This window comes from Streptomyces populi (genome assembly GCF_002911015.1).
Classification (GTDB): domain Bacteria; phylum Actinomycetota; class Actinomycetes; order Streptomycetales; family Streptomycetaceae; genus Streptomyces; species Streptomyces populi.
Genome location: NZ_KZ626842.1, coordinates 171111 through 212176 on the forward strand (window position 1 = coordinate 171111; position 41066 = coordinate 212176).

At 71.2% G+C, this 41066-nt stretch carries 35 protein-coding genes; 16 read left to right on the forward strand and 19 right to left on the reverse strand.

What is annotated here, in order from left to right:
- The first annotated feature begins 29 nt into the window (after nt 1-29).
- Together CW362_RS02980 and CW362_RS02985 are read left to right on the forward strand one after the other, a co-directional pair.
- The gene (locus tag CW362_RS02980) at nt 30-638 is read left to right on the forward strand and encodes a TetR/AcrR family transcriptional regulator (RefSeq protein WP_103547738.1); all 609 of its coding nucleotides are present in this window, start codon (nt 30-32) and stop codon (nt 636-638) included.
- Nucleotides 639-791: 153 nt separating this feature from the next.
- Nucleotides 792-1517: a DUF2470 domain-containing protein gene (locus CW362_RS02985; protein ID WP_103547739.1), complete on the forward strand. Its 726-nt coding sequence runs from the start codon at nt 792-794 to the stop codon at nt 1515-1517.
- Here the strand turns inward: CW362_RS02985 and CW362_RS02990 are convergent.
- From CW362_RS02990 to CW362_RS03000, 3 genes are all read right to left on the reverse strand, one after another.
- Nucleotides 1485-2738 (reverse strand): lactonase family protein, encoded by a 1254-nt coding sequence (locus tag CW362_RS02990; RefSeq protein WP_206300846.1) that lies wholly within the window; start codon nt 2736-2738, stop codon nt 1485-1487. The two genes, CW362_RS02985 and CW362_RS02990, sit on opposite strands and share 33 nt — an antisense overlap.
- Nucleotides 2739-2849: 111 nt before the next feature.
- Nucleotides 2850-3902, reverse strand: a complete 1053-nt coding sequence (locus CW362_RS02995; protein ID WP_103547740.1) for a hypothetical protein — start codon at nt 3900-3902, stop codon at nt 2850-2852.
- An 88-nt stretch (nt 3903-3990) separates the two neighbouring features.
- Nucleotides 3991-5238, reverse strand: a complete 1248-nt coding sequence (locus CW362_RS03000) for an FUSC family protein (protein ID WP_103547741.1) — start codon at nt 5236-5238, stop codon at nt 3991-3993.
- Nucleotides 5239-5366: 128 nt separating this feature from the next.
- On the opposite strand from CW362_RS03000, the gene CW362_RS03005 reads away from it, so the two are divergent.
- Nucleotides 5367-5963, forward strand: a complete 597-nt coding sequence (locus CW362_RS03005; protein WP_103547782.1) for a TIGR03086 family metal-binding protein — start codon at nt 5367-5369, stop codon at nt 5961-5963.
- Between the two features lie 75 nt (nt 5964-6038).
- Here CW362_RS03005 and CW362_RS03010 read toward each other — a convergent pair whose 3' ends face one another.
- The gene (locus tag CW362_RS03010; RefSeq protein WP_103547742.1) at nt 6039-6533 is read right to left on the reverse strand and encodes an FBP domain-containing protein; all 495 of its coding nucleotides are present in this window, start codon (nt 6531-6533) and stop codon (nt 6039-6041) included.
- Between the two features lie 227 nt (nt 6534-6760).
- On the opposite strand from CW362_RS03010, the gene CW362_RS03015 reads away from it, so the two are divergent.
- Together CW362_RS03015 and CW362_RS03020 are read left to right on the forward strand one after the other, a co-directional pair.
- Nucleotides 6761-7114 (forward strand): CU044_2847 family protein, encoded by a 354-nt coding sequence (locus CW362_RS03015; protein ID WP_103547743.1) that lies wholly within the window; start codon nt 6761-6763, stop codon nt 7112-7114.
- 4 nt (nt 7115-7118) lie between these two features.
- Nucleotides 7119-11282 carry an nSTAND1 domain-containing NTPase gene (locus CW362_RS03020; RefSeq protein WP_240657622.1) on the forward strand — a complete coding sequence of 1388 codons (4164 nt, stop codon included), beginning with the start codon at nt 7119-7121 and terminating at the stop codon, nt 11280-11282.
- Nucleotides 11283-11388: 106 nt separating this feature from the next.
- Here the strand turns inward: CW362_RS03020 and CW362_RS03025 are convergent, their stop codons facing one another.
- Genes CW362_RS03025 through CW362_RS03040 form a run of 4 tightly spaced genes read right to left on the reverse strand, consistent with a single transcriptional unit; the run spans nt 11389 to nt 15989 of the window.
- Nucleotides 11389-12747, reverse strand: a complete 1359-nt coding sequence (locus tag CW362_RS03025) for a GH1 family beta-glucosidase (RefSeq protein WP_103547744.1) — start codon at nt 12745-12747, stop codon at nt 11389-11391.
- A gap of 47 nt (nt 12748-12794) precedes the next feature.
- Nucleotides 12795-13667: a carbohydrate ABC transporter permease gene (locus tag CW362_RS03030; RefSeq protein ID WP_103547745.1), complete on the reverse strand. Its 873-nt coding sequence runs from the start codon at nt 13665-13667 to the stop codon at nt 12795-12797.
- Complete coding sequence (locus CW362_RS03035) at nt 13660-14661, reverse strand: carbohydrate ABC transporter permease (protein WP_103547746.1); 1002 nt, start codon at nt 14659-14661, stop codon at nt 13660-13662. Before CW362_RS03035 ends, CW362_RS03030 begins: the two co-directional genes overlap by 8 nt.
- 14 nt (nt 14662-14675) lie before the next feature.
- A complete protein-coding gene (locus CW362_RS03040; protein WP_103547747.1) occupies nt 14676-15989 on the reverse strand; it encodes an ABC transporter substrate-binding protein in 1314 nt (437 codons plus the stop codon).
- 167 nt (nt 15990-16156) lie between these two features.
- On the opposite strand from CW362_RS03040, the gene CW362_RS03045 reads away from it, so the two are divergent.
- The 4 genes from CW362_RS03045 (at nt 16157) to CW362_RS03060 (ending at nt 19981) form a co-directional block, all read left to right on the forward strand.
- Entirely contained in the window at nt 16157-17479 is a 1323-nt protein-coding gene (locus tag CW362_RS03045) for an ROK family transcriptional regulator (RefSeq protein ID WP_103547748.1), read from the forward strand.
- Between the two features lie 107 nt (nt 17480-17586).
- On the forward strand, nt 17587-18420 hold the full coding sequence (locus tag CW362_RS03050) for an alpha/beta fold hydrolase (RefSeq protein ID WP_103547749.1): 834 nt from the start codon (nt 17587-17589) through the stop codon (nt 18418-18420).
- A gap of 474 nt (nt 18421-18894) precedes the next feature.
- Nucleotides 18895-19131 carry a hypothetical protein gene (locus CW362_RS03055; RefSeq protein ID WP_103547750.1) on the forward strand — a complete coding sequence of 79 codons (237 nt, stop codon included), beginning with the start codon at nt 18895-18897 and terminating at the stop codon, nt 19129-19131.
- A 487-nt stretch (nt 19132-19618) separates the two neighbouring features.
- Entirely contained in the window at nt 19619-19981 is a 363-nt protein-coding gene (locus tag CW362_RS03060; RefSeq protein ID WP_162683947.1) for a hypothetical protein, read from the forward strand.
- Nucleotides 19982-20033: 52 nt separating this feature from the next.
- Here CW362_RS03060 and CW362_RS03065 read toward each other — a convergent pair whose 3' ends face one another.
- Nucleotides 20034-20792 (reverse strand): helix-turn-helix domain-containing protein, encoded by a 759-nt coding sequence (locus tag CW362_RS03065; protein ID WP_103547752.1) that lies wholly within the window; start codon nt 20790-20792, stop codon nt 20034-20036.
- Nucleotides 20793-20952: 160 nt separating this feature from the next.
- Between CW362_RS03065 and CW362_RS03070 the strand changes: the two genes are divergently transcribed.
- From CW362_RS03070 to CW362_RS03080, 3 genes are all read left to right on the forward strand, one after another.
- Nucleotides 20953-21957: a TauD/TfdA family dioxygenase gene (locus CW362_RS03070; protein WP_103547753.1), complete on the forward strand. Its 1005-nt coding sequence runs from the start codon at nt 20953-20955 to the stop codon at nt 21955-21957.
- Nucleotides 21958-22018: 61 nt separating this feature from the next.
- On the forward strand, nt 22019-22789 hold the full coding sequence (locus CW362_RS03075; RefSeq protein WP_103547754.1) for a TSUP family transporter: 771 nt from the start codon (nt 22019-22021) through the stop codon (nt 22787-22789).
- Between the two features lie 4 nt (nt 22790-22793).
- The gene (locus CW362_RS03080; RefSeq protein ID WP_103547755.1) at nt 22794-23774 is read left to right on the forward strand and encodes an aspartyl/asparaginyl beta-hydroxylase domain-containing protein; all 981 of its coding nucleotides are present in this window, start codon (nt 22794-22796) and stop codon (nt 23772-23774) included.
- Here the strand turns inward: CW362_RS03080 and CW362_RS03085 are convergent.
- From CW362_RS03085 to CW362_RS03105, 4 genes are all read right to left on the reverse strand, one after another.
- Nucleotides 23738-26767 (reverse strand): AfsR/SARP family transcriptional regulator, encoded by a 3030-nt coding sequence (locus tag CW362_RS03085; RefSeq protein ID WP_103547756.1) that lies wholly within the window; start codon nt 26765-26767, stop codon nt 23738-23740. The two genes, CW362_RS03080 and CW362_RS03085, sit on opposite strands and share 37 nt — an antisense overlap.
- A 599-nt stretch (nt 26768-27366) precedes the next feature.
- Nucleotides 27367-28614 (reverse strand): ricin-type beta-trefoil lectin domain protein, encoded by a 1248-nt coding sequence (locus CW362_RS03095; protein ID WP_103547757.1) that lies wholly within the window; start codon nt 28612-28614, stop codon nt 27367-27369.
- A 149-nt stretch (nt 28615-28763) separates the two neighbouring features.
- Nucleotides 28764-29219, reverse strand: coding sequence for a VanZ family protein (locus CW362_RS03100; protein WP_240657625.1), 456 nt, complete (start codon nt 29217-29219; stop codon nt 28764-28766).
- Between the two features lie 563 nt (nt 29220-29782).
- On the reverse strand, nt 29783-30433 hold the full coding sequence (locus tag CW362_RS03105) for a DUF4230 domain-containing protein (protein WP_103547758.1): 651 nt from the start codon (nt 30431-30433) through the stop codon (nt 29783-29785).
- Between the two features lie 380 nt (nt 30434-30813).
- Here CW362_RS03105 and CW362_RS03110 point away from each other — a divergent pair, with 380 nt between their 5' ends.
- Together CW362_RS03110 and tuf are read left to right on the forward strand one after the other, a co-directional pair.
- Nucleotides 30814-31767 carry a ribose-phosphate diphosphokinase gene (locus CW362_RS03110; RefSeq protein ID WP_103547759.1) on the forward strand — a complete coding sequence of 318 codons (954 nt, stop codon included), beginning with the start codon at nt 30814-30816 and terminating at the stop codon, nt 31765-31767.
- 117 nt (nt 31768-31884) lie between these two features.
- Nucleotides 31885-33078, forward strand: coding sequence for an elongation factor Tu (gene tuf / locus CW362_RS03115; protein ID WP_103547760.1), 1194 nt, complete (start codon nt 31885-31887; stop codon nt 33076-33078).
- A gap of 22 nt (nt 33079-33100) precedes the next feature.
- On the opposite strand, the gene CW362_RS03120 is transcribed toward tuf, so the two are convergent.
- Nucleotides 33101-33481 carry an anti-sigma factor antagonist gene (locus tag CW362_RS03120; RefSeq protein WP_103547761.1) on the reverse strand — a complete coding sequence of 127 codons (381 nt, stop codon included), beginning with the start codon at nt 33479-33481 and terminating at the stop codon, nt 33101-33103.
- A gap of 246 nt (nt 33482-33727) precedes the next feature.
- On the reverse strand, nt 33728-34678 hold the full coding sequence (locus CW362_RS03125) for an NADP-dependent oxidoreductase (protein WP_162683948.1): 951 nt from the start codon (nt 34676-34678) through the stop codon (nt 33728-33730).
- 71 nt (nt 34679-34749) lie between these two features.
- On the opposite strand from CW362_RS03125, the gene CW362_RS03130 reads away from it, so the two are divergent.
- Both CW362_RS03130 and CW362_RS03135 read left to right on the forward strand, forming a co-directional pair.
- Entirely contained in the window at nt 34750-35730 is a 981-nt protein-coding gene (locus CW362_RS03130; protein WP_103547763.1) for a GlxA family transcriptional regulator, read from the forward strand.
- A 69-nt stretch (nt 35731-35799) separates the two neighbouring features.
- Nucleotides 35800-36639 carry a hypothetical protein gene (locus tag CW362_RS03135; RefSeq protein ID WP_103547785.1) on the forward strand — a complete coding sequence of 280 codons (840 nt, stop codon included), beginning with the start codon at nt 35800-35802 and terminating at the stop codon, nt 36637-36639.
- A 47-nt stretch (nt 36640-36686) separates the two neighbouring features.
- Here the strand turns inward: CW362_RS03135 and CW362_RS03140 are convergent, their stop codons facing one another.
- The 4 genes from CW362_RS03140 to CW362_RS03155 form a co-directional block, all read right to left on the reverse strand.
- Entirely contained in the window at nt 36687-37241 is a 555-nt protein-coding gene (locus tag CW362_RS03140; protein WP_103547764.1) for a TetR/AcrR family transcriptional regulator, read from the reverse strand.
- Nucleotides 37238-37600, reverse strand: coding sequence for a DUF1304 domain-containing protein (locus CW362_RS03145; protein WP_103547765.1), 363 nt, complete (start codon nt 37598-37600; stop codon nt 37238-37240). Before CW362_RS03145 ends, CW362_RS03140 begins: the two co-directional genes overlap by 4 nt.
- 113 nt (nt 37601-37713) lie before the next feature.
- The gene (locus tag CW362_RS03150; RefSeq protein ID WP_103547766.1) at nt 37714-39345 is read right to left on the reverse strand and encodes an amidohydrolase; all 1632 of its coding nucleotides are present in this window, start codon (nt 39343-39345) and stop codon (nt 37714-37716) included.
- Nucleotides 39346-39378: 33 nt separating this feature from the next.
- The gene (locus CW362_RS03155) at nt 39379-40872 is read right to left on the reverse strand and encodes an APC family permease (RefSeq protein WP_103547767.1); all 1494 of its coding nucleotides are present in this window, start codon (nt 40870-40872) and stop codon (nt 39379-39381) included.
- Between the last annotated feature and the right edge of the window lie 194 nt (nt 40873-41066).

The window sequence follows — 41066 nt, forward strand, 5'->3', positions numbered from 1 at the left end:
GCTGAACCGGCGTCAAGTAAAGTGCGGGCATGACGGGGAAGCGGGGGGAGCGCGCACGCCGCCGGCTCAGCACCGGGGAGCGCCGGGAGCAACTGCTGTCGGTCGGCGCCCGCCTGTTCTCGGAGAGCCCGTACGACGACGTCTGGATCGAGCAGGTCGCCGAGATCGCCGGGGTCTCGCGCGGGCTCCTGTACCACTACTTCCCGACGAAGCGGGACTTCTTCGCCGCCGTCGTCGAGCGGGAGAGCGGGCGGATGCTGCGGATGACCGCGGCGGTGCCCGGCGTCCCGGTGCGCGAGCAGCTCGGCGCGGGCCTGGACACCTTCCTCGGGTACGTGCAGGAGCACGCGCACGGGTTCCGCGCCTTCCACCGCGCCGACGCGGCCGGTGACCAGGCCGTGCGCAGGGTCTACCAGCAGGCGCTGGCCGCCCAGGAGCGGCAGATCCTCCAGGCGCTGGCCGCGGATCCCGAGCTCGGCAGGTCCTTCGAGGACCGGCCCGAACTGCGTGTCGCGGTCCGCGGGTGGCTGGCCTTCACCACGGCCGTGTGCCTGGAGTGGCTCCGGGGCGCGGAGCTGACCCGCGAGCAGGTGCGGGATCTGTGCGCGCGGGCGCTGCTCGGCGCGATCACGCCCTGAATCGCCCGGGGCTCCTCTTTCCCGTCTTCCCCGGTAGGTCCGGTTCCCTGGCGGGTCCGGATCCCGGCGGACGGTTCGCCGGTCGACGGTGCGTGGTTGGCGTACGCCCGGATCTTCGATAGGTTAGGCAAGCCTTACCTAAGGAGGAAGCTGATGGGTGACCGTCACACCTGGACGGCCGCGCCCGCCGCGGCGGAGCACGCCCGCTCGGTGCTCGCCGCGGCCTGGTCCTGCGCGGTGAGTGCCGAGGGCGGCCGGGAGGAGTTCGTCGGCTCGCACTCCGTCACCGAGGACGGCAGGGTGCTCCTGAGCGTGCCGGAGGACAGCGCGCTGTCGGCCGCGGCCGTCTGCTCGCCGCGCGGAGAGCCGTCCGCCGTCCTGGAGTTCGCCGACGTCGCGCCGGTTCCCGTACGGAACCGGATCCGGGCCCGGCTCTGGCTCGCCGGCTGGTTCGTCCCCGAGGACGGGCGGCTGTCGTTCCGCACCACCCGCGCGGTGCTGCGCCGGCCCGGCGGGACCGTGGTGGTCGACCTGGACGAACTGGCCTGCGCCCGGCCCGATCCGCTCGCCCTCGCCGAGGCCCACCTCCTCACCCATCTCGCCGACGCCCACCCGGACGCCGTCGAGCGGCTCACCCGTCTCGTCGAACCGGACAGTCTGCACGGCGCGGTGCGCGTCCAGCCCCTCGCCGTCGACCGCCACGGGCTCACCCTGCGCATCGAACGGGTGCGGGGCAACGGCGATGTGCGCCTGCCGTTCCACGCGCCCGCCGACGACGTGTCCCAGCTCACGGAGCGCATGCACGTCCTGCTCACGCAGGCGGGCCTCGCCTCCTGTCCCCGTCCCCTACAGCGGCAGCGCACAGACCGCGAGGGGTGAGGCGAACGGCTCGCCCGTGCGCCGGAGTCCGCCGCTCTCCTGGTCGACCTCGAAGACCGTGACCGTGCCGGAGCGCTGGTTGGCCGCGAACAGCAGCCGTCCGTCGGGCGAGAGGGCGATGTGACGCGGGAAGTCGCCGCCGACCGGCACCGTGTCCAGCAGCCGCAGCCGGGCGCCGCCCGCCTCGATCGCGTACCGCGTCAGGCTGTCGTGGCCCCGGTTGGCGAGGAACGCGTACGAACCGTTCGGCGTGACCAGGAGCTGCGCGGGGTAATTCGTGCCGCCTCCCGTGCCTGTGGACTGCGGCTCACCCACCGAGAGGCGGCCGGTCGCCGGGTCGTAGCCGCAGACCGTCACCGTGTCGGCCACCTCGTCGGCGAGATAGGCGTACCGGCCGCCGGGGTGGAACGTGAGGTGGCGCGGGCCCGCACCTGGCCTCGTCCGCGCCCGGGAGACCTCGGTGAGCGTGCCCCGGGTCTCGTCGAGGCGGTAGGTGTACACCGTGTCGGTGCCCAGGTCGACGGCGAGCAGGTGCCCGCCGTCCGGGGCCGTGACGAACTGGTGCGCGTGCGGGCCCTGCTGACCGGGGCCGGGGGCCGGGGACGTGTGCGCGACCAGGTCGGTGCGCTCGCCGAGCGCGCCCGAGGCGCCGACGGGATGCACCGCGACGCTCCCCGAGGCGTAGTTCGCGCTCAGCAGCCAGCGGCCGCTCGGATGCACGGACAGATGGCAGGGACCCGCGCCACCGGTGGAGCGGCTGCCGAGCACCTCGTTCTCCGGGAGGCGGACGGCCGTCACCGCGCCCGCGGTCTGCTCGTCGACGGCGTACAGCGTCCGGCCGTCCGGATGCACCGCGAGGAAGGAGGGGTTCTCGACGCCCGTCACCACGCCGCCGCCGGTGATCTCGCCGGTCGCGGGGTCGTACGCGGCGACACCGATCCCCTTCCCGCCGCCGTCGCCCGAGGTGTAGGTGCCCAGGAACAGCGGCCGCGGACCGGAGCGGGCGGCCGGGGACGACGGTGCCGACGGGGCCGCGGACGCGGAAGCCGAGGGACCGGCCGGCGGCGTCTTCGGGAGCGGCGGCGTCACGGCGGGGTCCTTCCGGGGCGCCGCGCACGCCGGGACCGCCGCGATCGCGGCGGCACCCGCCAGCGCGCCGACGAAGCGGCGTCTGCTCCAGTCGCCGCCCGCTCCGCGCGACGGCCGTGCACCACTGTTCATGCCTGCACCCCGGAGTGTCGATCGCCTAGGCCTGGACGGCCACCTTGGCGTGCGGCACCCCGGAAGTGCAAGAAAGGCCCCGTGCGTCGCGCCGGGCGTTACGCACGGCGGTCACCAGTCGCCGTCCTCGACGGGCTTGCCCGGCGCGTCACCGAGCGGCTGCACCTGCTGGGGCGAGGGCTGCTGCCAGGGCTCGTGGTCGTCGCCCAGCCAGTCGCCGACGGGCCGCACCGCGCCGAGCCCGTCCGTGGGCGCCAGATCGTCGGCGTCCTGGTCGTAGTAGTCGAACCAGGGGAGCCCCGCGCGGGTGTACGCCGCACGGTCCACCGGGGACGGCGGCGGCGCCTCGCCGGTGATGCGGCGCCACTGCGGAGGCGTCACCAGGTGGACGAACACGCGTCCGCCCGGTTCCTTCGCCCATGCCTTCAGCGGCCGCTCGTCGCGGTAGACCTCCTGGCGCATCGAACCGCCGACGCCGAGGCCCATCGCCGGGGCCCTGTGCGCCCGGTCCCGGGCGGCCCCGCCGGGCCGGGGAGCGGCACCGGGCGCGGGCGGCGCGGCCATCATCGGCATGGCCGCGCCCGGCGCCCGGGGCATCCGTCGGCGCTCCTCCGCCCGGCGGCGCTCCGCCTCCCGCCACGCGGCCAGCTCCCCGGCCTCGAGCGGGAACGACTGGAGCTGGACACCGCCCCAGACCTCCTCACCGGTGACCTGGCCCTCGACCGTCGCCCCCAGCCCGAGCGGCACGGCCACGAACTGACGGACCGTCCCCTTGCCGGAGTTGATCCCGTCGAGCCATGGCTGCCGGGGCAGCGTGAGGTAGTTCTGCGGGTCACGGGTGAGCCGGGAGCTCCACGGCTTGCCGGAGACGGCACACACCTTGCCGACGCCCACCTGCAACGCGGCCGGCTCCGCCGTCCCGGCGAAACTCAGCCACATGGCCTCGCGCAGGTACACCGGCAGCATCACGCCGCCCCGCGCCCGCCACTCGGCCGGCACCCGGTCCCCGTAGTCCTCGACGCGCCGGACGGGGAACTCGCCGAGCCCCGGCGGCAGCGCGTGCGTGCCCGTCTCGGGCAGGCGCAGCGTCCGTACGAACCGCACCTGCACCCCGCCCGGCAGCCGCAGTGCGTTCCCGTCGATCCGTACGGTGTCCTCGGTCATCCGTCCGCCCCTTCGCTCGCCCTGTCCGCGGCCACGCCGGGCGGCTCACCGCCCCACGACGCCGTGCCGTCTCCCCACACGGAACCCGTCACCTAGAACGCCCGGACGCGGTGGAACGGTTCCGGCGCGGCAGGCGCAGCCGGCCGCGCAGCCGGGTGAGGCGCGGCCGGCGCTCGCGCTGCTCACGGGCGCAGCGGTCCAGTTCCTCGAACAGCCGCCTGGTGCGGTGCTCGGTGTCGAGCTCGTCGAGGATCCGGGTGATCTCGGCCAGGACGGAGCCGTGCAGCTGCCACTGGCTCGGGTCGCGCCGGACCTCGTCGAGGAACAGCTGGGCCAGTTTGTCGCGGGTTGCGGCGGCGGCGGCGAGTTGCGCGCTGAGCCGTTCCTCCGCGGACTCCGCGTTCTGCGTGACGTCGGTGGTCACCAGCACCGCGAAGCTGACGATGGCGTCGGCGACCTCGGACAGCAGCTCCTGAAGGACGATCCCGGCCTGCGGTTCGAACAGGGGCCGGGGTTCGCGCTCCTTGGCCAGGTCGGTGAGACTGCGCGCGATGACCCGCAGGACCACCGTGCAGATCTCCAGGGTGTCCAGGCCGGTCCGCAGCACGACCCGGTGCAGCAGCCCCTCGCGCACCCGCGGGTTGAGCTTGAGGCTGTCCTCGGCCTGCCGCAGGGCGGCGTCCACCCCGGCGATGTCGTTGTCGAGCCGGCGGGCCTCGTGCAGCCGCTCGGCCGCCACATGGAACGGCGTGTGCGCGACGGCGCCCTCGCCGACCCGCAGCATCAGCTGCCGCATCCGGCGCGCCAGGTCCTCGATCTGCTCCCCGGCCACACCCACCCACACGGGTGGCGCGAGCACGAGGTTGCAGGCGAGGCCCACGACCGCCCCGATCAGCGTCTCCAGCACGCGGGCCCACGCGGTGCTGCCCACCCGGGTGACACCGAGGACCAGCATGGCGCTGATCGCCACCTCCGGCACGAACTCGTCGACCCGGACGAGATGTCCCACCACCAGCGAGGCGAGGATGATCAGACCCAGACTCCACCAGGTCAGACCCACCAGGCTGCTGAAGCCGATGGCGATGACGACGCCCACCACCACGGAGTTCACCCGCCGGATCGCGGTGGTGATCGTCGAGTACAGGGTGACCTGGACGACCAGCAGCGCGGTCAGGGGAGCGGTCAGCGGCGCGGGCTCGGGACTGAGATGGATGGCCACCACGTACGCGATCGTCGCGGCGGCCGTCGAACGAAGTGTCTGGACGACCACCGGCTCCCGGCGCCGCTCCACGATCTTCGCGACGGATGCCGTCCACTCACCACGTGCCTCGTGCATCCTTGGTGCCTTCCCGCTCGACACGGATACCGAACGTGTCGATCGCGGACCGTACCTGTCCGCAAGGGGCCCTAGATTGAAGGCATCGGCTGGATCGGACCGCACCAGGAGGCACCGGAATGAGCGCGATGAGCGATCTCGAGGGCATCGAACTGCTGACGCTGTCCCACGACCGGCTGCGCGCCGTGGTCGCGGGTGTGCCGGAGGGCGCGTGGTCGGCGCCCACGCCGTGCAGCGAGTGGACGGTGGCCCAGGTGCTCAACCACGCCCGGCTCGACCAGCAGGCGTACGGCGCGGCGGTCACCGGCGCCGGGTGGCCCGAGGCGGACCCCTTCCACCCGGCCGACGCGCTGGAGGCCGATGTGACGGCGGAGCTCGACAAGGTCCTCACCGGCGTCGCCGGTGTCTACGCGGACCTGCCCGTCGGCGCGGAGGAGGTGGCGACGCCGCTCGGGCCGCTGCCACCGCGCGTGGCGGCGGCAGCGGCCGCCATGGACGCCGCCGTGCACGCCTGGGACATCGCCGTGGCAACCGGCCAGGCGTCACCCCTCGACGACGCCCTGGCCGGGGGCGTCCGGCTCGCGGCGGACCGGCTGGCCGACCACCTCCGCGACGCGTTCGGCGTGTTCGCCGCCGCGCGCGAGGTGCCGGAGGGCGCCGGCCGGGCCGAGGCGCTGCTCGCCTTCCTGGGCCGCGACCCGCACTGGACGCCGGCCGGTTCCTGACGGACCCCGGCTTCTCGCGGCCTCCGGCGCCGGAGCGGCGGCCACGGTCCGCGGTTCGTACGTGCGCCCGTGGTCTCAGTCGCGCAGCTTCGCCAGGAAGGCGGACAGATTGCCGACCGTCCGGGCGATCTGCTGCTCCGTCGTGAGGGACTCCTCGAAGCGGCTGCCCGACAGGGGGGTCTTCTTCCCCCGGACGTAGAGGGAACAGGCGAGGTCGGCGCAGACGTAGACGCCGACCGAGTTGCCCTCGCGGCCCGCCGCTCCCGCCTTGCGGGCGGTCATCAGGGAGACGCCGCCGCCGGGGTGCGTCGTCAGGCACAGCGAGCACATGCTCCGGTGCAGGAACCCGTGCCGGGACGGGGGGAGGCGCAGGGTGACGCCCACGAGATCCCCGTCCCGTTCGGACACGAGATAACTCCGGTCGGGCGCGCCGGGATCCCGCCAGCCCAGGAAGTCCAGGTCGTCCCAGGGAAGCCCGTCGAGATCGCGAGGCGTGGCGAGCCGCTTGGCCTCCCCCCGGGAGCAGTTGACGAACGAGTCACGGATGGCCTGCTCGGTGAGCGCGCGCACGGGGTTCTCCTGGTCTCCGGATGCCTTCGATCAAAACCTAGGGGCACTAGGTTTTGATCGAAGGTACCTAGGTCGACGAAAGGGATCCACCGGATTTCGGCGGAAGCTCCGGGTGCCGGTCCGCCCGCCGTCTCACTCGTACGACTCACCCCGCATGCGGCATATGTCGGCGTCAAGAATGCTGGTCAGGTGGTTGGAGAGCCGGTACGAGAGGCGGGCTGGGCGCGATGACATCTCTGACGCGGATTCCGTTGGACGGCGGAGGCGTCCTCCTGGTCGAGCGACCGGCCGCCGCCGCGGGGGACGGGCCGGTGAAAGCCGGTCGCATCGGCGATGCCGTACGCGAGTTGCCGATGACGTTGCAGGGAGCGCTGGAGCCGATCACGGAGGCCGCCCACGCCACTCTCGAACAGCTGCGCAAGGCCCGGCCCGACGTGATCACCGTCAGGTTCGGCGTCGAACTCGGGGCCCAGGCCGGGGCCGTCATCACCAGGACCGAGGCCAACTGCCACCTCACCGTGACCGTGACCTGGAAGCGCGACGGAGTGGAGCCTCCGCCCCCGACCGAGAGCACGAGTTGATCCCGTGGCCGGCGAGGAGGAGGTACCGGAGGGCGGCACCGCATCGGACCTGGTCGCGGCCGTGGCCCAGATCATCGGCCCGGACGGGGCCGTGGCCGGGACGGGATTCATGGTGGCCGACGGGGTCGTGGTCACGTGTGCGCACGTCGTCGAAGCGGCCGGGAGCGGGCCCGGGGAGGGGGTCCTGCTGTCCTTTCCCCATGTGCGGGGCGCGGACCGCGTGGAGGGCTGGGTCCCGGGCGAGCTGTGGCGTTCCCCCGAGGCCGAGGACGTGGCCTTCGTCCGGCTGAACGGCACACCGGCGGGGGCGCGGACGATGCCGTTGGGTTCCGCGGAAGGATGCAGAGGCCGCCAGATCCGTTCCTTCGGATTCCCCGCCCAGGCCCCGCCGGAAGGGCACTTCGGCTTCGGCGTGGCCGGCGATCTGCTGCCGGGAGCGGACGGCAGGTGCACGCACCTCCAGCTGACCGCCGCGAACGACCTCACCACCGGCTTCAGCGGCGGACCCGTCCTCGACGAGACGACCGGCTTGGTCCTCGGCATGCTCACCGAGATCGCCGCGCCCGACGCGTACGAACGCGGGCAGGGCATCGCGTACGTCACTCCGACGCAGGTGCTGCGGGAGGTCATGCCGGAGCTGGCCGAGCGCGAGGTCTGCCCCTACCGGGGGCTGGAGCCGTTCACCGCGGAGCACGCGCAGTGGTTCCAGGGCCGCCAGGACGCCGTGCGGCAGGTCCTGACGAACCTGGCCCGGCAACAGCGGCTGACGCTGCTGCTCGGGCCGTCGGGGTCGGGCAAGTCGTCGCTGATCCAGGCGGGTGTGCTGCGGGCGCTGGCGGCGGGGGAGCTGCCGGGGAGCGACCGCTGGCTGCCCGTCCTCACCCGGCCGAGGCAGGACATGCTCGCCGAGATCGAACGGGCGGGGCTGCCGGGGGCGAGCAGTGACGGGATCGTGGCGGCGGTCAACCGGAGGCTCGTCGCCGATCCCGGTCATCAGCGCGTCCTGCTGGTCATCGACCAGTTCGAGGAACTCCTGGTCCAGACGGCCAAGGGGCGGCTGCGGGACCTCCTGTCCGCCATCGACGAGGTCACCACCGCCACCGACCCGTACACCAAGCTCACCGTGATCCTGATCATGCGTGACGACTTCTACCCCCAACTGGCTTCCCTGGCGCCCAAGTTGCTGGAAGCCGCGATGCCGGGGCTCCTCAACGTACCGGGCACGCTGAGCCAGCAGGACCTGCACGACATCATCGTCCTGCCCGCCCGGGACGTGGGACTCCACTTCCAGCAGGGGCTCCCCGAGCGGATCATCGGTGATGTCCTGGAGATCACGCCCGAAGGGGCCGTCACCTGCCAGGCGCCGGTCACCGTGCTGCCGCTGCTGGAGATGGCGCTCAGCCAGCTCTGGCTCCGGCGGCGGGACGGATACCTCACCCACGAGGCGTACCGTCGCATCGGAGGGGTCAGCGGAAGCGTGACCACGTGGTGCGACAGCGCCCTGAGCGAACTGTCCGCGGAACAGCGGACCATCGCCCGGCGGACGCTGACGTCCCTGGTGCACCCCGCCGACCCGGGCCACAACATCACGGCCGTCCGCACGCAGGTCCCCCTCGACGAGCTGCGCGAGCTGGCGGCGGACCCCGACGACCCTCCCGGCGGTGAGAGGGCCGCCGTCGACGACGTCATCGCCGCCCTCGCGCGCCATCGGATCATCACCACCCAAGCGCTTCACGCTCCGCAGGACCCCGGTGCTCCCTCCGGGGCGCCGGTGGCCGAGCTGATCCACGAGGCTCTCATCCGCGACTGGGGCGCCCTGCGCGAGTGGGTCAGCCAGGACCACCGTTTCCAGGAATGGCTCGACCACATCCGTGAGCGGCAGGCCCACTGGGCCGTGGCGAAGGACCCCGGGGACCTGCTGGGCGGGACAGCGCTGGCGGAGGGGCTCGAATGGTCGCGGCGGCGTCGGCTGCCGGCCGAGATCGCGGGTTACCTCGACGCCAGCAGGCAGCGCCAGCGGGCCGCCATCCGCCGCAGCAGGCAGCTCAACGGGGTTCTCGGCTGCCTGCTGGTCCTCGCCCTGCTGGCCGCGGGGGGCGCGATCTGGCAGTGGCGGACGGTGATCGCCACGCGGCAGACAGCTCTGTCACGGCAACTCGCGGCCCAGTCCGACGGACTCTTCGCCGGCAACCCGGAACTGGCCGCGCTGCTGGCCGTTCAGGCATACGGAACCAGCCATACGCCTGAGGCCGTGGAAAGCCTGCGAAGTGGCGCGACCCTGCCGGTGCACCGCCGACTGTCCGGCCACACCGACGAGGTGTACGCGGTGGCGTTCAGCCATGACGGCCACACGCTGGCCACGGGTGGTGCCGACCGGACGGTCCGTCTGTGGGATCCGACCACCGGCAGGGCCCGCGCCACGGTCAAGGACCACACGGGTCAGGTGACGTCGGTGGCGTTCAGCCCCGACGGGAGCACGCTGGCCACGGGCAGCGCCGACGGGACGGTGCGTCTGCGGGACCCGGTCACCGGCGGGACCCGCACCACACTCGAAGGACGCCAGGCCGAGGGGGTGTACGCGGTGGCGTTCAGCCCCGACGGCCACACCCTCGCCACGGGCTGCGCCGACGGGACGGTGCGTCTACGGGACCCGGTCACCGGCAGGACCCGCGCCACACTCGAAGGGCACAAGGCCGAGGTGTACGCGGTGGCGTTCAGCCCCGACGGCCACACGCTGGCCACGGGTGGCGCCGACCGGACGGTTCGTCTGTGGGACCCGGCCACCGGAAACCCCCGCAAAACACTCAAAGAGCACACGCAGCCGGTGTCTTCAGTGACGTTCAGCCCCGACGGCCACACTCTCGCCACCGCCGACGGCTACGACGCTCACCTGAGGGACCCGGTCACCGGCAAGATCCGCGTCACACTCGAAGCCACAGCGTTCGCGATGGCCTTCAGCCCGGACAGCAAGACCTTCGCCACCGTCAGCGACCGCCTCGTACAGCTCTGGGACGCAGCCACCAACTCGCTTCGAGCCACCCTCAACGGGCACGCCAACGAGGTTCTCGCGCTGGCCTTCAGCCAGGACGGCCGTACCCTCGCCACCGTCGGCCGGGACAAGACGGCACGTCTGTGGAGCGTCACCACCGACAAGAAGCACGGCACATTCAGGGGACACACCAAAACGGTGTACGAGGTGGCGTTCAGCCCTGACGGACACACCCTCGCCACCGCCAGCGCCGACAAAACCGCCCGCCTCTGGGACGTGGCCACCGGCAAGACCCGCAGCACGCTCAAAGGACACACCGACGAGGTGAACGAGGTGGCGTTCAGTCCTGACGGCCACACCCTCGCCACCGCCAGCGACGACTCCACCGCCCGCCTCTGGGATGTGGCCACGGGCGAGTTCCGCAGGAAACTCAAGGGACACAAGGGCAGGGTGTACGGTGCGGAGTTCAGTCCCGACGGTCGTACCCTCGCCACCGCCAGCGCCGACAAAACCGTCCGTCTTTGGGATGTGGCCACCGGCAGACTCCGCGGCACGCTCAGAGGACACACCGACGAGGTGAGCGCGGTGGCGTTCAGTCCCAACGGCCGCACCCTCGCCACCGCCAGCGCCGACACCACCGTACGGCTCTGGGACGTGGCCACCGAAAAGCCCCGCAGAACACTCACAGGACACAACGACGTGGTGAGCGCGGTGGCGTTCAGTCCCGACGGTCATACCCTCGCCACCGCCAGCGCCGACGAGACCGTACGGCTGTGGGATACGGCCACGGGTGACATGCGTATCTCCCTGACCGCGCGCGTCGGATGGGCGAGCGCGGTGGCGTTCAGCCCCGATGGACACACCCTCGCCACCGCCGATACCGCCAGCAGCGGCGCGTACAGCGAGACAGTACGGTTGTGGGACGGGATCACCGGCAAGATCCTTACCAGCTTCAAGGTCGATGGGATCTATTCGCTGGCGTTCAGTCCTGACGGTCGCACCCTCGCCACCGCCGACGGGGACGTTCAGACAGCCCAGCTGTGGCACGTCAACACATCCCTCAAGCCCGCCCAGGCGATCAAGCAGATCTGCCACACCTTCGGCCGTGACTTTACCCAGGATGAACGTGCGACCTACCTCCATGACAAGTCGACGAAACACGCATGCCCATCCGACTGACGGCAGGCCGCCCCGGGCCCGCCGTCACACCTGCCCGGTGCTTGTCGCACTCCGCCTCCGGCGGACCGGCCGGCCGTTCTGGCCGACCGGCTCGCCGCCGACCGGCTCAGGCCGCCCTGCTCGCGCCCCCGAGGTGCTCCCGCACGATCTCCGCGTAGCGGTGGCCGCTGCCCTTGATCGTCCTCACCTGCGTCTTGTAGTCGACGTGCACCAGACCGAACCGCTTGTCGTAGCCGTACGCCCACTCGAAGTTGTCCAGCAGCGACCAGGCGAAGTACCCGGCCAGCGGGGCGCCCTTGCGGGCCGCCGAGGCGCAGGCCGCCAGGTGCTGTTCGAGGTACGCGACGCGCTCCGGGTCGTGGACGGTGCCGTCGGGGCGTACGACGTCGGGGTAGGCGGAGCCGTTCTCCGTGACGTACAGCCTGCGGGCGCCGTACTCGTTCGTCAGGCGCAGCAGCAGGCTCTCGATGCCGGCCGCCTCGATCTCCCAGTCCATGGCCGTGACGGGCACGCCGGGCCGGCGGATCTGGCGCGCGTACGGGGCCGGGCCGGTGGGGTCGTCGACGACGTGGGACGGGAAGTAGTAGTTCAGGCCCAGCCAGTCCAGCGGTGCCGCCATCGTCTCCAAGTCCCCGGCGACCTCGGGGAGTTCGACCCCGTAGACCTCGACCATGTCGGCGGGGAAGCCGCGGCCGTGCACCGGGTCGAGCCACCAGCGGTTGGTGTGTCCGTCGAGCCGCTTCGCCGCCGCGACGTCCTCCGGGCGGTCGGTGGCGGCCTCGATGCTGCCCAGGTTGTTGACGATGCCGATCTGCGCGCCCGGTGCGGCCGCGCGGATCGCCTGGGTGGCGAGTCCGTGGCCGAGCAGGAGGTGGTACGAGGCGCGGACGGCGGTCGTGAGGTCGGCCAGACCGGGGGCCATCCGCCCCTCCAGGTGGCCGATCCAGGCCGAGCACAGCGGCTCGTTGAGGGTGGTCCAGTGCCGGACGCGGTCGCCGAGCCGCTCCGCGACGGCCGAGGCGTAGGCGGCGAGGTGGTGCGCGGTGTCACGGGCCGGCCAGCCGCCCCGGTCCTGGAGCACCTGCGGCAGGTCCCAGTGGTAGAGGGTGACCGAGGGCGTGATGCCCGCCTCCAGCAGGCCGTCGATCAACGCGTCGTAGTAATCGAGGCCCTTGGTGTTGACCGGGCCGTCGCCGCCCGGCATCACCCGGGGCCACGCGACGGACAGCCGGTAGGCGTTGGTGCCGAGCCGGCGCATGATCTCGATGTCCTCGCGCCAGCGGTGGTAGTGGTCGCAGGCGACGTCCCCGTCGTCGCCGTTGTCCACTTTGCCGGGGGTGTGGGAGAAGGTGTCCCAGATGGAGGGGGAGCGGCCGTCCTCGGCGACGGCGCCCTCGATCTGGTAGGCCGACGTGGCCGTGCCCCACAGGAAGTCCTCGGGGAGGGCGGCGAGGTCGATGGTCACTGAAGTCCCTTCTTCGTCAACGGGGTCGGTGGGATCGGTGGGGCCGGTCACTTGACGGCTCCCGCCGTGAGACCGGCGACGAGATAGCGCTGGAGCAGCAGGAAGCCGGCCACCACGGGGACGCTGACGACCAGCGAGGCGGCCATGATCTGGTTCCAGTACACGTCGTTGAGCGTGGAGTAGCCCTGGAGTCCGACGGCGAGGGTACGGGTGGTGTCGTTGGTCATCACCGACGCGAACAGCACTTCGCCCCAGGCGGTCATGAAGGCGTAGACGGCGACCGCGACGATGCCCGGGATCGCCGCCGGGACGACGACGCGGAAGAGTGCCCCGAGCGGCCCGCAGCCGTCCACCAGCGCCGCCTCGTCGAGATCGCGGGGCACCGAGTCGAAGTACCCGATCAGCATCCAGATCGAGAACGGCAGCGAGAAGGTCAGATACGTGAGGATCAGACCGCCGCGCGAGCCGAACAGCGCGATGCCGGTGGCGTTGCCGATGTTGACGTAGATCAGGAACAGCGGCAGCAGGAACAGGATGCCCGGGAACATCTGGGTGGACAGCACGGTGACCGTGAAGACGCGCTTGCCGCGGAAGCTGTAGCGGCTGACGGCGTAGGCGGAGAAGACGGCGATCACGACCGAGCAGGCCGTGGCCGCCCCGGCCACGATCAGCGAGTTCACGAAGTAGCGCGCCAGCGGCACCGTGGACCAGATGTCGACGTACGGCCGCAGGGTCAGGCCGCTCGGTATCCAGCGGAACTTCCCCGAGACGTCCGCGAGCGGCTTCAGCGAGCTGGAGACCATGACGTAGACAGGCACCAGGACGAAGCCGGTGAGCAGGGTGAGGAAGATCCGCCGGGACCACAGGAAGGACCGCGGCGGGGCCATCGGGGAGCGGGGCGTGGTGGAGGTGCTAGACATCGGCCGTCTTCCTTCCCCGGGAGGTCAGCAGCAGGTAGACGCCGGTCACCACGAGCAGGAAGAGCAGCAGCAGCACGGACATCGCCGAGCCGGTGCCGAAGTTCCAGGTGACGAAGGACGCCTGATAGATGTGGACCGAGATGAGGTCCGCCGATTCCGGGGCGGTCCTGCCGAACAGGACGAACGGCGTGTTGAAGTCGTTGAACGTCCACAGGAACAGCACCAGCACCAGCACCTGGTTGACCGGCCTGAGCGACGGCAGGGTGATGCGGCGCAGCTGCTGCCACAGGCCGGCGCCGTCGAGGGCGGCGGCCTCGTACAGCTCGCCCGGGATGTTCTGCAGACCGGCCATGACGATCAGGAAGGCGAACGGCCAGCCCTTCCAGACGGACACGGTCAGCAGGGCGTAGAAGCTGTTGTCGCCGATCAGCCAGAAGGACGGCTTGTCGGTGAGGTGCAGCTGGTCGTGCAGGACGTGGTTCACCAGGCCGTTGTCGTGCTGGAACATGAACACCCAGGTGATCACGGCCGCGTACACGGGCAGCGCGTACGGGACCAGGAACAGGGCCCGCAGCACGCCGCGCCCCACGAAGTTGTCCTGCATGTAGACCGCGGCCGCCGTGCCGATCAGCCAGCACAGGCCGACCGAGAGCAGGGTGAAGCCGATGGTGACGAAGAACGAGTGCAGCAGCGCCTCGCCGACGGGCTCGTCGAAGTGCACCGACACCGAGTAGTTGTCGAGGCCCGCCCAGGGAGCCGTGCCCCAGTCGCGGATGTAGAACTGCGTGAGCTCCTTGAAGCTCATCACGATGCCGATCACCATCGGCACCAGGTGGACCAGGAGTTCGAGGGCGAGGGCGGGCAGGAGGAGCAGGTAGGGCAGTCCGATGCGCTTGATCCGCCCGGTGCGGCGCGGGCCGCGCGCCGCACCGGGGGAGCTCTTGCGCACCGTCCGCTCGCCGGGTTCGGCGGAGGCGGCGGTCGTGGTGGTCATGGCGGTGTCCGCACTCACTTCTTCGGCATCTGCTGCTGGGCCTTCTCGAGCGCCGCCTTCACCGACGCGGTGGTCACCGCGCGTCCGGCGGCGGCGTCGGCGAACAGACCCTTGATGGCGGTGCCGACCGCGGTCTCGAACTGCGACTCGTCCGCCACCTGCGGCAGCGAGGCCGCGCTCTTGGCCAGGGTGTCCTTGATGACCGCGTTCGAGGGGGAGGTGAACGCGGTGTCCGTCTGGGCGGCCTTGATCGGCGGGATCGTGGTGTAGGCCTGGTTGAGGATCTTCTGTTCGGCGTCACTGGTCAGGAACTTCACGAACTTCGTGGCGCCGTCGAGGTTCTTGGAGTTCTTGAACACCGCGACGTTGATGCCCGCGACCATCGAGTTGACGTTCGTGCCCGAGCCCGGGGCGCCGGACTGCACGGGCACCGGTGCGATGCCGTACGCGTCCTCGTCCATGCCCTGCGACTTGAGGTTGGCGACCGCCGACTGCCACAGCAGCATCGCGTTCTTGCCCTTGGCGAAGTCGCTCACGGACTGGTTCTGCGCGTACTCGGCGTTGCCCGGGGCGATGATCTTGTCCTTCGCCATCAGGTCGACGTACTGCTTGACCGCGGAGACGACCCCGTCACTGGTGAAGTCGGCCTTGCCGTCGGCGGTGAAGAAGTCGGCGCCGTGCTGCTTGGCGAAGACGAAGGCGTGGTGGATGTTCTCCGAGGGGTTCGAACCCTCCGCGCCCAGACCCCACTTGCCGTCCTTCGAGAGCTTCTTGCCGTCGGCGACCAGCTCGTCCCAGGTGGCCGGCGGCTTCGAGATCCCGGCGTCGGCGAACATCTTCTTGTTGTAGTAGAGCGCGTACGACATCGAGTACAGCGGTATCGCGGCGGGGTCCTTGCCCTCGGCGCCCGTGGAGCCGAGCACCGACTCGACGAAGCGGTCCTTGCCGCCGATCTTGGCGAAGTTCTTCGCGTCCCAGGGCAGCAGTGCGCCGGTGGCCTGGAGGGAGGCGCTCCAGCTGTTGCCTATGTTGAGGACGTCGGGGCCCTGGCCCGAGGTCGTGGCGGTGAGGATCCGGTTCAGCAGGTCGGTCCAGGGGACGACCTCCAGCTTCACCTTGATGCCGGTCTGCTTCTCGAACTTGGCGAGCTCGGGCGCGAGGACCTTCTTGTCGATCTCGATGCTGGCGCCCTGGTTGGACGCCCAGTACGTGAGCGTCTTCGGCGAGGAGTCGGACCCGCCGCTCGACGAGCCGCCGCCACAGGCGGTCGCGGCGGTCAGCAGGGAGATGGTGACCGCACCGGCGGCCGCGGCTCGGATTCTGCGCATGACTGCTTCTGTCCCTTTCCCGGAGGGAGCGACGACGGCGTCCGTGTTCACTTCCCGAACGACCATCATGGCTTAATTTAGGACGTGAGTTAAGACCCGGAAGAAAGTCGCGTCAAGGGATCGCGCAGGGGTATCTTGCAGGTCGAGCAGGCCGGAAGGGACATCACATGGCGGGTCGGAACGGGCGGACAGTGCGTGACCTGCGGCGGGGCAACCGGACCGCCGTACTACAACGGTTGTATTTCGACGGGCCGATGAGCCGCTACGAACTCGGTCCCGCGACCGGGCTGAGTTCCGGATCCATCAGCAACGTGGTCGCCGAACTCGTCGCCGACGGCCTCGTCGAGGAGGCCGGAAGCGTGGACTCCGACGGCGGCCGTCCCCGCACCCTGCTGCGCGTCGTGCCCGGCAGCGGTCACATGATCGGCGTCGACGTCGGCGAGACCCGCGTCCGCGTCGAGCTGTTCGACCTGACCCTCACCGAACTCGCCCGCACCGAGAGGCCGTTGGAGCGCCAGGGCTACGAGGCCGACCGGTCGCCGAGACGTCAGGAGTACGACGTCGACGTCATCGTCGGCCACATCCGCGACGGCATCGCCGAGGTCCTGGCCGAGGCGGACATCGCCCCCGAGCGGCTCCTCGGCGTCGGCATAGGGGTGCCCGGCATCGTCGCCCGCACCCCCGAGCGCGGCGCGGTCGTGCACGGCCAGACCATCGGCTGGGACGCCGTCCCGCTGGAGTCCCTGCTCCGCTCCGCCTGCGAACTCCCCGACACCGTGCCGTACTTCGCGGACAACGGAGCCCGCACCCTCGGCCAGGCCGAGATGTGGTTCGGTGCCGGACGCGGTGCCCGCAACGCGGTGGTCGTGCTCTTCGGCTCCGGTGTGGGCGCCTGTCTGGTCACCGAGGACGTCGAGAACGGCCGGTCCGTCGAGTGGGGGCACCTGACCGTCCGGGTCAGGGGCCGCCGCTGCCGCTGCGGCGCCCTCGGCTGCCTGGAGGCGTACGCGGGCGCGGAAGCGCTCCTGGACCGCTGGCGCGAGGAGGGCGGACGGCCCCCGGAGGGCACCGACGAGGAGACCGCGCTCACCGCGATGCTCGCGGCCGCCTACCCGCCCCAGGGCACCGAACCCGACCGCATCGCGCTCGCCGTCCTCGAGGAGACCGCGGAGTACCTGGGCGCGGGCCTCTCCGACCTGATCAACCTCTTCCAGCCCGAACGCATCCTCATCGGCGGCTGGGCCGGCCTCCAGCTCGGCTCCCGCTTCCTCCCCGCCGTCCGCCGGTACGCCTCCTCCTACGCCCTGCGCTATCCCGCCCAGCACGTCACCGTGGACCTCGGCCGCCTCGGCCCCGACGCCGTCACGGTCGGCGCCGCGATCCTGCCGCTGGCCGACTTCTTCGCGCGCGGCGGCCGGCGTGCGGAACCCGCGCCGACGGGACCGTCACCCGCCTGGCGCACGGCCCTGGAGGAACGGGCGCCGCACTGACCCCCGCGTTCGCATGACCTCCGGGGTAATCGACGCCGTCACCGCCTCCCGGAAGCATGGAGGGCACAGCGACCCGCCCCCGTACCACCGGATCCCGGGAGGACCCCATGCCGTACTTCACGAGCCCCGTCGACGGTGCCCGGCTGCACTTCGTCGACTACGGCCCCGCCACCGGCCAGGTGGTCGTCTTCGTGAACAGCTCCTACTTCGGCACGGAGATGTGGGAGTACCAGATGCTGCCGCTCGCCGACGCCGGCTACCGGTGCGTCGGGTTCGACCGGCGGGGACACGGCAGGTCCGACGACGTCTGGGGAGGCTTCGACCTCGACAGCCTCGCCGACGACGTCGACGGGCTGCTGCGCCACCTCGACCTGCGCGAGGTCACCCTGGTCGGGCACTCCCTCGGGACCGCCGAGATCGTCCGCTGTCTGACCCGGCACGGAGCCGGGCGGGTGGCGAGGCTGGCGCTGGTGGCGGGCATGGCACCGGGCCCGGTGCGGTCCGCGAACCATCCCGAGGGCGTCGACCCGGCGCTCGTCGAGGCGGGCAACGAGGCCTTCCGCCGCGACCGGGCCGCGTTCTTCGAGGACGGCGCCCACGCGTTCTTCGCCCTGGGCCTCCCCGGCAACGACCTCTCCGAGGCCTACGTACGATCCATGATCGACCGCTGTCACGGCGCGACCGCACGCGCGGGAGCCGCCCTCGGCGACCTCGTCGTCACCCTGGACGTCGCTCCCGAGCTCGCGAAGCTCGACCTGCCCGCCCTCGTCGTGCACGGCACGCACGACGAGTCGGCGCCGCTGGAGCTGACCGGCCGCCGGGCGGCCGAGCTGCTGCCCGACAGCACGCTCAAGGTCTACGAGAACGCCGGTCACGGCCTGTTCGCCACGCATCGCGAACAACTCACCGCGGATCTGATGGAGTTCATGGCGGGCAGGTGAGACGCCCGGTGCGGCCGGTGTTCACCCGGTTCACCCGAAGGCGTTCACCCGGTCCGGGCAGGGGAAAGGCCCCGACCGGACGGGGGAATCTCGGTCGGGGCCGCCTGGGGTGGGCGCCGATGGCGGTCGCCTCGCGGCGAAACGCTCCACAGGGCTTCAGCCGGACGATCGTCCCTGCGGGCAGAGGTGAGGCCCGGGGACACTGTCCCATCCACACCCACGGTTCGTTCAACGGGTAACTACTTGTGGGTGTTCCCCGGAACGGCGCCGGCAGCGGTGACGTGCGTCACGGTGTCTCGGGGGTCCGGGGGGAGAGAGTGCCGGGGCCTGGGGGGCCGGAGGGGCGAGCCTCACCCGGCCGGGCGAACGCCCCGGTGTCCGCCGCTGCGCCCGGGCCGGGCCGTACGGACGGCGGCCCCCCGGTGCTCCACCGCTGACCAGCGGGAAGAGCGGCAATCCCCTTACGCTCTAGTCATGACCGAAAGCGAGAGCCCGCGCATCTCCCACCCACGGATCCTGGTGCTCGGGGTGCAGCCGGGCACACCGCCGTTCCGGATCATGGAGATCGACGGCGAGATGGTGGGCGAGGCGAAGGCGATCACGGACGTCCTGGAGTACGCGGCGGCGTACGGCATCACGGTCGACGATCTCGACGACCCCGACGTGGTCCGCTGGGTGGGCGGCGACAAACTCACCTGGCATCCGCGCTGACGCGGTCGCGGCGGCGCGGGGCGGTCCGTCCAGGACGAGGCCGGGTCCGGGGCCGGTGGCGCGGCCGGGCCGGTTCCTGAACCCGCGGCCTCGAGCCGGAGCCCGAACCCGTGGGCCTGTTGACCACACGGCTCCGGTCCGGCCGTCTTCCGCCGGGTCGTCGAGCGCACCGTCGCCCGGCTGCACGGCTTCCGCGGCCCGCGCGTCCGCTGGGAACGACGCGACCGCATCCACGAGGCCTTCCTCGGCCTCGCATCTGCCTCATCACCCGCGGACACGTCCGACCTCATTTCGCATGACGTCGCCGGAGCGCGCGCGGCGACGGAAGGCGCTGAGGTTTTCCTCGGTGGCGAGCCTGTTCCGACAGGTCAGTTGTTGACCTCTTCCGGCAATTTCGTTGGAACCGTTTTCCTGCTGCGCGTCTAATCGTCTCCAGGGGGGCGGAAGGTCCTCCTTCAAGGATTGCTTTTCGAGGGGGATGGGTCCCGTGCAGGTCACCGCTATGTTCAAGAAGTCCCTTGCCGCGACGGCGGCGGTCGCTGTCATCGGTGGTGTCCCGGTGCTGACGGCCGCGCCGGCCAGTGCGGACCCGAGCTGCATCACCAGCGCGAACGCCACGGTCAACACCGCCAGGCAGAAGGTGACGGTCAAGGTCACCAGCAACCCCTGCGGCCGCCAGGTGCGCGCCTGGGCCGAATGCGTGAACGAGAGCGGTGGTACGTTCCAGAAGACCAGCGGATACATATCCGGTACGGGGAGCGTTACCGCCGACTGTGGATTCGCCTACGTCAACCGCAAGGGGCACGAGGTGAATGTTCCCGGCCAGGGCTGGACCCGATACGTTTACTGAATCCGGTATGAAAGCGCCTCTGCCTGCCGGTGGAGGCGCTTTTGTGTTTCATCTATCCGTGATGGATTCGGGAGTGTCCGGCGAGCCCGGTCGCGGCCGGTCGGACGGCGGCTCCGGAGAGCGCCGTGGCGGCGCGGCGCAGTGAGCCCACGCAGTGTGGGAGCGTGCTGCGGAGAGCCTCTGCCGATGCTGTCACGCTCAGCGCCCCGACGGGCACGCCGAATCTGAGAATCGGGGCCGCGAGCATCCGGGTCCCCGCCACGGGGTCCGTCGACGCGGCCCAACCGCGGGTCCGGATCCCCTGAAGCTCTTCTCGGTCCATGTGGGGAAGGACCAGATGGGCCAGGATCGCGTGTCCCGCGGCATCGGAGTCCAGAGGACGAGTACTGCCCAGCTCCCCGTCGAGCAGGGGCGAATCTCCGGCTTCCGACCGCCGGGCGACACACATCTGCATCGGCACGTCGGTCAGGACCGCCACGTGAAGGCGTGCCGTGTGTCCGGACTCCCGGCTGAGCGCGGCGAGGAACCGCCGGCTCACGCCCGGGACGGGCAGAGCCCGGTGCGCCAGGACGGTCCAGTCGTCCGGCTCTTCGGCGAGCGCGTAGTGCCCGTGACTGGGCTGCCGGATGAATCCGTACCGCAGGCCCGACAGGATGTGGCGCTGGACGGTGGAACGGCTGAGCGCGGTCCGGCCGACGATGGCGCGCAGCGCATGCGGGCCGTCGCCCAGCTCGCGTATCGCCCTGAGTACCTGGAAGGTCCGGTCCGAGACGCGCTCACCCTCCTTGCCCGCGTGACGTGGATCAGACACGGCTACCTCCCCTGGGTCGTGCGTGAAGTGACGTCCGGGAAGCTACGTGATCATTCTGTTCGGCCTTGGCATCACTTCGACAGAGACCTGACACCGAAGCCGCAGGGGTGCTCCGTAGCGTCTGTCGTGCCCGGTCAGGAGATCAGGGACAACGAACTTGATGCAGGAGTCAGTTGTGCACGCGACGACGACCACACGCAGTGGGCATCGGCTGTCGGAGACCGACGCCCGGAAAATATGGACACTCGCCCTGAGCGCGGCGGCTCGCAAGGCGGAGAACGTCTCCGACTTGAGCGACCTGCTGCTCAACATGCCGTCAGAGCTGCGATCCGAGCTGATCGACTTCTCTGCCGGCACCTCCAAGCAGGGTTTCTTCCTCATCCGGGGCCTGCCGGTGGGAGAGCTCCCCGCCACCCCGCTGGAGCACCGTGCCGGTGAGCTCGCCGAGCACGGCTCGGCCGGGCTGCTCACCCTGGTGGCGGACCTGCTGGGCACCTTGGTCGGTTACGAAGACGAGAAGGACGGGACCCTGATCCACGAGGTCCACCCCGTTCCCGGGGAGGAGCACCGCATCGAGAACAGCGGATCCGTGGCCTTCGACTTCCACACCGAGAACGTCCATCACCCGCTGCGTCCCGACTTCTTGGGTCTGCTCTGCCTCCGTCAGGACCACGAAGGGGTCGCGGCCACCCGCGTCGCGTCGGTCCGTGAGGCGTACGCCCTGCTGACCGACGGGCAGCGGGACGTTCTGCGCACCCCCGTGTTCAAGAGTGCCTACCCCACGTCGTTCTCACGCAACATCGCCGGGCCCCGCCCGTCGTCGGGCCTTCACCCCGTGCTGTTCGGCCAGGAGCCGGATCTGTTCATGCGCTTCAACTCCCACACCACGACCAGCGACGACGCCGTGGCCTCCCGCGCTCTGCGGGCCCTGTCGGAAGCGTTGGAGGAGGTGTGCCACGAGGTCGTGCTCGCACCCGGGGACCTGGTCGTCGTGGACAACCACATCGCGGCTCATGGCCGGTCCGCGTTCACTCCGCGCTTCGACGGCACCGACCGGTGGCTGCGCCGGTGCTACTCCCTGCGGTCCACTCCGCGCTGGGCCGAGCGCATGATGCCCCGTCCCCGGGTCCTGCCCGCGCTCATGAAGATCACCGGAGTGCTGTGAGCCCCGTCCTCGGCAACGCAACGTCTTCGATCGGCTGGTCACGCACCACAGGAAGGGCCCGATGGACGCCGTAGGAACAACAGGGCTGCTCGTCGCCGCGACAACCGCCGGCTGGGTGGACGCCGTGGTCGGGGGCGGAGGGCTCGTGCTCATCCCGGCGCTGCTGATGGCCTTTCCGACGCTTCCGCCCTCCACGGCGCTCGGCACGAACAAGCTCACGGCCATCACCGGCACCACCGTGGCGGCCGTCACCTTCGCCCGCCGAACGAAACTGGACCGCTCGGTCGCGCTGCCGGCCGCGGCCCTGGCCGTGCCCTCGGCCGGGTTCGGGGCACTTTCGGCCTCGAGCCTGCCGGCCGACTGGTTCCGTCCGGTGATCATGGCGCTGCTGATCTCCGTGGCCGTGTTCGTCACCCTCCGCCCGAACTTCGGCTCGGTCGTCGAGGACGCGGACGTCGTCAGCAGGCGCCGCCGGCTCATGGTGATGGCGTTCGCCGGTTGCGGGATCGGCTTCTACGACGGGGTCTTCGGTCCCGGCACCGGCACGTTCCTGATCATGACCTTCACCAGTCTGCTGTCGCTCGAGTTCCTCCAGAGTTCGGCGCTCGCCAAGGTCGTCAACGTCGGGACGAACCTGGGCGCGCTCACCGTCTTCGCGGCCCAGGGGCAGGTGCTCTGGCTCCTGGGCGCGGGGATGGCCCTCTGCAACATCGCCGGAGCCACCCTGGGCGCGCGGACCGCCTTGAAACGCGGATCCGGTTTCATCCGCATCGTCCTGCTGGTCGTCGTGACCGGCATGGTCGTGAAGCTCGCGTTCGACCAGTTCCGGTGAAGCCGTGACCCAGCTCCCGAGAATCCACGACCCGCTGGGGAGAGGGCTGCCCAACAGCGCCGAGATCTCCGCCGCGTACGACCCCGACCAACTGCGTGCCGAGATCGGCGGACTCTCGGCGTGGGGCGCCGCGCCGCTGGCTGCCGTCCAGGGCCGCCGCGTCCTCGCCCTCCACAGCCTCGGAGGGGACCCGAACCGCACCGACACCGGAGGACCGAGCCTTCAGAACTACGCGGCGACACCTTGGCTGCGGCGCCTGCCGGCCCTGGGGAAGGTCCTCCGGTCGTTGCCGGCACCACTGCGATCCGTACGCCTCATAGCCCTCTCGCCCGGTGCCCGGTTCACAGGCCTGCAGTCCGCGAAGTGCGGTCCGCCGTGGGGGCTGTGCCGGTTGCACCTGCCCATCGTCAGCAACCACGGCGCGCGGGCCGTCTTCGTCGAGGACAGCCACCGTTGGGCGCCCGGAACCCTGTCGTTCGCCGCTTCCTGGCGCCAGCACGCCCTCGTCAACGACGAGGGTGAGGAGCTGGTCCACCTCGTCATCGACCTCTACCACACCGAGGAACTGACCAAGCTGTTCCCCCAACGCCTCCAGACCAGACTGGCGGCCCCCGCGTCGCTGGAACTGCGCCCGAGGGTCGCGCTCGTCCCGGACGAGGTACGGCGCTACGCGTGCCGCTTCCCGCTCCCCGAATCCTTCGCGAACTGGGAACAGCCGGGGCACTTCCTTCCGCGCAACGCCCTGCGCGACATCGTCACGGCGGAGATCGCGACGAGCGGCGGCACACCCCGGCTCCTCCTGGCCGGCCGGCCCTTCTGCGCCCTGGAGCACCTGGGCCGGGGCGAGTTCCGGATGCGGGGCTGGAGCGACGAACGCACCCTGCAGGTCCAGGCCGACCCCCGCCAGGGGACGACCGTGGTGATCTGCGCCCGGGACGGCTCCAACACCTATTCCACCTGCCTGCCGGCGATGCCGGTCGCCTGACCGATGTCGGGCGACCGGCCGGCCAGATCCGCAAGGGCCGCGGTGAAGCGCTCCCTCCGGGAAGCGGCACCCATCCGACGGCACAACTCCTCACCCTCGGTCAGCAGGACGAAGGCCTTGGTCCGACGGCCCTCCGCCACGTGCGCGGCCGCGAGGCTCAGCAACACCTCGACCTGTAGCAACGGATCCTGGATGCTGCGCGCGAGATCCAGGGCCTGACCCAGACGCTCCAACGCCCGCGCGATCCTGTGCCGTCGTACGTCGACCGTGCCCTGCCCGAGCAGAGCCGCGCAACGGCCGCTGAGGTCGCCGAGTCGGCTGGTCGCCCGGAGACTGGTCTCGTACGCCGCTGCCGCGCGGTCGAGTTCACCGCGGGCCAGCCGGAGATCCGCCTGGGCGAGGTGGACCTGCGCCGCACTGCGCCCTTCGAACGACTCGGCCATCCGCACCGCGACGCGCAGGGAACCCTCCGCCTCCTCGTCCCTGCCCAGCTCCAAGAGGGTCTGCGACATCCACCGGTGCACTTGTATCTGCGCTTCCAGGTCCGCTGCCTCCCGAAGGATCGGCAGACATTCCCGCCACCGCTCCAGGGCGGTCGTGGTCCGCCCCTGGATGCGGTCCGCGCACGCGGCCTTGCGCAGGGCGAGTGCGTACCCGTGCCGGTCGCCGACCTCGAGGAACAGCTCCCGGGAGCGCTCCAGCAGCGGGAGCGCCCGCTCGTAGAGCCGCCGCGTCAGATCGAGATCGCCCAGCCCCAGCAGCAGGGCGGCCTCTCCCCGCTTGTTGCCCTGCCGCTGTACTGCCGCGAGAGCGACCTCGTGGGTGTGCTGCCAGTCGTCGAAGTGGAAACGTACGCTGAACAGGCATCTCGACGTGGCGGCCATGTCCCAGGCGATCTCGTCCTCGTCGTGCTCCGCGGCCTGGGCGCACAAAGCGGTGATGGTCGACCGGTCCGCCTCGTACCAGTCGAGCGGGTCACCGGCCGCCAGCCGGATCACGTCCTCGGACACGGAGGGCCGCGAGCCGAGACCGTGAACCACGGTGAAGTCCCCGCCGCACACCTCACGGTGCGCCAGATCCGCCAGGGCCAGGGTGGTCGCGGCCACACGCCGCCGGGCCGCCGCCCGCTCGACGCCGGGCTCCGTCTCGGAGAGGCACTCCGAGGCGAACAATCGCACGAGATCGTGCATCCGGTAGCGAGCCCGAGGGCTCCCCACGGGAGTGACGACGTCCACGAGACGAGCGTCCAGCAGCTCCTCCAGAAGGTCCTCCGCCTCCAGGACGGACAGGCTCAGCAGGGGTGCGCAGACCCACTCGGCGAAGTCCGGCGCCGCCAGGAGTGCCAGTCTGCGAAAGAGCCGGCGCGCCTGCGGACTGAGTCCTTGATGGGAGAGTTCGAGGCTGCTTCGTACCTCCAGTCCTTCGTGCGCGAGCTCGTCGAGCCGACGTCGCTCGTCCACGAGCCGGGAGGCGGCCCTGCGCAGAGACCAATGTGGCTTGGAGGCCAGCTTCGCCCCGACGATCCGCACGGCCAGCGGCAGGCGGCCGCAGTACTCGACGAGCTCGCGAGCCACGTCGGGCTCCGCCTCGACACGCTCCTTCCCGGCCAGTTGGCAGAGCAGCATGTGGGCCTGATCCCGGCCCAGCACGCCGAGCTCGAGCACGTGCGCGTTCGGCACGGTCGTGAGCCGGGTCCTGCTGGTGACGAGTACGCCGCACGTGTCCGTTCCGGGGAGCAGCGGCCTGATCTGCCGGGCGTCGCCGGCGTTGTCCAGGACCAGCAGCATCCGCCGGCCCGCGACCAGGCTGCGGAAGAGGGCCGCGCGTTCGTCCAGGGAATCGGGTATCGCCGCGCCCGACAGCCCGAGCTCCCGCAGGAAGCGGGCCAGGGCCTCCTCGGCCGGCACCGGATCACTGTCCATGCCGCGGAGGTTGACGTACAGCTGCCCGTCGTTGAACGTCCGGCGCAGCTGATGTGCCGTGTGGACGGCGAGAACGGTCTTCCCCGTGCCTCCCGGACCCACGATCACCGCGACCGGAACGGTTCCGCTTCCGGGCGCGATCGCCGACCGCAGGGTGTCGATCTCTTCCCTGCGGCCCACGAACTCGGCCAGATCGCCCGGAAGCTGGCAGGGTGGACCGTACGGATCGGTGAAAGAACCGGCATGCGGCACCAGGGTCCGCTCGCGCGAGATCCTCTTCGCGGCAGGAGTGTCCGCAGTTCCCCGCAGCATGGTCTTGTGCATCCGCTGCAAGTCCTCGCCCGGTGAAACACCCAGCTCCTCACGCAGCAGTTCTGCCGTGGCCCGGTACATCTGGAGCGCGTCGGCCTGTCGGCCGGACCGGAAGAGCGCCAGCATGAGCTGCGCGCGCGGCCGTTCGAGAAGCGGATGCTGCTCGACGAACACCGACAGCTCCGTGACCACGTCCTCGTCGAGCCCCAGACCGAGCTGGACATCGGAGCAGTGCTCGCGCAGGGCGATGTACTCCTCCTCCAGCCGACGGATCTCAGGCTGCCAGGCACGGCAGTCCATCCCGGAGAGAACCCCGCCGCGCCACAGCCCCAACGCCGACTTCAGCTGGGACAGGGCCCGTCTGGGATCGTCCGCTCGGCTGGACGCGCGCGCCTCTTCCTGCAGCTCACGGAAGACCGTCGCGTCGATGCGCACCCCGGCCCCCACCATCAGCTGGTAGCCCGGCCGCCGGGTGACGAGGAGTTCCGGTGACACTCCACCCTGCCTGAACGTACGGCGCAGCATGGAGATGCAGGCGGCTACCTGATTGGCTGGATCCGCCGGGAGATCGTCCTCCCAGAGGCTTTCCGCCAGGTGCCGGGTGGAGACCGTCCTTCCGGGACTCAGCAGGAGCGTTCCGAGGACCGTCCTGAGCCGTGGCGCGGATATGTCCAGCAGCTGCCCGTCGACTCGGATCTCAAGCGGCCCGAGAAGGCCTAACTCCAGCAGGCTGTCCCCCGATGACCCCGTAGACAGCACATCGCCCCCCAGCGAATCGTATGCAGGTGTAATGATCGATCAAACGAATATCACGCCATCGGTGGGTTCACCACACTTTGTGATCTTGACATCACATCCATGACCTGGGGAATTGGCCGTATCCGGCCATGCGCGCGGGGCCGGAGGCCGAGGACCTCCCGTCGATCGGGACCGCCGAGAGGAAGAGTTCCTGCCGCACCCTCTTCGCTCCATCGGCGTGAACCGGGTACGGAGGCCGTCACCTCTCCGCCGATCGCGGACGGGGATCCGTGACGGCTGCGGACGCGAGCTCTCTCCGTGCCGGAAGGACGACGGCAAGGACGGCTGTACGGCCCGCAACGACGTGCCGACCGCCGAGGCGGGCCCCGACGGTCGGCACGAACTGCACCCTCACCGAGGGTGTCCGGCACTCGTATGACGACGACGCCCTTGTCCGGGGCCGGCCGGGACGGACGGCGAGCACCTCTTGGACGCCATTTCGGCCGGCGTGGTCTTGCGGCGGTCCGGGGCGATGACTGCTGCGCTCCTCGGACGGCCGGCGCCGGAAGACTTGGGGGAGTTGTTCCGGCGGGTGGTGCCTCCGGCGCCGGAGAGGTCCGTCAGCCCACCGTCCACTTCTGGTTGCCGCCGCCGGTGCACGTCCAGATCTGCAGGCGGGTGCCGTTGGCCGCGTTGTTGCCCGTGACGTCCAGGCATTTGTTCGCCTGCGGATTCACGATGTCGTGCGCCGCGGTGACCGTCCACTTCTGGTTGGGTCCGCCGGTGCAGTCCCACAGCTGGACCGTCGAGCCGTCCGCCGTGCCGTTGCCCGTGACGTCCAGGCACTTGCCGAGCGCGCGGATCGTGCCGTCGGCGGACACCGTCCACTGCTGGGCGCCCGTGCCGTTGCAGTCGTAGAGCTGTACGGGCGTCCCGTTGGCCGAGTTGGCGGCAGCCACGTCCACGCACTTGCCCGCGAGGCCCTTGATCGGACCGCCGGTGCCTCCCGGGCCGTCGCCCGTCGTCACCTTCACCTCGTCGACGACGAGCTGCTGCGGGAACGAGGTGGAGCCGTCCGGGTCGCCGGGCCAGTAACCGCCGACCGCGAGGTTCAGGATCAGGAAGAACGGCTTGTCGAACACCCAGGTCCTCCCGCCCAGGTCGGCGGGTGTGCGCCGCTGGTAGACGGTGCCGTCCACCGACCAGGTGATCGAGTTCGGCGCCCGGTCGACCGCGAAGGTGTGGAAGGCGTCCGCGAAGGCCTGGCCGTTCGGGAGGGAGTAGCCGGCGCCGATGCCGGCGGAGCCGGAGTACCCGGGGCCGTGGATCGTGCCGTGCACGGTGGAGGGCTCGAAGCCGACGTTCTCCATGACGTCGATCTCGCCGGAGTTCGGCCAGCCGACCTGTCCGATGTCGCTGCCCAGCATCCAGAACGCCGGCCACATGCCCTGCCCGCGCGGGATCTTCATCCGGGCCTCGACGTGACCGTACGCCGTGGTGAACTTCCCGGAGGTGTTCATCCGGGCCGAGGTGTACTGGCACGTGCCGTACCAGCACTGGTAGTTGGCCGGATTCTCCCGGCGGGCCGTGATCACCAGATGGCCCTGCCCGTCCAGCGCCGCGTTCTTGTTGCCCGACGTGTAGTACTGCCGCTCATGGTTGTTGACGTTGTCGCCGGTCTCCAGCTGCCACTTGGAGGAGTCGACGGCCGAACCGGCGGGACCGTCGAAGGTGTCCTGGAACGTCACCGCCGCGGTGGCCGCCGCCGGACCCGCGTGGGCGGGAGCGGTGACCGCCGGGGCGGAGGCGACGAGCGCGGCGGACAGCGCGGCGAACAGACATCTGCGGAGCAGGCGCGAAGAAGCCATGACTCTCGTTTCCGTACGGCCGCCCCGTCCCGGGGCGGCCGACTGAGGTGGGGGTTCACGGTGGGGGGTCCATGCTTCGCCTCTTGATTTAAGGAGTGAACTAATGGGGTGTCAATACTCTGGTACGGACCAGCGGTCGAGACGCGGAATCAGGCGCGAAGACGTTTCTTGGGGTGCACGGCACGGCCGAGCCGCCGTCCCAGCAGCAGGTAACCCACCAGCGCGCCGGCCGTGTTGAGGATGACGTCGTCGATGTCGAAGGAACGTCCGGTGATGAGGGCTCCCTGGACGAGTTCGACCAGGAACATGACCACCGCGGTGAGCGCGAGGACGCGCAGGATCCCGCGGGTCTTCGGGAACACCACCGGCAGCAGCACACCGAAGGGGACCCCGAGCAGCAGGTTGCCGCCGATCTGCTTGACGGCGTCGCGCAGTTCGGGCTGGTCGAGATAGGCCCGCAGGGAGGCCCCGGGGTGAAGATTGTTGTGGATCAGCTCCGTGGACGCGGGCGAGGGCTCCAGCGTCAGCCGGGCCAGCACGACCGCGAACGCCACCATGGCCGCGAACGCGACCAGCATGGCCAGCACCCGGAAGGGCAGCGCCAGGGCTCCGGTCTCCCGTGCCGGTTCCCGCTCCGTCGTCCGTCCCGGCGTCCCGCGGCCGAAGAGCGACCGCGGCCTCCCCGGCCTGCTCCGCTCCGCCTTCGGCTCCGACCTGTTCCGCGCGGTCGTGTCCCGCCCGGCCTTCGACCCCGTCGTGCCCCGCTCGGCCTTCCCTCGGTCCGGTCCCGGCTTCGGTGCCGGTTTCCGGCCGGCCTTCGCGGCACGAGCGCGCAACGCGGTGCGGACCATGAGACCCTCCCCTTTTCAACTGCCCTCTGGTGCAGCCCGCTTACCCCCGGCGGGGCCGAGAATGCCCGGTGTTCCGGCGCGGGAGAAGACTTTGCGACACGGCGGAGGGGCGTGCGGCGCGGGGCCGGCCGGGACCGGTGGCCGGTACGGGACACCTCCGGAGCGATCCGCTCCGGAGGTGTCCCGTACCGGTGGGGAGAAGGGGCCGGACCCGTCTCCAGGCGTCCTCCGCCTCCGCGGCGGCCGCCGACCGGGTGCGGCCGGGGGCGCCGGGTGCGGCCGTGGGCTCGCCCCGGCGCCGACGGCACCGCCCGGACTCAGGCGCCGTAGGTGACCGTCACCTCCGTGAAGCCGAGGGAGCGCAGCAGGCCCTGGAGCATGGCGGTGGTGTTCTCCTCGGCCCGCGCGGTGAGCCGGCTGTCCTGCGCGGCCTTGCCGATGTGCTTGGCCGCGAGCCGCTGCACGGCCCGCTCGTCGTTCGGGTTGTCCGAGAAGACGTCACCGATCCGGTCGAGGAGACCGCGCTGCTTGGACACGGCGTAGGAGTGGTCGGGGTCGAGGGCGGGTTTGCCCAGTGCCGCGTGCGGCAGACGGAGCGTGGCCGACGTGCGGTCGTCGTCGACCGTCACGTCCTTCTGGCCGATGCGTCCGAGATCGACGTAGGCGTCGACGGTGCCGGCTCCCACGTACAGCGTGCGGGTGCCGCGGATCGCGTCGGGCAGGTACTTCGCGTCCTTCTCCAGGTCCACGACCACCTGGAAGTTGCCCGACGCGGCGTCGTAACGACTCATGTCCTGGATGGACTTGAGCAGTGCGGGGCCCGAGTTGTCGTGCGTCTCCGTGCCGAACACGTCGCGCAGCCCCGGCAGCACGGCCAGCCGCAGCCCGGCGAAGAGCACCACGAGCACCAGCACGAAGGCGGAGACGACCTTCGCCCAGCCGGGCATGCGTTTGATGGACGTCGTCATGTCGACGGTCCTCCTTTCGACTGTCCGTGTACCCCCCAAGTCCCTTGACAGGCCGCCGGTTCGGCGCGCCGGCTCCGACGCCGGGAGCCCGCGGCGCCGGCCCTTCCCGTGACCGGGGCCAGGTCCGGGGCCGGAGCCCCGGGGCGCCCGGCCCGGCCGTCGTGCCCGGTGTGCCGGGGGCCGCGCCCTCGGGGCGGGGCGGTCCGGTACGGTCCGTCGCCTGGTGTTCGCGGAGCCGGCCCGGCACCCCGCGAGCGGATCCGCAACCGGAAATCTCCCGGTCGAAGGCCCGAAGGGTGCCCAGTAGCATGAGGTGCGCGCTCCGGGCCGATCTTGTGCCCGGTGGAAGCGGATCCGGTTCGATCATGCGAGGAGCGGACGTGCGTGACATCGCCGTGTTCAGCGGTAGTGCCCATCCCGAGCTCGCGGCCGAGCTCTGCGCGCACCTCGGTGTGCCGCTCAGCCCGACCCGTGTCAGCCGGTTCGCCAACGACTGTCTGGAGGTCCAGCTCCAGGCCAACTGCCGCGAACGTGATGTCTTCCTGGTGCAGCCGCTCGTCACTCCGGTGCAGGAACACCTGGTCGAACTGTTGATGATGTGCGACGCGGCGCGCGGTGCCTCCGCCGGACGGATCACCGTGGTCATGCCGCATTATTCGTACGCACGCTCGGACAAGAAGGACATGCCGCGGATCTCCCTGGGCGGTCGGCTCGTGGCGGACCTCCTGGTGGCGGCCGGCGCGAGCCGGGTCCTGGCGATGACCCTGCACTCCCCGCAGGTGCACGGCTTCTTCTCGGTGCCCGTCGACCACCTGCACGCCCTGCGGGAGCTGGCCGCGCACTTCCGGGCCAACGACCTGACGCGTACGACGGTGGTCTCGCCCGACCTCGGCAACGCCAAGGAGGCCGCCGCGTTCGCGCGGCTGATCGGCGCCCAGGTCGCCGCCGGCGCCAAGCAGCGGTTCGCCGACGACCGGGTGAGCATCAACTCGGTCATCGGCGAGATCTCCGGGCGCGATGTCATCGTGCTCGACGACGAGATAGCCAAGGGCAGCACGGTCCTCGAACTCCTGGACCGGTTGCGCGAGTTGGGGCCGAGGTCGATCCGGGTCGCCTGCACCCACGGTCTGTTCGCGGCGGGCGCGCTCAAACGGCTCGGCGAACAGCCCGACGTACTGGAGATCGTCTGCACGAACACCGTGCCGGTCCCGGACGAGGAGTACACCGAGAAGCTGACCGTCCTGTCCATCGCCCCGGCGCTCGCCGAGGCGGTGCGGCGCATTCACAACGGTGAGTCCGTCAGCGCCCTGTTCGACGCGCCCCGGAGCCAATAGACAGGAGGGAGCGGAACTTCCCTCCCCGTCGCCCGGTCACCAGGAGCGGCCGCCGTGCCCGGCCGGGAAGCCGCGGAGCAACGCTCGGCGTCACCCAGGTGATCAGGAGGGCTCGCAGTGGCCAAGGCGAAATTCGAGCGGACCAAGCCGCATGTGAACATCGGCACCATCGGGCACATCGACCACGGCAAGACGACGCTGACGGCGGCCGTCACCAAGGTGCTGCACGACCGCTTCCCCGATCTGAACCCGTTCACCCCGTTCGACCAGATCGACAAGGCGCCCGAGGAGCGGCAGCGCGGAATCACGATCTCCATCGCCCACGTCGAGTACCAGACGGAGAACCGGCACTACGCGCACGTGGACTGCCCCGGGCACGCGGACTACATCAAGAACATGATCACCGGGGCCGCGCAGATGGACGGCGCGATCCTCGTCGTCGCGGCGACCGACGGCCCGATGCCGCAGACGAAGGAGCACGTCCTGCTGGCGCGGCAGGTCGGTGTCCCGTACATCGTGGTGGCGCTCAACAAGACCGACATGGTGGACGACGAGGAGATCCTGGAACTCGTCGAACTCGAAGTGCGCGAACTGCTCACCGAGTACGAGTTCCCCGGTGACGACGTCCCGGTCGTCCGGGTCTCCGCGCTGAAGGCGCTGGAGGGCGACCCGGAGTGGAGCGCGACGGTCCTCGAACTCCTCGCGGCCGTCGACGCGTTCGTGCCGGAGCCGGTGCGTGACGTGGACCGGCCCTTCCTGCTGCCGATCGAGGACGTCTTCACCATCACGGGCCGGGGCACGGTCGTCACCGGAAGGATCGAACGCGGGGTCCTGAAGGTGAACAGCGAGGTCGAGATCATCGGCATCCACGAGCGGAAGACCCGGACCACCGTCACCGGCGTCGAGATGTTCCGCAAGCTCCTCGACGAGGGCCGGGCGGGCGAGAACGTCGGACTGCTGCTGCGCGGGGTGAAGCGCGAGGACGTCGAGCGGGGGCAGGTCGTCATCAAGCCGGGGTCGGTGACCCCGCACACCCGGTTCGAGGCGCGTGCCTACATCCTCTCCAAGGACGAGGGCGGCCGGCACACGCCCTTCTTCGACAACTACCGCCCGCAGTTCTACTTCCGCACGACGGACGTGACCGGAGTCGTGACCCTGCCCCGGGGGACGGAGATGGTCATGCCGGGTGACAACACCACCATGGAGGTGCAGCTGATCCAGCCGATCGCGATGGAGGAAGGGCTGAAGTTCGCCATCCGTGAGGGCGGCCGGACGGTCGGTGCCGGACAGGTCACGAGGATCCGGGAGTAGAGCGCGGGCCCCCGGGGGCCGCTCAGGGCAGGTCCTGGGCGGCCCCCGGGCGGCTCAGTGCCTCCTCCGGCGAGGCCGAGGGCGGCAGGACCCGTGAGAGCCCGGTCAGCCGGAACATGCGGAGCGTCAGCGGATGGGTGCAGACCAGGTGCAGCCGGCCGCCCCGGTCGAGGACGCGGCGCCTGGCGCGGTACAGCAGCCGCAGGCCCGAGCAGTCGAAGAACTCGACGCGCCGCAGGTCGATCAGGACCCGCGGCGCGGGGCCCGAGGTCACCGCGTCCAGGAGCGGGCCGATCTCCGTCGCGGTGAGCAGGTCGATCTCCCCGTGCAGCTCCAGCACCACATGACCGTGGTCGTGGCGGATCCGCAGCTGCCTGGCGCACGGCGCGAAGTCGCTCGCCACGCGGACATCACCTCCAGCCGGCTGTCGGCCCGCTCTCGACGGCGGGATGGCAGGCTCACCGGAGGCCGGGGCGACGACACGTCAAGCGATCACTGGAGACGACCCGGACGCCGGTTCGATGCAAAACCGTTTCCTGCTCGGCAAGTTACCCTCGTTGAGGTGAATTCCAGCATGTTCGATTGACATATGTCTTCGCTATGTGTGGCGAGTTGGCCGATTGTGCGCGGCCGGACGGCCTCCCCGTCGTCAGTCGACCACCAGCACGAGCTTCCCCGTGGTCCGGCCCGTGTCGCCCAGGGCGTGCGCCTTGGCGGCGTCGGCCAGCGGGAAGGTCTCGGCGACCGTGGCGCGCAGCGCGCCCTTCTCGACGAGGTCGGCGACCGCCCTCATGCCCGTCCGGTCGGCGTCGACGAGCATCCGCACCGCTCGGACCCCGAGCCGCTCGGCCTCCTCGTAGAACTCGTCGGACCCGACCGGCAGGATCGAGACGACCACGCCGCCCGGGCGCAGCACGCGCAGCGAGCGCAGTCCCGTCTCGCCGCCGATCGTGTCCAGGACGACATCGACGTCACGTACGGCCTCGGCGAAGTCGACGGAGGTGTAGTCGACCGGCTCGTCCACGCCGATGGACCGCAGGAAGTCGTGCTTGCCCGCGCTCGCGGTGCCGATCACGTGCGCGCCGAGGGACTTCGCGATCTGCACGGCCACGTGGCCGACGCCGCCGGCCGCCGCGTGGATCAGTACCCGCTGTCCCGGCCGCACGTCGGCCCGCTCGGTCAGCGCCTGCCAGGCGGTCAGGGAGACCAGGGGGAGGGCCGCGGCCTGCGTGTGGTCGATCACCGACGGCTTGTGGGTGAAGGCGCGGGCCGGACCGGTCACGTACTCGGCGTGCGAGCCGTGGCCGAAGGGGTAGGGCAGCATGCCGAAGACCTCGTCCCCGGGCTTGAAGGCGGCGACGCCGATCCCGGTCGCCTCGACCACGCCGGAGACGTCCCAGCCGAGGACGAAGGGGGGTTCTCCGAGGAAGCCGCCGTTCTCGCGGTGCTTCCAGTCGGTCGGGTTGACGCCCGCGGCCCGTACCCGGACCAGGATCTCGTTGGGTCGCGGCGAGGGCCGCTCCAGGGTCACTTCCTCAAGAACCTCGGGACCGCCGAGGACGGTCTGGCTGATGGCTCGCATCGTGTTCACAGTGCTCATGGTGAACCAGCCTGCCCGGAGGCGGCCCGGCGGAAAATGGCAGAATTGCCAACCTTCGATAAGATCGTGCCATGGAGCAGAGGCAGGAACAGAGGCAGGAGCGGGTGGAACGGGTGGAGCGGGTCGTGGTCCTGGCGCTCGACGGCGTCTACCCCTTCGAGCTGGGCATGCCCAGCCGGATCCTCGGCGCGGCGGACGGCCGCTACGAGGTGGTGACCTGCACCGTCGACGGAGGACCGGTCGCCACCGCCGCCGACTTCTCCGTCACCGTCGACCACGGTCCCGAGGCCCTGCGCACGGCGGACACGGTGGTGATCGCGGCCGTCACCCCGTCCCGCATCGCCGCCTCCCTCACCGACGAGACGGCCGCCGCCCTCGCGCTCGTCCGCCCCGGCACCCGTGTCGTCTCCATCTGCACGGGCGCGTTCGTGCTGGCCGCCGCGGGTCTGCTGGACGGCCGGCGGGCGACCACGCACTGGTGCGTGACCGACGAGTTCCGGCGCATGTTCCCGCGGGTCGATCTGGACCCGGACGTCCTGTTCGTCGACGACGGCGACATCCTGACCTCGGCCGGAGCCGCGTCCGGCATCGACATCTGCCTGCACCTCGTCCGCCGCGACCACGGCAGCGAACTGGCCAACAAGGTGGCCCGGCGCTGTGTGGTCCCGCCGCTGCGCGAGGGCGGTCAGGCCCAGTTCATCGAGCAGCCCGTCCCGGAACCCTCGACGGCGAGCACCGCCGCCACCCGCGACTGGGCGCTGGCGCGTCTCGGCGACCCGCTGACCCTGACCGATCTCGCCGCCCACGCGGGAATGAGCCTGCGCACCTTCGCCCGCCGCTTCAACGACGAGGTGGGGCTCAGTCCCGGCCGCTGGCTCATCCAGCAGCGGGTCTCCCGGGCCCGCCATCTGCTGGAGGCCAGCGACCTGCCGGTGGACAGGATCGCGGGCGAGGTCGGCTTCGCGACGGGCGCCTCGCTGCGCCAGCACCTGCACGCGACGATCGGCGTCTCGCCGCAGGTGTACCGGCGCACGTTCCAGGCCACGCGCTGACCACCGAACGATCCTCCGCACCCGTGCGTCACAGGAGGGCGGACGGAAGCCGGAGGAACAGGGGTGGGCATGCGCAAGGGGATCGTGGCCGCGGTGGCGCTGGTGGGGTTCGCGGCGGTGGGGTGCGGCGGGGACGGGCACGACGGCCTGGTGGTGACCGGCACCGTGCCCGCCACCCCGTACGCCGGAGCGCTGGACCTTCCGTACGAGACGGGGGGCGACGGGGACGCGCAGGAGAGTTCGGGCGCGGCGGGCCGGGCGCTGGAGTGCGACGGCGCGATCCGCGCGGGCGACGCCGGTGACTCGTGGAGCAGGGGTGACGGCGGTTCGACGCCCGAGGAGGGGCTGGAGGCGTACTTCGACATCTACCAGCCCGAACTGCCGGAGCGGGGCTACCGGGTGGAGCGCACCCAAGGGGACCGCGTCCTGTTCTCGTACGACGTCGGCGGCCGCACCAAGGTCGCCGTGGTCGTCGCCAGGGACCAGCCGCGGCGCCCGGGCTGGGGTCCGGAGACCAGCGCGTCCTGCGACCCGTCCGAGTTCCCGGCGAGCTGGACGAAGGCGCACGGGTACGAGATCTGGACGGACCGGTACGGTCACCGGGTGCCGACCACCTCGGTGACCAGCTCGCCCGGCGCCGAGCACTGCGACTGGCAGAGCGCGCACCTCCTCGACCTTGGCCGCCACGGCCGCCAGTACGCCCGTGATCCGCACGGGGTCCTTCCGCCCGGGAGCCTCTCCGCGGCCTACGACGGAGACGTGCGCATGCCCGCCGGCGCGCGGGACACCGGCTACCGCTACGGCGACTGGCGGCTCTGGCTCACGCCGGACAGGGAGACGGCGTACGTGAAGACCTCCGACGGGGTGGAGGCCTGGCCGGCGACCGCGTCGCGCTTCGGCTGCAAATGAGTCGTCGGCCCGGCCCCGGGCGCGGGAGCATCCGTGCGCCCGGGGTGTCACCTGCTCATGTGCAGGGCGACGAGGAGCTGCCAGACCTCGTCCGCGACGGTGTCCGGGGTGCCCTCCAGCAGACCGTGCAGCCAGTCGCCGAGGACGCCCGCGAAGGTGGCGGCCACCGCGGAGGCGACGAGGGGGGCGTCCGGCGCGCCGGCGAGGGTGCGCTCGGCCAGACTGCGGGCCCGCAGGTCCCGGTGGAGCACGAGCCCCAGCGGGCCGCCGCCGCCCGGGCTCAGCAGGGTCCGGTAGAGACCGGCGTGCGGGACGAGTCCGGTGAAGAAGGCGCGCAGCGCGGGGGGAGCGGACACCGGATCGGGCCGTCCGCGCCAGGCGTGCAGCGCCTCCACGGCCTCCCGTACGACATCGGCGCACGCGTCGACGGCCAGCGCCTCCAGATCGGCGTAGTGCACGTAGAAGGTGGCCCGGCCGACCCCGGCCCGCCGCACCAGCGCGGCGACGCCGGTCTCCTCCAGCGGGTGTTCGGCGCACTCCTCCAGCAGCGCCTGCCGCAGCTTCGCGCGGGTCCGGGCGGCGCGCGGGTCGTCGGGGGTCATCCGGCGAACAGGACGGCGGCCAGGGCGAGCGCTCCCGGCAGCGCCTGCGCGAAGAGGATGCGGCGGTTCGCGGTGACCGATCCGTACACACCCGCGACCACGACGCAGCACAGGAAGAAGACCTGCGCGTCATGCCCGGTCGGGTCCGCCGCGATCAGCCCCCACACCAGGCCCGCGGCCAGGAACCCGTTGTAGAGCCCCTGGTTCGCGGCGAGCGGCGCGGTCGCCCGGGCCATCGGCGCGTCGAACCCGTGGAGCCCCCGCCCCGGCTTCCTCTCCCACAGGAACATCTCCAGCACCAGGATGTACGCGTGCAGCGCGGCCACCAGGCCCACCAGCACGTTCGCGGCCGTCTCCATCGTCGGTGGACTCCGATACGCCTCGGGACTTCATGGACAGGTGCCCATCGATTTCATGGACAGGTGTCCACTATAGCTGGACGGCTGTCCAAGAAGTCCCGAGGCCGGTCCGGTCAGGCGTCCGGTGCCGCGTACATGCGCTCCCCTCCGACGTAGGTGAGCGCGACCCGGGTCTCCTTGATCGCCTCCGGCGGTCCCGCGAAGGGGTCGCGGTCCAGCACGACGAGATCCGCGAGGGCGCCCTCCCGCACGGTCCCGGTGTCGTCGAGGTGGTTCACGTACGCCGATCCCGCGGTGTACGCCGTCAGCGCGGCGGTCAGGCCGACGCGTTCGGCCGGCAGGAACACCGGCCCCCGCTCGTCCGGGCTCACCCGGTTGACCGCGACGTGGATGCCCTGGATCGGGTCCGGGCTGCTGACCGGCCAGTCGCTGCCCGCCGCCAGCCGCGCGCCGGAGCGCAGCAGCGATCCGAACGGGTACTGCCAGGCCGAGCGTTCGGGCCCGAGGAACGGGATGGTCAGCTCGTCCATCTGCGGTTCGTGGGCGGCCCACAGCGGCTGGATGTTCGCCGTGGCGCCGAGCGCCGCGAAGCGGGGGACGTCGTCGGGGTGCACGACCTGGAGGTGCGCCAGATGCGGCCGGGTGTCGCTCGGCCCGTTCGCCTTCCGCGCCGCCTCCACGGCGTCCAGGGCGTGGCGTACGGCGCCGTCGCCCAGCGCGTGGAAGTGGCACTGGAACCCGAGCGCGTCCAACTCGGTCACGTACGCGGGCAGATGCGCCGGATCGATGAAGCTCTTGCCCCGGTTCGACGTGGCACAGCCGCACTTGTCGAGGTAGGGGTCGAGCAGCGCGGCGGTGCCGTTCTCCGCGACCCCGTCCAGCATCAGCTTGACGCTGGTGGCGCGGAACCTGCCGTGCTCCAGCGCGGCCCGCCGCTCGACGAGTTCGGGGATCTGCTCGGCACCGCGCGCCCGGTCCCACCACAGGGCGCCGACCACCCGCGCGGTCAGCGAACCGTCCCGGGCCGCCGCCGTGTACGCCTCGGACGGGTCTTCCATGCCGGCGAAGGTGCCGACGATCGCGTCCTGCCAGGCGGTGATGCCCAGCGCGTGCAGATGGCGCTGGGCGCGCAGCAGCGCGGCGAGCCGGTCCGCGGCGGTGGCCGGGGGAGTGAGCCGGCCGACCGACTGCATGGCCCCTTCCTGCAGCATGCCGGTGGGCTCGCCCGACGCGTCCCGCTCGAAGCGCCCGTCGGCGGGGTCGGGCGTGTCCCGGGTGACACCGGCGAGTTCGAGGGCCCGGCTGTTGGCCCAGGCGCCGTGATGGTCCCGGTTGGGCAGGTACACCGGCCGGTCCGGTACGACCGCGTCCAGGAGTTCCTTGGTCGGCGTACCGCCCGCGAAGGCCTCCATGGACCAGCCGCCGCCGGTGATCCACTCCCGCTCGGGGTGTGCCTCGGCGTACGCGCGGACGGCGGCGACGGTGTCCTCGGCGGTCCGCGCGCCGGTGAGGTCGCACTGGGAGAGTTCCAGGCCCGCCGGCAGCGGGTGGACGTGCGCGTCCTGGAACCCGGGCAGCAGCAGCCGTCCGGCCAGGTCGACGACCTCGGTGCGGGGGCCGGCCAGTTCATGGACCTCGGTGCCGCCGACGGCGGTGATCCGTCCGCCGGTGACGGCCACCGCGGTCGCGGCGCGGCCCTCGGGGGTGAACACCGGGCCGCCGGTGAGGAGAAGGTCAGCGTGCATGGTTCCGTTTCCTTGTCCGGGCGCCGGAGGCGCTCAGTCGGTGATGGCCAGGAGTTCGGGCGCGTCCGCGTCGGTACCCCGTCCGGTGGTGAAGTACGCGGACCCGCGGCCCCACTTGGCCCACGCGCCGGCCACGAAGCCCGAGGCGACCATGACGGTCGGCGTGAGCAGCAGGAACCAGCCGTTGTCCGCGCTGATCTCGAAGTGATCGGCCGAGTCGTAGAAGGACCAGGCGAGGTAGCCGCCCAGGCCGAGCAGCGCCACGGCGCTCAGGGCGGGCAGGACGACCGCGCGTATCCCGTCCCACCGGTTCTCGCGCAGCAGTCCGCGGAACCGGGCCGCCGCCGCGAGCGCGATGAGCGCGTACGACAGCGCCACGACGATCCCGACCGCATTGACCGTCGCCATGATCATGTCGGCCAGGCGGGGGATCACCGGCGAGAGCGTCGCCACCACCACGGCCATCGCGCCGATCAGCAGCGTGCCGGCCGCCGGAGTCCCGTAGCGGGTGCTGACCTTGGACCAGACGGGCCCGAGCGTACGGTCCCGGCTCATCGCGAACATCCCGCGGGCCGTCGGGATCACGCCCGCCTGGAGCGAGGCGACCGCCGAGAACATCAGCGCCACCAGGGGCAGCGCGGCCAGCGGCTGGTCGGCGAGCCGGTTGCCGAGGAAGGCCAGCCCCTCGGCGCCGTGCCCGGCCAGCTCGTCCTCCGACAGCACCCGCTGGAAGGCCACCGAGCCGAGCAGGAACAGCCCCAGCATCGTCACCAGCGTGATGGTCCCGGCGCGCGAGGCGTCCCGCGGATCGCGCACCTCCTCGTTCACGGTGAACGCCGCCTCGAAGCCCCAGTAACAGAAGACCGACAGCAGCAGCCCCTGTGCCAGCGCGGTCGCCGACGGGATCTGGAACGGGTCGAACCAGCTCAGGCTGAAGGGGTGCGGACCGGTCACGATGCCGTACCCGCAGAAGCCCAGCAGGACGACGTACTCGAAGACCAGCAGCCCGGTCTGGAGCCGCGCGGCCGTCTTGACCCCGGTCACCGCCGTGAGGGTGACGGCGACGAGGACCAGCACGCCCACGGCCGTGGTCTGGGCGGTCGAACCCGGATCCAGCGCCAGACCCGCCACCTGGTGCAGGCCCGCCTGCCCGGCGAGCTGGATCATCGCCGAACCGGTCACCGCCGTGGTGTACGCGAGGAAGGCCACCGTGGCCACGATGCTCACCCAGCCGACCAGGAAGCCCAGCCAGGGACTGAGCGAACGGCCCACCCACACGTAGCCGTTGCCCGCGTTCGGCTCGACCTTGTTCAGCCGGGAGAACGCGCCCGCGATCCCGAGGATCGGCACGAAGGCCAGCAGCATGATCGCGGGCAGGTGCAGCCCGACCACCCCCGCCGTCACCCCGAGACCGATCCCGATGCTGGTCGTCGCCGCCGTACTGGAGGCGGCGATGGCGACGCCGTCCAGAACACCGAGCGTCTTGCGCAAGGACGGGGGATCCACACCGTACGACTTCTGCGTCATGGCCTGCTCCGATCGCACCCGGGGCCTGATTCCGGCCCGATGACCGGAAATGAAACTGCCCGGGGCCTTAACAGGTCAACGCTGTTGACATAAGGTGCCCGCACCGGAGGGAGACCGCACCGGAGGGAGCCACCATGACGTCCACGAACGACCGCGTCGTCCCGCCCGCCGCCCGGCGGCGCAGACGCCCCACC

Excerpts from the sequence above, each read along its gene's own strand:
- CW362_RS03150 (WP_103547766.1), bottom strand. The coding sequence starts at position 39,345 with ATGCACGCTGACCTTCTCCTCACCGGCGGCCCGGTGTTCACCCCCGAG.
- CW362_RS03075 (WP_103547754.1), top strand. The coding sequence starts at position 22,019 with ATGGACGCCGTAGGAACAACAGGGCTGCTCGTCGCCGCGACAACCGCC.
- CW362_RS03040 (WP_103547747.1), bottom strand. The coding sequence starts at position 15,989 with ATGCGCAGAATCCGAGCCGCGGCCGCCGGTGCGGTCACCATCTCCCTG.
- CW362_RS03000 (WP_103547741.1), bottom strand. The coding sequence starts at position 5,238 with ATGCACGAGGCACGTGGTGAGTGGACGGCATCCGTCGCGAAGATCGTG.
- CW362_RS03015 (WP_103547743.1), top strand. The coding sequence starts at position 6,761 with ATGACATCTCTGACGCGGATTCCGTTGGACGGCGGAGGCGTCCTCCTG.
- CW362_RS02995 (WP_103547740.1), bottom strand. The coding sequence starts at position 3,902 with ATGACCGAGGACACCGTACGGATCGACGGGAACGCACTGCGGCTGCCG.
- CW362_RS03135 (WP_103547785.1), top strand. The coding sequence starts at position 35,800 with ATGCGCAAGGGGATCGTGGCCGCGGTGGCGCTGGTGGGGTTCGCGGCG.
- CW362_RS03155 (WP_103547767.1), bottom strand. The coding sequence starts at position 40,872 with ATGACGCAGAAGTCGTACGGTGTGGATCCCCCGTCCTTGCGCAAGACG.
- CW362_RS03105 (WP_103547758.1), bottom strand. The coding sequence starts at position 30,433 with ATGACGACGTCCATCAAACGCATGCCCGGCTGGGCGAAGGTCGTCTCC.
- CW362_RS03045 (WP_103547748.1), top strand. The coding sequence starts at position 16,157 with ATGGCGGGTCGGAACGGGCGGACAGTGCGTGACCTGCGGCGGGGCAAC.
- CW362_RS03035 (WP_103547746.1), bottom strand. The coding sequence starts at position 14,661 with ATGACCACCACGACCGCCGCCTCCGCCGAACCCGGCGAGCGGACGGTG.
- CW362_RS03140 (WP_103547764.1), bottom strand. The coding sequence starts at position 37,241 with ATGACCCCCGACGACCCGCGCGCCGCCCGGACCCGCGCGAAGCTGCGG.
- CW362_RS03050 (WP_103547749.1), top strand. The coding sequence starts at position 17,587 with ATGCCGTACTTCACGAGCCCCGTCGACGGTGCCCGGCTGCACTTCGTC.
- CW362_RS03125 (WP_162683948.1), bottom strand. The coding sequence starts at position 34,678 with ATGAGCACTGTGAACACGATGCGAGCCATCAGCCAGACCGTCCTCGGC.
- CW362_RS03070 (WP_103547753.1), top strand. The coding sequence starts at position 20,953 with ATGCAGGAGTCAGTTGTGCACGCGACGACGACCACACGCAGTGGGCAT.
- CW362_RS02980 (WP_103547738.1), top strand. The coding sequence starts at position 30 with ATGACGGGGAAGCGGGGGGAGCGCGCACGCCGCCGGCTCAGCACCGGG.
- CW362_RS02985 (WP_103547739.1), top strand. The coding sequence starts at position 792 with ATGGGTGACCGTCACACCTGGACGGCCGCGCCCGCCGCGGCGGAGCAC.
- CW362_RS03095 (WP_103547757.1), bottom strand. The coding sequence starts at position 28,614 with ATGGCTTCTTCGCGCCTGCTCCGCAGATGTCTGTTCGCCGCGCTGTCC.
- CW362_RS02990 (WP_206300846.1), bottom strand. The coding sequence starts at position 2,738 with ATGAACAGTGGTGCACGGCCGTCGCGCGGAGCGGGCGGCGACTGGAGC.
- CW362_RS03030 (WP_103547745.1), bottom strand. The coding sequence starts at position 13,667 with ATGTCTAGCACCTCCACCACGCCCCGCTCCCCGATGGCCCCGCCGCGG.
- CW362_RS03005 (WP_103547782.1), top strand. The coding sequence starts at position 5,367 with ATGAGCGATCTCGAGGGCATCGAACTGCTGACGCTGTCCCACGACCGG.
- CW362_RS03145 (WP_103547765.1), bottom strand. The coding sequence starts at position 37,600 with ATGGAGACGGCCGCGAACGTGCTGGTGGGCCTGGTGGCCGCGCTGCAC.
- CW362_RS03130 (WP_103547763.1), top strand. The coding sequence starts at position 34,750 with ATGGAGCAGAGGCAGGAACAGAGGCAGGAGCGGGTGGAACGGGTGGAG.
- CW362_RS03055 (WP_103547750.1), top strand. The coding sequence starts at position 18,895 with ATGACCGAAAGCGAGAGCCCGCGCATCTCCCACCCACGGATCCTGGTG.